We start from the raw sequence: 57671 nt of genomic DNA on the forward strand, positions 1-57671 counted from the left end.
CAATCGAAGGTATTATGAATGAGTTATCCGATATTGCCGGACGGTTAATACCCGAAATCCCAGCAGATTTAGAAGATCCGAAGCAAAATGCCCCAACCGAGGTACCAAAAAAGACATTAAATCAGTCTGATAGACAAAATCTAGAAAGACAACAACAAGAACAATCTAATCATTATAAACAGTAAAGTCTAATCCCTATAAAAAAAGCTTAAGTCATAAAACTTAAGCTTTTTTTAACGCTTCCATGACTTGTTGGTCTAACTTTTTTGCCGCTTCTAAGTCATAGGTTTTACTATATTTAGGAACAGTAGTCATTTTTGCCCCGTAAAACATGACATCCTTTACTTCTTTTACATTCAATTGAATTAAGGATAGATTTAAAGAAATATCTTTGATTTGATCTTGTATGATAAGCGCCTCACTAGTGATTGAATATGTTGATTCAAGGGCAACTACGTTTAATACAACTTTAAAATTACTTTTAATATTTTTAACAATTTGAGATCGATGATTAACCGCAATAAATACAGTGTGTGGATCTTTTGCATACAACCAAGAAATGGCACTTACATACGGACTTCCTGATTCATGGTCAATGGTAGATAACAAGGCAAAGCGTTCACTTTGTAATGACTGTAATAATGGTAATGTTAATTCAGGTTCAATTAGGTTCGCCATGAAAAATCCTCCTTTTCATTATAATCATATAATTAAAACCGTATCCTTTCAACGATAGACAAAAACAGATATCAAAAAAAGTCGAAACATATAAAAAGATATTATATAATGGAAATAATAGCATATATAATATCTTTTATTATAAAGATGAACATAATTTTTGAATAATTAGACCTGAGGTGCTTTTGCATGAGAGTTAAATGCGTGATCTGCGATAAAATAGAGAATATTAAAGACGATAGTTATCTGGCAAAACGATTACGGAATCGACCGATTCATACGTATATGTGCCAACCTTGTTCAGATCGAATTACTGCTAGAACCCAAGAGAGAGTTGAGACTGGAAATTTTCATCTATATAGGAGTAAACAGCAAAAAGATGATTGGGAATAAGTGAACCTTCCTTCAGTGGCGTTTTTTTCCATCCCCTCGTTGATGGAAAGTCCAGGCCTACAGCTTGCTGGGCACATACGTTTCCGCAGGCGTATTAAGTTTTGTTTATTATTTTAAAGCTTTACGGGAAGCTATCCCCCCTATCTTGAATTTTTGTACTTAGAAGACAGGGACACTGCCTGTTAATCCTAATAAAACGTAACACGGGTAAAGACCCTAGGTTTATATCACCTTTAGGGTCTTTGCGTCTTTATTTGGGGTAAATTTTATACCTATCAGGGTTTTCGTTTATTTGGTTTAACATGACTTCAATCAACTCTCTCGGAAACCGGACTTGACTGTCTTTTTCAGCATGAGTATATGTAATGTAATAAAAATCCTCGTCATGATTGATTATCATATTGGCAATCCCATGTTCTTGTTGTAATAAATTGCGAAACATCTCTTCTGTCTCACTAGCGGCAATATCTTCTGGTCGATCATCAAAAACGACTTTAATGGTTAACCAGTTATAGAGACTGTCTTGAATCGATTTCATAGTGTTTTCCCCTCATTTGCATTTTTATGTCGATGCAGACGAATCTTGTAAATAATTAATATAAGTGCTGCAACAACAAGTCCCTCTGTAATCGGTAGAAAAATACCTAAAAAACTCAAAAACGTACATCCTAAAATTAAAAATACATATATAAGAATCGATTTTAGCAAGGGAAGTTTTTGGGAAAAGCCTAGTTTATATACGAGGATACATAATAATAAAATTGTAATATATAAAAGCCACATACCTAAATCTGAATTAACATCTACTTTATAAAGAGCCGCAAAAAAAGACAATCTTTCGGTAACATCTAACACTTGTCAACCCTCCCTCACCGGTATCATTCTTTTCATCTACTATACTATGAAAAGACTTACTATTTCAAATATTAGAATCAACAAAAGGGAGACACCCAAATCATGTCTCCCTTTTTTACCCATTTTACGCTTCTATTTCAGCACTTTTCTTCTTCTTAGCCGCTTTTTCACGTTCATTTTTATTCAAGATTTTTTTACGTAACCGAATCGATTTTGGTGTTACCTCGCAATACTCATCATCATTTAGATATTCTAACGATTCTTCTAAAGTTAAGATACGCGGTCTTTTAATAGTTGACGTTTGATCTTTTGTTGCGGAACGAACGTTTGTCTGTTGTTTTGTTTTTGTAATATTGACCGTAAGATCGTTTTCACGGTTATGTTCCCCAACAATCATTCCTTCATAAATTTCAGTACCAGGTTCAACGAAAATAACACCTCGGTCTTCAACTTGCATGATGCCATAAGTAGATGCTTTTCCATTTTCCATTGAAACAAGCACCCCTTGACGTCTTCCACCAACTTGACCTTGCTGCATCGGTTGATAACTGTCAAACGTATGGTTGAGAATTCCGTAACCATGAGTTAACGTTAAAAATTCAGTTGAATAGCCGATTAACCCCCTAGCTGGTACATTAAAGATCAGTCGAACTTGGCCATTTCCATTATTAATCATATCCAACATTTCACCTTTACGGGCACCCATCGACTCCATGACAGCACCTGTATGCTCTTCTGGAACATCAATTTGAACACGTTCAACCGGTTCACAACGAACTCCATCGATTACTCGTACAATCACTTCCGGTTTTGACACTTGGAGTTCAAAGCCTTCTCGACGCATGTTTTCAATTAAAATCGATAAATGTAACTCGCCGCGCCCAGAAACAATCCATGCGTCTGGTGAATCAGTGTTATCAACTCGTAAACTTACATCCGTATGAAGTTGTTCGCGCAGTCTCTCTTCAATTTTTCGAGAAGTTACATACTTTCCTTCCCGGCCTGCAAATGGGCTGTTATTAACGACAAATTCCATTTGCAAGGTTGGTTCGTCAATTCGCATTAGAGGTAATGCTTCTTGATGTTCGACTGGACAAACGGTTTCACCAACATTGATGTCTTCCATACCAGACACAGCAATTAAATCACCTGCATGAGCTTCTTGGATTTCTAATCGTTTTAGTCCGGAGAATCCCATTAATTTCGTCACTCTAAATTGCTTAACAGATCCATCTAATTTCATTAAAGCTACTTGTTGACCTACTTTAATTGTGCCACGGAATACACGACCAATCCCAATCCTTCCGACAAATTCATTATAATCTAGAAGAGCTACCTGAAATTGTAGAGGTTCCTCACGATTATCAACAGGTGCAGGGATTTTCTCGATAATCATATCGTACAACACTTGCATGTTATCATCTTGCTTGTCAGGATTAAGGCTTGCAGTTCCATTAATCCCAGAAGCATAAACAACTGGAAAATCTAATTGTTCTTCTGTTGCATCAAGCTCAATAAAAAGGTCGATGACTTCATCTACTACTTCAGCAGGACGAGCAAAGTCACGGTCGATCTTATTGACAACCACAATCGGTGTTAAATTTTGTTCTAAAGCTTTTTTCAATACGAATCGTGTCTGTGGCATCGTCCCTTCGTATGCATCAACAACCAATAATACGCCATCCACCATTTTCATGATCCGTTCTACTTCACCACCAAAGTCAGCGTGTCCTGGAGTGTCTAGAATATTAATTTTTTTATCTTTATATTGAATCGCAGTGTTTTTAGCTAAAATTGTAATTCCGCGTTCTCTTTCAATATCACCTGAGTCCATCGCTCGTTCTTCTACATGTTCGTTTGAGCGGAATGTACCTGCTTGTTTTAATAATTGATCTACTAATGTTGTTTTACCATGGTCAACGTGAGCAATAATTGCAATGTTTCTAATATCTTCTCTGATTTTCAACTAAATGTCCTCCTGCCTTAAATAAGGTGAATCAAATTTATATATAAAATCATAATCATCACTTAACGATTATGATGTCCATTCACTTAACTGAAATATTATATCACAATTGATATAGAAACCTATAATTTTTTTTTACAAAATAGAGGATTGATAATTTCCATTATTGTAAAATTTTAAAAATAGTTGTAACGTATAACTTAGGGAAAGGTGGGAGAAAATGAAATTTTTCTTTTTAATGTTAGCAATTTTAGGAACGATCTGCTTTATTGGCTTAGGTGTCGCGATTGCCGAGGAGAGCATCGCCGGAATGATAGCAAGTGTTTTGTTACTTCTATGTATTATGGGGATTGGGTTTTCAAAAAAGAAAAAAATGCGTGAAAAAGAGTCTGTTTAAAACAGCCTCTTTTTTCTGCTTATGACCAATTCCCATTCTGTAAATATTGGCTCATTACTTCCCCATGAAGTCCTGGTTTAGAGATAAAAACAGTTGTAGTACTCAATAAATCAAGAGGTTTACCTTTTAAATCCGTTGCAATCCCCCCTAATTCTTCTACTAACACTTTCCCACCCCCATAATCCCATGGAGATAACCGTGGGGAAATATAAGCATCTAACCGGCCTGCTGCGACATAGGCTATTTCTAAAGCTGCACTCCCATAATTTCTCGTTCCACGTACATCTTTCACAAGCGGGACTAACATATTATGATCAATTCGTTTATTTTCAATAATCCACGTAGGGTTTAGCCCAAGGATCCCTTCTGAAACAGTGGCTGTTTGTAATGGTTCCAGTTCTAACTCATTTAAAAAGGCGCCTTGTCCCTTTTTAGCATGATATAATTCATCATGCACTACATCATAGACAAGACCAACTTTTCCAATTCCATTTTCAAAAATACCAATGGAGATTGCAAAGTTTCTCTGCATATGTACAAAATTCATGGTCCCATCAATCGGGTCAATAATCCACACAATGCCTTCCAAGGAAGAAATGGTATCCCCTAAACCTTCTTCTCCTAAAATTTTATGATCTGGATAGGTTTCCCTAATTTTATCGATAAAGAACTTTTCGGTATTTCGATCAATTTCTGTCACTAAGTCATTTTTATTTGATTTCGTAGTGATAACTAGTTCTTTAGAGAAAGACTCCTTTATTAAAGAGCCTGCAGCTTTTATCCATTCTTTAGCAAACACATCGATCTCATCCCAATTTGTCATTCCTTTACCTCCGTCATACTTGATATAATCCAATATATTTCTTATTTTATATTTTATACTATTTCCACCTTCAAAACCAACTTCCCAAAACTACAATAAAAAAAACGAACCCCTTATCTTTTTAAGAGAGTTCGTTTCTAATCCTTAAATGTATTAACCATTTTTTATTTTGTCTCCTTTGATCAATTACAATGCTTTTAAAGTAAGAAGTTCCTGCCTGATTTTTTCAAGTTTCTCTTTACTTTTCTTCTTCTTTAGCTCATTATTCTCTCCCATAGCCTCAAATAAAACCGCTAACTCATAATCCATTTCCATCTTTAAAATAGCCTTTCTTTCCTTTTCAATGGCTTTCCCTTTAATTGAGTTCATCACTTGTTTCATTGATCATACACCCCTTCCATTGAATTTAGCCTTTTGTTTTTCAATACTCTGACTATTGTAATCATATATTATGTTGAAAATACTATTCTTGCAACTAATTTGCACATTTGCCTATTAAAGTTAGTCAATTGAATTAACAATTCAAGAACCAATTTCTATTAGACAACCCTCATTATTCGCAGTTGTACATGGATGTGGTAAAATACTAAAAAAGAGGAGGTTTTTTTGAGTGTCTTTTAATGGTTTCACAAATACAGATTTTAATGTTTTTTCAATAGATGGATTAGAACCACGTATGGAAGCGTTAAAAACCCATGTCCGACCAAAACTGGAGTTTTTAGGAAACCATTTCGCACCTACGTTGTCAACCATGTTAGGGGAAGAAATTTACCCTCATGTTGCTAAACATGCGAGAAGGACAATAAATCCGCCAAATGATACTTGGGTTGCTTTTGCCAGTAATCCTAGAGGGTATAAAATGTTACCTCATTTTCAAATAGGATTATGGGGAACCCATCTGTTTATTTGGTTTGCCATTATATATGAAGCACCACGTAAAACAGAATTCGGTTTGACCTTTCAAGAAAATATAGATTCAATATACTCACATGTTCCAAAGGATTTTGTATGGTCTCTTGATCATATGAAACCAGAAGTTCTAAATCACAAAGACCTATCTAAAGAGGACATGACTAAAATGTTTGTCCGTTTACAATCGGTGAAAAAGGCAGAAATTCTGTGTGGCTATCAAATCCCAAGAGAAAAGGCGGCTCAATTATCCGTCCAACAACTACTCGATCAAATGCAAACTGTTTTCACCGTCTTATCTCCCCTTTACAAAATGCTTTAATCACTAATTCCGTTGGCATATATCTTTTCGGTAAGACATATGATAAATTTGGGCAACAAACCTCCTAATGTTCGATTAAGATTAGGAGGTTTTTGAGTTTGTTTTCTAATATATGCACACCATCAAGATTACATTCTTATGATTGATCCAGAATTTTCTTCTTTTGCCTTTTTAATTGTTCGATAGGAAGAATACCCACTGACGTCTTCAAATTCCCCGCAAATTGTTTTTTCCTGAGCTTTACTCGGTACAATTTCCTTAAATCGATTATAGATAGTTAACAGCTTAGCCCGTTCCACCCCCGTTTCATAGGCTTGTTCGATGGCTTGAAAGAAATGAACCACATCTATAATTTCTTCGGTTGACCAATCAGAATCGATTGGATATTGATACTCCATTCTCTTCACCCTTTGCTTTAATTTGCATACATGTTTAATTTTCCATAAAGTTTTTAAACTAAGGAAGGGATAACAATACCTATTAAATCATTTTCATTTCATATACTCAAATTTTTCTAGGCAAAAGAATGCAATAGTGCTATAATTCATTTGTTTTACTTGAATTTTTATATAAAGAGGTGTTAGAAGCAATTGAATCAATCATATACACCGTTATTTAGCGGATTACTTCAACATTCCCAAAAGAACCCTATTCAATTTCATATACCTGGACATAAAAAAGGAAAAGGTGTTGCACCTGAATTCAGAGAATTCATTGGTGATAACGCTCTTTCTATTGACTTAATTAATATTGGGCCCCTTGATGATTTGCATCAGCCAAAAGGGATTATTAAAGAAGCACAAGATCTGGCAGCAGAAGCCTTCGGTGCAGATCACACTTTTTTTTCCGTCCAAGGGACAAGCGGTGCAATTATGGCAATGATCATGTCTGTTTGTGGGCCTGGGGATAAGATTATTGTTCCTCGTAATGTCCATAAGTCTGTCATGTCGGCGATTATCTTTTCAGGGGCGATTCCGATTTTCATTCACCCAGAAATTGATGAACATCTTGGGATTTCCCATGGCATAACAAAAGATTCACTAAAACGGGCTCTTCATGAATATCCAGATGCCAAAGCAGTTCTAGTGATTAACCCAACATATTTCGGAATTGCTGCTGATTTAAAAGGTATTGTAGAGATTGCTCATTCATACGATATTCCAGTATTAGTGGACGAAGCCCATGGAGTCCATATCCATTTTCACGATGATTTACCATTATCAGCTATGCAAGCAGGAGCAGATATGGCTGCAACTAGCGTTCACAAGCTAGGCGGGTCTATGACACAAAGCTCGATTTTAAATGTAAAAGGCAAACGGGTTTCACACAAAAGAGTGCGGTCGATTCTTAGTATGCTTACCACGACATCAACCTCTTATTTATTATTAGCATCCCTAGATGTTGCTAGAAAAGAATTAGCAACGTCAGGTAAACAACAATTAGACCGGACGATCCAGCTAGCAAACTACATCCGAAAAGGGATTAATGAATTAGATCACCTCTATTGTGTAGGGGATGAGATTCTAGAAAGAGACGCTGCTTTTGATTACGACCCTACCAAATTAATTATTTCGGTAAAAGATTTAGGTCTGTCTGGATACGATGTTGAAATGTGGTTAAGAGAACAATATCAAATCGAAGTTGAAATGTCCGACCTATATAATATTCTTTGTTTAATCACTCCCGGTGACTCTAAAGAGGAAGCGGATGTGCTTCTTAAAGCGTTAGCCCGGCTAAGTAATGAGAGAGCAACACTTGCTGCAAAGACACAAACACAAGTGCTTTTACCTGAGATTCCAATTCTGGCCGTTACACCACGAGATGCTTTTTATACAGAAACTGAACTGGTACCTATCGATGAATCTGAAGGGAGAATTATTGCAGAATTTATAATGGTCTATCCACCTGGAATCCCGATTTTTATTCCTGGTGAAATCATAACAAACGAAAATTTAGTTTATATTAAAAAGAACCGAGATGCTGGGCTCCCAGTCCAGGGACCTGAAGATTTTGATTTTAGAATGCTTCGAGTGATTAAAGAGCATCACGCAATTAGATAAAGGCTGTCAAATTGTTGACAGCCTTTTTTCTATGCAAAAAAAAAAAAAGCATGTTTACACATGCATTAAATATAACAGTTTATAAATTACTTTTCATGATTATGGTGTTCATGACCTTTGCAGTTACAGTTGGATGAATATAGGACAGTTACTTTCTCATCCTCGAAATAATCGATTGTTGCATTGCATTCTTGACATACGATAGTGCCCATTTTTCCATCTCCTCATCATCTCATTGGTTTTATAAGAAAACGCTTTACCTTTTCTGTAAATATATAATAATATAACACTATTAAAAAATCAAGCAAAAAGTATAACACATTTGGTTAAATGTGTTGGACTAATTATATCCTACCGGTACATTTTTTGTCCCGCAAAAAACTACAACAAATCAAGACTTTTAGATACAAATAAAAAAAAGCGTAATCCATTAGGAACATTTTCTGTCCCACTATAGATTTCGCTTTCTTTCTATAATATATCGATTAACTATACTGCGCTTGGAGTGACGCACTTGGTAAAGTCTCCGTAAAAAACTCGGCTAATTCAACGGCTTGTTGATAGTCACTCATTTTAAATACCGACATCAAATAATCTATATCATGAAGGTCTTCTGGATCAAGAATTGTTGAACGGCCTGTTTGCATACAAACGACGAGAGGTTTTCCAAAGAATTGGTTTGTATATACAATTCCAAAATCATAGCGTGCTAACTCAGTTGTAAAACCAATAAACCGAACCTTAACATTTTCATCTTCTTCATATAATTTCTCAAACTGTTCCATATTTATTTCCCCCTCCCCTTATGGAGTTACTATCTCTAATTATATTTTAGAAAATACACTTTGAATATTATCTTTTTCAAATGTTCTAAAATTTGTCAATAAATTATTACAAAATTGGTAACTTGTTTAAAAGTTCATTAAATAAAGAAATGTGAAATATTTCGTACAAACCTAAACTGATCAACGTCGTATATAATGTTCTTCTAGTACTATGAATAAAGAGGTTCCCGATTTTGACAGCAAGATAAAAAAAGACCATAAACATGATTATCTCATAAACATACCAATCTTTTTCAGATAACCATTGGGCTAAAGTAAAGCCACTCCATATCATGAACTGAATAACAATAACGGTATAAATCCTCATAAGCAATCACCACAAATTATAAGAGTCATATGCTTTACTATATGTACAAGTCATCAAGCATATTTTTCATTTCTGTAACATTTACTAAAAAAGCGGTTTGATTCCCCTATTATGTGCTATGATGACTTTAATTCATTTGGTAATTGTTATAATTTGGAATATAAATAAAGTGAGGCATAGGTATGATGAAAGGGAAAGCTACGTTCATAATGATTTCTATACTCATCATTTGTATTGCTTGTACAAAAAAAGAGCCTGCACCGATTTGGCAGAGCGAGGAAAATAAAATACAAGTTTTCTTTTTCTCAGATAAAGAAGAATATGAGAATGAAGTCCCTTATTATAATGCAATCATTGTCTTAAAAAAGGATTTTCCAGAAGAAATAAACAACATGAAAACTCTCTCAAATATAGATTTAAAAAATTATGAACAAACCTTTCCCATCAATCATTGTCCTGCTATCGTCGTCTATGATCAAGAACAAGTAATTTATGTTGTAGAAGGCATCAAAACAACGGAAGATATTATTACTTCACTATCTAAAGTACTGTCTGAAACGTAAGAAAACTGCCTAATGAAAATCATCATTGGCAGTTTTCTTTTTTAATTACATTTTTAGAATGTGAATAGGTGCTCCTATTGCTACTTTAGCAGCTTCCATTGTCATTTCTCCAAGGGTTGGATGAGCATGAATCGTTAATGCAATATCCTCTGCAGTCATCCCTGCTTCAACCGCTAGTCCGATCTCTGAAATAATATCAGAAGCATTTGCACCAGCTACTTGTCCACCAATGAGAACACCGTCTTCTTTACGAGTTACTAATTTTACATATCCATCTGCACTATCAAGTGATAACGCACGTCCATTCCCACCGTACGGGAACTTTGCAGCTACTACTTCAATTCCTTCATTTTTAGCATCGGCTTCTGTATAACCAACAGATGCTAATTCTGGATCAGAGAAAACAACTGCAGGTATTCCAACATAATCAATTTCAGATGAGTGACCAGCAATTGCTTCTGCAGCAATTTCTCCTTCATAAGAAGCTTTATGGGCTAATTGAGGACCAGGCACGACATCACCAATTGCATAAATGTTGCTGACACTTGTGCGACATTGCTTATCAATTTCGATAATGCCTCGCTCATTCATTTTAACACCAGCTTGTTCTAAGCCCATTTCATCTGTGTTTGGACGACGACCAACCATGACAAATACGTAATCCGCTTCAAATTTCTTTTCTTCACCTTTAATTTCAGCTGTAACTACAACACCATTTTCTGTTTCTTCTACACCTTTAGCTAAGGCTTTTGTATAAATTTCTGCACCCTTTTTCTTCAAGGAACGCTTTACAAGTGCTGCCATTTGTTTTTCGAAACCAACACTTAAAATGTCATTAGCACCTTCTAAAATGGTAACTTGAGAACCAAAGTTCGCATATGCAGTTCCAAGCTCAACACCGATCACACCGCCGCCAATAATAACAATTTTATTCGGTACTTCTTGTAAATTAAGAGCACCTGTTGAATTGAGCACGCGTTTTGAATACTTAAATGTAGGTAACTCTATTGGGCGAGACCCTGTTGCGATAATAGCATTTTTAAAATTGTAAGTTTGAGAAGAAGATTCAGTCATTACTTTTAAAGAGTTGCTGTCAACAAAAAACGCTTCTCCACGAGCAATTTCAACTTTATTCCCTTTTAATAACCCTTCTACCCCGCCAACTAGTTTATTCACTACACTAGATTTGAACTCTTGTACCTTTGAAAAATCTAGTGTTACATTGTCAGCTTTTATACCAAATTTTTCAGAATCCTTGGCAGTTTCATATCGATGACCAGTAGAGATCAGTGCTTTTGATGGAATACACCCAACATTTAAGCAAACTCCGCCAACATATTCTTTTTCAACTATTGTTACCTTTTGACCTAACTGAGCCGCACGAATTGCTGCTACATAACCGCCAGGGCCTGCACCAATGACGATTGTATCTGTTTCAATTGGGAAATCTCCTACAACCATGTTTTACGCCTCCATTAATAAAAGTTCAGGATCATTTAATAAACGTTTAATGTGATTTAATGCATTCTGTCCTGTTGCTCCGTCTATCATACGATGATCGAAACTTAATGATAACGCTAAAACAGGAGCCGCAACAATCTCACCATCTTTAACAATCGGCTTTTCTGCGATACGTCCAATTCCAAGAATTGCTACCTCCGGATGATTGATTACCGGTGTAAACCATTGCCCGCCAGCAGATCCGATATTTGAAATTGTACATGAAGCACCTTTCATTTCATCTGGAGCAAGCTTTCCGTCACGAGCCTTAGATGCTAGTTCGTTAATTTCATTCGAAATGTTAAAAATTGATTTACGATCTGCATCTTTAACAACAGGTACCAATAATCCTTTGTCAGTATCTGCAGCAATTCCAATATTATAATAGTGCTTATGAACAATTTCTTGTGTCGCATCATCAAGTGAAGTATTCAACGCTGGGAATTCACGCAATGCACTTGTTAAAGCTTTAACTACATATGGAAGGAATGTTAATTTAATTCCTTTATTTGCAGCTACTTCTTTAAACTTTTTACGATGTGCAACAAGTTTTGTAACATCAACTTCGTCCATTAATGTTACATGTGGAGCCGTATGTTTCGAATTAACCATTGCCTTTGCAATTGCTTTACGGATACCACTTAATTTCTCCCGAGTTTCTGGGTACTGACCTTCAGGAATTGGTGTTGGAGCGGCAGCAGTTTCTTCGATCCCAGCAGTTTCTGTTACTGTCTCAGCGGCTGCTGTAGAGACTCCACCATTTAGGTGAGCATCAATATCACTTTTTAATACACGGCCATTATCTCCAGATCCAGCCACTTGACGAATGTCGACACCCTTTTCACGCGCGTATTTACGAACAGAAGGCATAGCAATAACACGACGATTTGGATCCACTTCAGCTTGTGCTGCTGGAGCATTCGTAGATTCTGACTGAGCTGCTTCAGGTTTAACCTCTTCTTTAGGTGCTTCTTCTTCCCCTTCATCACCTTTGAATACTAAATCTTCATATCCAGGTGCATCAAATGTAATTAGTGTTTGTCCAACTGTTGCTACTGTACCTTCTCCAACTAATACTTCTTCTACCGTTCCTTCAACTGGAGATGGAATTTCAACTACTGCTTTATCATTCTGAACTTCACATAGAACGTCATCTTCTTGAACCTTATCCCCTGGTTTTACAAACCATTTAACAATTTCGCCCTCATGAATCCCTTCACCAATGTCTGGCATTTTAAATTGAAATGACATTAAATTTCCCTCCTACATTCGTCTGTTCCTATGTATTCATAAAAATACACTGAAAAAACTTAACTTATTTTCTCTTTTCATTATTCTTTATTCAAGCCCTGCAAATCGACTAACCTTCTTATTTTGTAATAAAGGAATCAACTATATGCAGGGCATATCTTTTCAATGAATTAGAAAGTTAAGACTTTCTTTGCTGTTTCAATAATGTCTTTGTGGTTTGGTAACCAGACAGATTCAGCTTGTGGGAATGCAAATACCGTGTCTGGAGCAGTCACACGTAATACCGGTGCTTCAAGACTTAGAATTGATCGATCGTTAATCTCAGCAACAACGTTAGCCGCTACGCCTGCTTGTTTCTGTGCCTCTTGAACAACAATGGCACGACCAGTTTTTTCAACAGATGCGATGATTGTCTCAATGTCAAGCGGACTTACTGTACGTAAATCAATAACTTCAGCAGAGTAACCTTCTTTTTCAAGTTCTTCAGCAGCTTTTAGTGAATCATGAACCATTGCTCCATAAGTAATAATTGTTAGGTCACTGCCTTCGCGCTTTACTTCAGCTTTGCCTAACGGGATCGTGTATTCACCTTCTGGAACCTCTTGACGGAATGAACGATATAATTTCATATGCTCAAGGAATATAACCGGGTCATTGTCACGAATCGCAGAAATTAATAAACCTTTTGCATCATATGGTGTTGAAGGAATTACAACTTTAACACCCGGTGTTTGAGCCATTAATCCTTCTAAACTATCAGCGTGCATATCTGGTGTGTGTACACCGCCACCAAAAGGAGAACGAATCGTTACTGGTGCATTAAACTTGCCGCCAGTACGATAGCGCAAACGTGCCATTTGTCCAGCAATTTGATCAAACACCTCAAATACAAACCCAAAGAATTGGATCTCTGGAACTGGGCGGTATCCTTGTAAACTTAAACCAAATGCTAAGCCACCAATACCTGATTCTGCAAGTGGTGTATCAAAGACACGGTCTTCCCCAAATTCTTTTTGTAAACCTTCAGTTGCTCGGAATACGCCACCGTTAACGCCTACGTCCTCACCAAATATTAATACATTTGGATCATTTTTAAGTTCTACGCGTAACGCATCAGTGATTGCCTGAATCATTGTCATTTGCGCCATGGCTTATTTCGACTCCTTTGCTAAATAAATTTCTTTTTGTTCTTTTAAGTTTTGTGGTAAATCTTCATACATAATATCGATAAGGTCCGTAACTTTTTGTTTTGGAGCGCCATCTGCTTTTTTAATAGCCTCTTTAATTTCTTCTTTTGCTTGTTCGATTACTTCGTTTTCTTTCTCTTCATTCCATAAACCTTTTGCCTCTAAGAATTTACGGAAACGAACAAGTGGATCTTTCTTTTCCCATTCATTATCAAGGTCTGAAGTACGGTAACGAGTTGGGTCATCCCCTGCCATCGTATGTGGACCATAGCGGTATGTCATCGTTTCAATTAAAGTAGGTCCTTCTCCATTAATCGCACGCTCACGAGCTTCACGTGTTGCCGCGTAAACAGCTAGCGGATCCATTCCATCTACTAAAATTCCTGGTATTCCTGCAGAAACAGCTTTTTGAGCTAATGTTGGGGCCGCTGTTTGTGCTTCACGTGGTGTTGATATCGCAAATTGATTATTTTGTACAACGAAGATTGCTGGAGCTTTGTATGCACCTGCAAAGTTAATTCCTTCATAGAAATCACCTTGAGAAGTACCACCATCACCTGTGTATGTAATGGCAACTGCCTTCTTTCCACGTTTCTTTAATCCAAGTGCTACACCAGCAGCTTGAATATATTGTGCACCAATAATAATTTGTGGAATATATACGTTTACACCGTCCGGAATTTGTCCACCTTCAAAATGTCCTCTTGACCATAAAAATGCTTGATATAGCGGGAAGCCATGCCATACAATCTGTGGAACATCACGGTAGCCTGGTAAAATAAAGTCTTCTTTTTCAAGCGCGAACTGTGTAGCCAATTGGGACGCCTCCTGTCCTGCTGTCGGAGCATAGAAACCTAAACGTCCTTGTCTATTTAGGGAAATGGAACGTTGATCCAAAATTCTTGTATAAACCATACGTCTCATTAATTCTTGTAATTGATCGTCGCTTAAATCTGGCATCGCTGCTTCATTAACAACTTGACCCTCTTCATTTAATATTTGAAACATTTGAAATTGATCTGCTATTACTTCTGCCTGTACTTTTGCATCAACTGATTGATTTTTCATTTTAGATGCCACACCAACCACCCTTTCCATTCATTAAAATAATCATTAATAGAGTATCCAAAAATAGATAACTAAAGCATTAAATTAAAGCAATAAATCATTTTATTTATTGCGATAGTTACTCTATTATTTTTTTATTAACAGTTTAAAGACCTAGTCACCGTTATCTGTATTAGTTTTTTTAAAATAAAAGTGAAACACCTTTTGTTCACATTTACATCTTATCGAGTTTTTACACCTTAGTCAATGATTTTAAGTAAAAGAATTCAAAAATAATTCATGTTTTCTTCACAAATAACCAAACTGTTATAATATTATACTTTTATCTGTACTATAAAAATTATTGACTTTAATACGTGTTATAGGAAAGGTTTTAATAAATTTTTTCTATAGTAAGACTCTTGAATTTTAGAATTGAACATTTTTTATTATCAATAACTTAACAGTTTAGTTTAACTTTTCTACTACTATTTGATAAAATTGGAATACATGAATTGATTAAAGGAAGTGTAACTTATTATGTTAACAATGGATGATATTGTTCGTGACGGCCATCCTGTATTAAGAAAGGTTGCTTCAGAAGTAGCTTTGCCAGCTTCTGAAGAAGATAAGAAGATTCTTCATCAATTAATGGAATTTGTGCAAAACAGTCAGAACCCTGAAGTTGCATCAAAGCATGGACTACGTCCTGGAATTGGTTTAGCTGCTCCGCAAATTAATGTTCCTAAACGAATGATTGCTGTTCATGTAAACGATGAGAATGGGAAGTTACATAGTTATGCCCTAATTAATCCAAAAATTATTAGTCATTCGGTTGAAAAATCTTATTTAGTATCAGGAGAAGGGTGTTTATCCGTCGATGAACCACATCCTGGCTATGTACCAAGGTTTGCAAGAATAACCGTGAAAGGCTTTGATTCAGAGGGAAACGAAGTAAAGGTTCGATTGAAAGGACTTCCTGCGATTTGTTTTCAACATGAAATCGATCATTTAAATGGAATTATGTTTTACGATCATATTAATCAGGAAAACCCAATGCAGAAGCCTGAAAATGCGATTGGCATCTAATTCAATACATAGACGTTTGTTCTAACAAACCTTACTTCATATGGTCTCTCCTTATTTTCTAGTTTCCTTGGAGAACAGGATTTTCGAAGCCGTTTATATTTTGGCTTCTTTTAGTTTTTATGAACAAGATAAATAATTGTCTTAAAAGTAACAAATAATAAAAGCAAAAAGATGAATAAATGAAGAGAAAATCCTGATTTCACTTTACTTTGACCAAGGAATGTTTAAAATAGAAAATAAGGAGATGACCACGATGTTAAAGAAGCTAAAAAAGAAGCTTTTAAGACAGTGGAACGACATGTTGCGAAAAAAATCAATTGCCTGATTATTTTTTGAGCCCTTCACTCTTTTAGAAGGGCTCCTTCCTTATAATAAACTTCTTTTCAAAAAAACAAATGAGGAGCGATCAAAAATGATTTTTAAAGTTTTTTATCAAGAATCAAAAATGCAAGTACCTGTCCGTGAAAACACCAAATCATTATACATTGAGGGAGAATCCATTCAAGAAATTCGTATAAAGCTAGCTCAATATCCATACAACATTGAACACATCACACCAATTGAAGACGCTTTTTTGGAATATGAAAAACAAAATGAAGATTTTAATGTATTGGAGATATAAATATGAAATTTGTAAAAAATGATCAAACTGCCGTTTTTGCCATAGGCGGTCTAGGCGAAATTGGTAAAAACACATATGGAGTTCAATTCCAAGATGAGATCATTCTCATTGATGCAGGAATTAAATTCCCAGAAGACGAGTTACTCGGAATTGACTATGTGATTCCGGATTATACTTATTTAGTTAAGAATGAAGATAAAATTAAAGGGCTCTTCATTACTCATGGACATGAAGACCATATCGGAGGCATCCCTTATCTTTTACGACAAATCAATGTTCCGATTTACGGTGGAAAGCTTGCGCTTGGGTTGATTCGTAATAAATTAGAAGAACATGGCCTACTGAGACAGACGACATTCATTGAAATAAAAGAAGACGACATCATTAAATTTAGAAAAACATCTGTATCCTTCTTTAGAACAACACATAGTATTCCTGATTCTTATGGAATTGTTGTTAAAACTCCTCCGGGCCAAATCGTTCATACTGGTGATTTTAAATTTGACTTTACTCCTGTTGGTGAACCAGCTAATTTAACAAAAATGGCTGAAATTGGTAAAGAAGGTGTTCTTTGTTTACTGTCAGATAGTACAAACAGTGAAATTCCAGACTTTACTATGTCAGAAAGACGTGTAGGGGATACTATCCATGATATATTTAGAAAAGTGGATGGGAGGATTATTTTTGCTACATTCGCATCAAATATCCATCGTCTTCAACAAGTGACAGAAGCAGCGGTTGCAAATGACCGCAAAATAGCTGTCTTTGGTCGCAGTATGGAGGCAGCCATTCAAATTGGACAAGATTTGGGTTACATTCGAGCACCTAAGGATACTTTTATTGATGCAGGACAAGTCAATCGACTCCCAGCAAATAAAGTAACGATCCTTTGTACAGGAAGCCAAGGAGAACCAATGGCAGCACTTTCTCGGATTGCCAATGGAACGCACAGACAAATTCAAATTATTCCGGGAGATACCGTAGTATTCTCATCATCCCCTATCCCTGGGAATACGACAAGTGTGAATCGGACAATTAATATGCTTTACCGAGCGGGTGCAGATGTCATTCATGGAAAATTAAACGACATTCATACCTCGGGTCATGGCGGACAAGAGGAACAAAAGCTAATGTTACGGTTGATAAAACCTAAGTTCTTTATGCCAATCCATGGTGAATATCGCATGCTAGTCACACATTCTAAGCTTGCGGTTGACTGTGGAGTAAAGGAAGATAACTGTTTTATTATGGACAATGGCGAGGTTTTGGCACTTAGTTCAGATGAAGCTAGAGTAGCGGGTAAAATTCCATCTGGGAATGTTTATATTGATGGCAGCGGAATAGGTGATATCGGAAATATTGTATTACGGGATCGAAGAATTCTATCTGAAGAAGGTTTAGTTGTAGTGGTTGTCAGCATTAATATGAAAGAATTCAAAATTGCAGCTGGTCCAGATATTATTTCCCGGGGTTTTGTGTATATGAGAGAGTCTAGCGACTTAATAAATGATGCCCAAAACTTAATCGCAAAACACCTAGATAAAGTGATGGAACGGAAAACCACTCAGTGGTCGGAAATAAAAAATGAAATTACCGATACCCTTTCACCTTACCTTTATGAAAAAACAAAACGTCGTCCAATGATCTTGCCAATTATTATGGAAGTATAATGGAAATTTATAGAGTAAATGAAAAAAGCACCGAACACGGTGCTTTTTTCATTTTATCAGGCTTAACGGAATGAAAGCCCCCCACTGATGGAGGTTTCATCTTATGATAATACTTTTCTTTCGAACCGATTGATATCAGAATCGGCCCCAATTACAATCAAAATATCCTGTTCATAAATGGTTTCATTGGCTTGAGGGGAAACAATAATTTCATCCTGTCTCTTGATAGCAACAATATTGATTCCATATTTAGCTCGTACATCTAATTGTAAAATGGAATGACCATGGATCTTTTCGCTCGCAACAATTTCTACGATACTATGTTCATCAGATAATTCTAAATAATCAAGAACACTGTTAGAAATAATGTTATTTGCAATTCTTTTTCCCATATCACGTTCAGGATGAACGACATGATCAGCCCCTATTTTAACTAAAACCTTTTCATGATAATCATTTTGCGCTTTTACTGTTACCTTCTTAACACCAAGCTCTTTTAACATGATCGTTGTTAAAATACTTGCTTGAATATCATCCCCAATGGCAACAATCACATGGTCAAAGTTACGGATACCTAAGCTTTTTAAAGCTTTCTCATCTGTTGTATTAGCAACTACCGCGTGAGAAGCAATTGTTGAATACTCATCAACACGTTCCTCATCTATATCAATTCCCATTACTTCTACACCTTGTTCAGCTAATGTCCGGCAAATGCTGCCACCAAAACGTCCCAAACCAATTACTGCAAATTCTTTTTTCACTATATTTCCTCCAACCCTTTAGGCGTTGTTAACAGTCAGCTTCCTTTATAGGAAATATACTTGGAAATCATCTTAATCGCAACCCCAATTGCCTCTTCATTCGGCAAAAGTTTTGCATGATGGAGTCCATAGTCTGATTCAACACCAAGCCAAAACATAAACCCAGGAATTTCTCTTACCATAAAGCCAAAGTCTTCACCTGTCATTGCTTCTTTACAAGCAATCACTTTAACCTCTGTTTCCTGTTCGACAAAGTCGATAAATTCCCTTGTTAATATTTCGTGATTGTAAACTTCTATGTACAACGCGCCGAAATCTACGGTTGCTTCACACTGAAACCCCACTTCAATCCCTTTAACCATATCTAAAATCCGCCGCTGTAAATGCTGCATTAATTCTACTGAGAATGTTCTAATCGTTCCTTCTAATCTTGCATGTTCGGAAATGATATTCTGTACAGTTCCACTCGTAATTTTGCCAACAGTAATTACCGCACTATCAAGGGGATCAACATTTCTCGAAACAATCGATTGTAGCTGAGTAACAAGTGTACAAGCAGCAACGGTCATATCGTTGGTTAAATGAGGATGTGCAGCATGTCCACCTTTTCCTTTAAAGTCAATAAACAATTCAGAGGTGTTAGCAAATAGAAGTCCTTCCTTCAGAGCAATCGAGCCTACAGGGTATTCGGGTGCTATATGTAAGGCCATAATCATATCTGGCCACCATTCTTTCATCACATCCGACTTCAACATCGGTTCAGCTCCACCTGGCGCTTCCTCAGCAGGCTGGAAAATAAACAATAAATCATCCTTAATAGGGTAATGCACAAAATGTGTCAATACACCTAGTGCAATGGACATATGAAAATCATGACCACAAGCATGCATATTTGTTTCATGAATCGATTTAAACGGAAGTCTCGTTTCTTCTTTAATAGGTAAGCCATCCATATCAGCCCGGTAACCAATCATCTTCGTGGGATTCGTACCGTTTACTTTCACAAATAAACCTGTTTCCCATTTTCTAATTTGAATTCTTTCTAAAGGTAACATTTGAAGATAGTCTAATAAATATGCCTGTGTTTTAAACTCTTTAAAACCTAATTCAGGTATTTGATGAAGATCACGCCGAATTTGAACAAATTGATCCATCCACTATCCCCCACTTTTCAATCTTTAACTAGATTCATACTTTTTTCTAGGTAGTAGCCAAATGAAAATCATACTAATGATCGCTAAGAAAAGCACAACATAATAAACGGTTTGAAGCGAGTAGGTTAAACCCTCTTGTAACAGGTGTAAAATTCCCCCCGGTAATTGATCGCGTTCCTCTTTGTTTAAAAGAAGATTCGTTGAATCAACCGTTAAACCTGCTGTATTTGCACTACCATAATTAGTCAAATAATTCATGAGTTGACTATTTAAAATTCCTCCAAGAAATGCAGCACTCACTGTGTTTCCTAAATTTTTCATGAATGAATTTGCAGCGGTCGCAATCCCTCTCTGCTCCCAACTTACCGAACTTTGAATAGCTACAATAAAAGTCGTATTGGTTAACCCCATTCCGATCCCAATAATAAAAGAACCAGTTGCAGCCCAAATTGGCCCCGCTTGTGGTGTCAGCATTACAAACATCAGACTTCCAATCACTAAAGCAATCCCACCAAGAAAAGAGGTTGCTCGTATTCCGATTTTCAGCAACAACGGACCAGCGATCGTCGAAGCAATTGGCCAGCCAATTGACATCGTTGTTAAGGTAAAACCAGCAACTATAGCTGATTCTTCCATGACGCCTTGTACAAAAGTGGGTAAAAAGCTTGAAATCCCAATCAGCATAATTCCAGTTGTAAAAGAAGTTAAATTTGCCAGTAAAATTGTACGGTTCTTCCAGATTGAAAACGGCATAATTGGTTCAACCGCTTTTTGTTCCTGTAAATAAAATAGAAAAAATAAGATTAAACTAGTTGTTAATAAACCAATAATTTCAATAGATAACCAATCCCAGCGATTTCCCCCTTCAACAAGTACAAACATTAAAATAGACGTAGAAATTCCAATTAGTAATGCCCCTGGATAATCGATTGATTTTTTTGTTTTATCAATATTTTCATGCAAAAAGATAGCGATTCCAAGTCCTGCTAAAATTCCCAGTGGAATATTAATCCAAAATATAAATCTCCAGCTAACATATTGAACAAGCAAACCACCTAACGCTGGTCCAAGAATGGCTGAGATCCCCCATACACTGGATAAATAACCCTGGATCTTTGCTCTTTCCTCTTTTGTGTAAAGATCCCCTACAATCGTGGTTGCAATCGGAGTTATTGCTCCTGCACCAAAACCTTGAATAAACCGAAAAATAATCAGTGTTACCATTGAATTAGCCAATCCACAAAGAATCGATCCTATTAGGAAAATAATAATTCCAATTATGATTACTGGTTTACGTCCAAATAAATCAGCTAATTTCCCATAAATTAAAACGGTTACAGTATTCATTAGCAAATAGGAGGAAAAAACCCAACTGTACAATGAGAAATCTCCTAATTCTCCTACAATCGCAGGCATTGCAGTGGAAACAATTGTTCCTTCAATGGCCCCCATAAACATGGCCAGTATAATAGCAGCAAGGACAATCGGTCGATTTCTTTTATCTTGCACTCTTTTATCTAATACGTTCTCCATTTTATATAATCCTTTCTCCACCAACCCTGAAAGAAGTCTCTCATATAAAAAAACAAGCCTCCAACACTCAGGAAGCTACTATTCTATTTAATTATGCATGACATCATTTAACAAATTCAAAACAGCCCTTCTCGTTAAAATTCCCTCAAAATATCCCTCATTATTTTCTACACATAAAAATGGATGATCAACTAACAATTGCATCATCTCTTGTATACTTGAACCTATTTTTAAATGGGGAATTTGTTTATTCATAACTTCCTCAACCCGGGTGGTTTCTAATTTTTCATATTCAATTCTCTCCAATCCTAGAATTGATTCCATAATAATTGGTGTTGAAATAAGACCATGGAGTTTATAATATGGGTCAAGAACAGGAATTGCACTATATCCACTTTTTGTTAATACCAATAGAGCATGCTCTAGACTATTACCCATTTGCACATGTGCAACCTTCTCAGAAGGAATCATTAATATTCGCATATCAATGGTGAAAAAGTTTTCAAGATTGAACATAGATGAATTCACCTCAGAAAATAATTGTGTTTAATTATTTTAACACAGTTTAGAATTTTCCGCCTCCTACATCTGTCAAATATAAAATTTTCTTTAAATGAAGCTGAACTATGTAAAATATAATTGATCTTAAATACCGTAAAAAAGGAACCATGATGGTTCCTCTTTACAGTAAAATATTTACTATTGAATTAAATCAAAAATTTCTATTGTAATCATATCAATATTATCGAATTGATATCGTTTTGGTTTTTCTTTATCGAAATAAACTTCCAATTCAAAAGTCGAAGATTTAGGTTGGTAAGTCACTTGACACTTACGTTCACCATTCACCTCAAAAAAACGTTGAGCTGGTTCACCATTCGTGGATTGTTCCTGTAAATTTTTTAATCGAGTTATAATACCTTGAAGTTGTGACATGTTTCCTCTCCTTTCAGCAAAACCTAATACATATGCTTAGGTTTCTCAAATGACGTCTTTCTAAACACAAAACTTACATCTAATCGATACAATATCAAATTCTCTGCGACGAATTTGCCCTAGGATTAATACCTTCGCTCGAAAAGTCCTAAAAATCCGAGGCATCCACCGGAGGGCTACCTTCATTCAGTAAGGACTTGAGTCCTCCTATGAATCAGTAGGCCCTTAGGCATCATCCCTTACTTACAAAGTGAAGGACTTCTGCAGAGGTGCAGTTAAATGTTTTTTTCCTAACATAAACAGCATAAAGAAAATCATGGAATTGTACAAGTAGAAGTCAAAAAAAATCGAGCATTTATTACAAATTTCTTATCGTTATTTACATTTGTACGAACTTTACAGTAAATGGTCATGTTTATAGAGAAACTCATATGAAAAATCAATAAATAAGTAATCACTTTCATTCAATGGATATGAAAAGGTTCTAGTGAATTCACCTGTTTCAATGTCGTTATATAAATCGGATAGTATACTTTTTTTATCTTTTCTCATTTTAATTATGTTTTCTAAGAAGTAAGGTCGCCAACTCCAATTTCTCTGAATATATTCCGGTTGGAACTGCCATTGCTCCCCTTTTTTTATCATATTAGGGGATTTTTGAAATCCGTCTTCATCACAAATATATATTCTAAATGCAATGTCATTTAATCTTTAGATAGAATTGTTAATAATTCTTCATATTGGGTTGTTTTCCTAATTTTACTAATCGAATCTTGAAACTTTAAATGAAATTGATCAGTAATCGTGACAACGGCTTCCAGCTTTTGCTTCTCATACATAATAAATTCATGGAATTCGGACTTTAACTTATTTTTTAATAGGTCTCGAGGGACAAATCCAGGTGAAGGTGCCTCTAGATAATACCCCTGATAATATCGACCACCATTTTTCCATGAAAATTGAAGTTGATAAACCATTTCAATATTTTTAAATAAAAGAGTCGCGCCAATTTTCCTCACCAAGAGGGATAAAGTATAGAGGATTTCTTGGTAGGCCGGTGGCGGTTGAGTGGATCTTAAGGGGACTAGGTCTACCTTAACAATATCAGGTTTTAAATCACCTATACGGTTTAATAGGCTGGTTGTATTTCTCATACTATCAATTGCCACTTTAATCCCGAACGTACGATAATAATTTATTAAATGGTCGATTTCTTTTTTGGGATCTTCATTTGGAATCTCTAACACAATCCGATCCAGTGTAATTCCCTTTTCTTGATATTTTAATAATAATTGCAGTAACTCATCTCCACCATCATTCGTAAACAACTCTGCATTTCTATTAATAAATAGTAAAACATCTTTATCTAAAATAACTGCTTGGTCCAAAGCCTTCATCAATACTGTGTTATCAACTTCAAGTCGGTATTCTTCAGGGATGCACTGATCATGGAAGAATGGACCAAGACTGATTATTTCACCGTTTCCATTATACCTCCCTAATACCTCATAACCTATGATTTGATGTTCATCAGCACTGAATATTGGTTGAAAATATGGAATTACATGTTCTAAATCAGAAATGATATCCAACGCGTCCATCCTTCATCCTCCTCACCGCTTATGTATATGATTACATCAAAAAAGAGCATTTAATTAATTAAAAATAATTAGAACATCCTCTTTTACCTTCTAATTTTTCGTGTCCTTTGATAGTATATATTAAGACTTTTAAAAATGATAGGTTGGTTTTACGATGTCAGATAAAATATCAAGGAGAACATTTATTAGAAGAACGTTTGGTTCTCTCTTTGCCGTGGCTACAGCTAGTGCCGGTGGTTATTACTATGCAAAAGAAATTGAAACACGATTGCTTAAAACGAACATACACTCCATACATCATCCGATGATTCCAATTGGTTTTGATCAGTTTAAAATCGTCCAATTTAGCGATACCCACCTTGGGTTTCATTATAAAGTAGAACAATTAGCAAAAGTGGTCAAAGAAATAAATAAATTAGATCCTGATGTTGTTTTTTTTACTGGAGATTTAATGGACGAACCTAATAAATATCAAAATAGTGACGAAATTATTCCTATATTATCAAACATCCAAACTAAATATGGAAAATTTGCTATCTATGGAAACCACGATCATGGTGGATATGGTACAGATATATATAAGGATATTATGGTTAATAGCGGTTTTACTTTACTGCAGAATAACAATCAAAAAATCCAATTACTTGATGGCAGCGCCATTTATATTGCCGGACTGGATGATGCAATGCTTGGAAAGCCAGATTTAGAAAAGACTGTAGCAGGGATTCCCAAAGACTCCTATAAAATTCTTCTTGTCCATGAACCTGATTTAGCAAACCTTGCAGTTCAATATGGATTACAACTACAATTAAGTGGACATAGCCATGGAGGACAAGTAAAAATTCCATTTGTTGGTCCGTTAATTACTCCACCTTATAGCGAGCAGTATTATGAAGGATTTTACCAAGTCGAGGGCCCAAATAATGATTTAACCTTATATGTGAATCGGGGAATCGGTACGACAAGATTACCATTTCGATTTTTATCAAAACCAGAACTAACTTTATTTACTTTATCTGCATTAAAAGACTAAGAAGAGGCTGTCAAGTTGAAAAAGGCGGCATAGTTTGAATATCACCTCCTTGGGCATCCTCTCTTTAATTTTATGTAATTAACACCACTCTTTTTATGCCCTATCTTCCATCTAAAAAAGTCCTATCACCACATTATGATTGCCTATCGAAATAAATACAGTAGCATTATCCTATATTTTTTCATAGGTTACTTTAACATAGTTATTGCACAAAATGGAATGGAGTGGTGTCATGCAACACATCATAAAAAGAGGAGAAACTTTATCTCTGATATCCAGGGATTATCGAGTCTCAATTTCACAACTCCTAGCTGCAAACCCCTTTATTACAAATGTCAATACGATTCAAGCAGGCTGGTCCATCCGGATTCCAGGTTTACCTGATCCAGCGACCATTCCTTACCGAATTGTTATTTCAAGAGGAAATCGCACACTTCAACTATTCCGAAACAATAGGTTGGTAAAAACTTACCCGATTGCAGTAGGTAAAATGTTAACCCAAACTCCTGTAGGAACATTTGTGGTTGTTAACCGGCAGCCGAATCCTGGTGGACCATATGGAGCAATGTGGCTTTCCCTTTCGAAAGCTGGCTATGGGATTCACGGGACCAATGACCCCTCTTCAATTGGCAAATCGGTATCAAAAGGTTGTGTGCGAATGCATAATCGCGATGTTCTTGAACTGTCAAGACTAATACCAAATGGAACAACCGTAACTATTCAATGAAAACCTTTCGCTTTTTGAGAGTATTTTAAAGATGTGCGAGCCCTCCTCTCAATCGAATTAATTTTTTTAGATACTTATTTTCTTTTGTGAACAGAAGAGTTATAATAAGATTGAGTTAAATGTTGAACATTAAAATAACCATTGTTTTTTTATAATACTGAAAGGAGTCCTAACATTGTCCTCATTTAGTGACGGTGCATCAAAACCTCAAATAAAGCCAACAATAGAAAACCTCTCACAAGCGATCTTCATTGTTAATAGACATGCGAAAACTGCTCCAAATCCTAAATTTTTATATAAGCTAAAATATACGGCTCTTCATAAACTCATTCGTGAAGGTAAAGCCCAAAAAATAGGTCTGCATTTTTCAAACAACCCTAAATATAGTCAGCAGCAATCGGATGTATTAATACAATGCGGGAAATATACATTCCATCTACCTCCTTCTAAAAGTGACTTTGAAGAATTACCTCATCTCGGTAAATTAGATCACAATGTTCGCAACCCAAAGGCTACACTTTCACTTAGCCAAGCAAAACGAATCCTCTTAACATACACTGGATTAACTGAACTAGAAAACAACCCGACCTCGACAACAAAACCAGCTCGTAAGAAATATCATAAACCCGTTTTTAAAAAGCTTGGAGAAAGTTATTATTAAACATGAAAAAACTTCTATTAATGGATGAAACGGTTCTCATTAACAGAAGTTTTTTCATTTTCTATAATGCGAGTTGGTCGATGAGTCTTACTAGTTCGTCAATTTCTGGTTTACTAACCTGAGAATTTGCCCCTACTACTTGTCCTTTATGCCGTAAATCATCTGTAATAAGGGAAGAGAAAATGATAACAGGCAACTTCGATAAATCACTGTTTTGTTTTATCTTTTTAGTTAAATGATGTCCATCCATTTGCGGCATTTCAATATCCGTAATCACCAACTGGACTTCCTTTTCTATTTCCGTGCCTTTATTAATAATGGATTCTAAAAACCGATAGGCTTCCGCACCATTCTCAAAGAATTCGATATTATGATAACCTGCTTCCGCTAATGTGTCGAGAAGCAAGTTACGTAATAGTGGAGAGTCTTCAGCAATCACCAAATGCTTGTTAGAACGTTCTCTATGCCCTAACTTTTGCAGTCGTTCGACACTAATACCAGACTCGGGATTAATCTCAACTACAATTTTTTCAAAATCCAATAATAGAATCATTTCGCCATTTAATTTAATAACTCCAATAATTTGACTATCTGCCCCTTGGTACATTTCAGAAGGTTTTTCAATTTGCTGCCATGAAATGCGATGGATTTGTGAAACACTATGAACATGAAAAACGATTTTCTGCTGATTAAATTCAGTTACAATAAATTTATCTTTTTCGGGAGTATCGGAGGCAGGAAATCCAATGGCTTTAGCCACATTCACCACAGGTAATACCTCACCTCTTAATTCGATAATGCCCTCGACATGAGGATGAGAATTTGGAATGATTGTTACGGATACAGGGTTAATAATTTCTCGTACTTTTATCACATTGATCCCAAAGTGATTTTTACCAATACCAAACTCAACAATTTCCAGTTCATTTGTTCCAGTTTTAAGTAAGATTCCTTTATTATTTTTCACGAGTCCTCAACCTGCCTGTATTTTAATAGTCTTTTCTAATACCTTTACTATACCATGAAGAACGATGAAGGCAGTGGTTGTTTTTCTATATTCAAAAAAAAAATACATCCATATTAGGATGCATTTTTTTGTTATTTATTCCGATTTAATGACAATTGTACTAGCAATTAGATCATGCAGGCCCTGTTTCTTTTCTGTAAAAGCTACCATAATATATCCAATACATAGAATTCCAGACAGAAATGACATAGCCACATACCGACCAAAGGCTCTCCAAAATGTGATACGATTTCCATTCCCATCGATTACTTTTAATTTTAATAATCTTTTTCCAATTGTTGCTTGCCATTTTGAAGAATGAAGTCCAGCAAAATAAGCAACAGTTACAATGAAACTAACGATCATCGTAATGATTAATGCTGTATAATACGCACCCATAACAGAAAGCATTTCAGCATCGCTATACATATAATTAGGATCATACATCATATAATAAAAAACGTCTGATGTTCCTAAGAAAATAAAAAAGATAACGGATGTCAATAACCATAAAGGAATACTTAAAATAATGGAGTCAATTACATAAGCTCCTACCCGAATCCAAAAACCTGCATAGACTGATGTTACTCCTTCATTCGAATGATTTTCTAAAGTTGTATTCATCATAGACCCCCAATTAGAGATTCATTAACGCTTATTAACTTATTAATATGCCTTTATTTGTCTCCCTAGACCATGATAAAAAGCCAGGCACCAAAAAAAAGTGCCAGCAGCAGCCAGCACTTTTACTTTTGTATTATTATAATCCACCTTTATATTTACCATCATTTTTTGATGCTTTTTCTTTTTTAGCTTTATTTTTATGAATCTTATTTGTATTAGCACTGCCCATTTCATGAGCGAATTCTGAGTCGATTACACTTGAGTCAAAACCTTTTTTATTTTTTTGCTGTGGATCATTCTTTTTATTTCGTTTTGCCATCAAAAAAACCTCCTTTGCTCTACTATTAGTGTGTTTCGGAGGCTTTTTCTTTATGCGATTTTACATTTTCCAATATTTATATAAAGCATGTGTACCGCTATTTTCTTCCCCATTATTTGCTAAACGCTCGTACATATCCTTCGCGAGGGAAAGTCCTGGTGTATCTAGTTGCATTGCTTCTGCTTCTTGTAAAGCTATATTCATATCTTTTATAAAATGTTTTATGTAGAATCCAGGTTCAAAATTTTCGGCTAACATTCTTGGCGCAAGGTTGGAAAGAGACCAACTACCTGCTGCTCCTGATGAAATGCTTTCTAACACCTTCTCTGGGTCAAGTCCTGCCTTTTCGGCATAAATGATTGCTTCGCACACCCCGATCATATTAGTAGCTATAGCAATTTGATTGCACATTTTTGTATGTTGTCCAGCCCCAGCTTGACCTTGATAGACAATATTGGTTCCAAGCAACTTAAATAGTGGGAGGATTTCATTATAAACAGATTCATCTCCACCGACCATTATCGAAAGTCGTGCTTCTTTTGCCCCTATATCACCGCCAGAAACAGGAGCATCCAATGCATAAATTCCCTTCCCTTTTGCTTCTTCATAAATCTTTTTTGCTAATGTTGGAGTTGATGTTGTCATATCAATTACATAGGAACCAGGATTCCCATTCTCAATGATTCCTTGTTCCCCGAAATAAGTTTCTTCCACATCCTTTGGATAACCAACTATTGTAAATACAACATGGGCTTGCTTTGCAACCTCTTTTGGACTCGTTGCCCATAAGGCGCCCTCTTCCAATAACTCTAATGCCTTTTCCTTTGTGCGATTGTAAACAACGATAGAATACCCAGCACGAAGTAAGTGCATCGCCATGCTTTTTCCCATCACACCCGTTCCAACAAACCCAATGATTGGACTTCTCTTACTTAGCATTTCAGTCTCTCCCTCCATTATTTATTATTATCATTGTAACATTTGCATTGAAAAGATTTTATATTTGAGAGGTAAAATTTGTTAAAAATGCTTTAGCGATCACTTCATCATTGCTAATAATTTCAACCGAAATCGCTTTTTCATCTTTAATCATTTTTTCAATCTCAAATACATGAAGGTCTACAAGCATTGGGATCGGATCCATATAAATAAAAAATTCTTCCCCTTGTGATACATCTAGTGTTTTTCCATTCGGTACTTCCTTCGAACCGTAAATAATTTCTTCACCGCCAAGGGCAGCAGCTAATTCCTCATCATGAATCAATACTTTTACTTTATACATCTTTTCATCAGTGAAAATCTTATCATTTAATTTAAATCGAAACTCCAGTTCATTTTTATTATTCAAATGCGCTTCTGCATATCGGTTAATAATGGATGGTTCATCTGAAATACATCCTCCCAATAATAATAAAGAAATACAGAAATTTGCTATTAAAAGTATTTTTCTTCTCATATTTTATCACTCCTCATTAAACACTTTAGTCAATGAAAAGCCTAAATAAACTATAGAATTTAAAAAAACCGACTGATTCTACAGCCGGTTTTTGTTATATTTTTATTATTTCTGAGATATAGCCGAATCAACTGCCTCAACCACTTCAGCAGTCGTGCTCATTTGCAATGCTCTCTGTGCTAATTCTTCCATTTCCTTTTTAGATAGGCGAAGAATTTGTGATCGTGCTTTTAAAATAGATGTAGCGCTCATTGAAAACTCATCAAGCCCTAGACCTAGCAATAATGGAATAGCCGTTTCATCCCCTGCCATTTCTCCACACATACCAGCCCACTTACCTTCTTTATGAGCTGCATCAATCACCATTTTAACGAGTCGTAAAATAGCTGGACTGTATGGCTGATAAAGATAGGATACGCGTTCATTCATTCGGTCTGCAGCCATTGTATATTGAATCAAATCATTCGTACCTATACTAAAGAAGTCTACTTCTTTTGCGAATTGGTCTGCCATCACAGCAGTTGAAGGAATTTCTACCATGATTCCAACTTCAATAGAATCTGAAACTCCGACACCTTCATTCACTAGTTTTTGTTTTTCTTCTTCTAAGATCGCTTTGGCAGAGCGGAATTCATCCAGGGTTGCAATCATTGGAAACATAATTTTTAAATTTCCATAGGCACTCGCACGAAGTAATGCTCTTAATTGTGTTCTGAATAAGTCTTGTTCCTCCAAGCATAGACGAATGGCACGGAACCCAAGAAATGGATTCATTTCCTTTGGCAGATTCAAATAAGGTAATTCCTTATCTCCACCAATATCAAGAGTACGAACAACAACAGGTTTACCCTCTAAGCCTTCAAGAACAGCTTTATAAGACTCAAATTGCTCGTCTTCTGATGGAAGTTCATTTCTACCCATATACAAGAATTCAGTACGGTATAAGCCTACCCCTTCACCCCCATTATTGATCACGCCATCTAAATCATTAGGAGTTCCAATATTTGCGACTAATTCAACTTGGTGGCCATCAGCTGTTACGGTTTTTTCGTTTAATAACTTTGCCCATTCAGCCTTTTGAGTTTCATATTGAGCATGTTCTTGTTTATATTGTGCGATGATTTCTTCCGAAGGGTTAATATGTACTTCCCCTTTTAATCCATCAACAATAATGACATCACCGCTCTTTATTTCTTCTGTTGCGGACTTTGTCCCAACTACAGCAGGAATTTCCATTGAACGAGCCATTATCGCTGAGTGTGATGTTCGGCCGCCAATATTCGTTGTGAACGCTTTAACGTATTTTCGATTTAATTGAGCTGTATCTGAAGGTGTTAAATCTTCTGCAACAATAATGGCTTCTTCCGAAATCATACTTGGGTTAATAATTTGAACCCCTAATAAATGTGACAAAATCCGTTTTCTAACATCACGAATGTCCGCGGCTCTTTCCCGCATGTATTCATTATCCATTTGTTCAAACATGGTAATGAACATGTCGGTAACTTCTTTTAAGGCCTGTTCAGCATTTACCTTTTCTGTTTTAACTTTATCTTCAATCGGTGTGATCATTTCTGGATCATTCGCAATTAATAAATGCGCTTCAAAAATAGCGCCTTTATCTTCACCAAGTTCAACATTTGCTTTATCACGTATTGCCTCAAGCTCTGCTTTAGATGTAGCCAGGGCATCATGTAATCGCTTGATTTCTTGATCAGTATCAGCGACCTCAGTCTTTTTAAAGGACAAGTCGGGCTCTACGAGTCGATAGGCTTTGGCGATAGCAATTCCACTTGAAGCAGCAATTCCTTTTAAAACAGTCATTTATTGAGCCAACCCTTCATTAATTAATCTCTCTTCTAACGCAGAAAGGGCTTCTGTTTCATCGTTTCCCTCTGCACTTATTTTAATTGTAGCACCTTGTCCAATTCCTAAGGACATGACACCCATTATTGATTTTAAATTTACCTTTTTATCTTTATACTCAAGGTTTATATCACTATTAAATTTGCTAGCAAGTTGTACTAACAGTGTTGCCGGTCGTGCATGAATACCTGTCGGGTCAATTACTGTAAATTGCTTTTCAACCATAAATACAACTACCTCCTATATTTTCGACATATATGATAAAATCATAACACTTTCCAATATTGCTCAACAAATATTATATGTATTTTTATCCTAAGTCCTAATTTTCAGTAACGTAACCGCTTACAGATAACTCATAATTTTTTTTATCCACATCAGTGCCTATACCCCTATTAACAAATAAGGAGATCAATTGTCAGATCCCCTTTCTAACTTCTCGGTTCATTTAAATATTGATACAATACATCTCCGCCTCTTTGAGCAATTCCACGGTAATGTTTGAAATCCTTTCTACTCACAAGTACTTTACGAAAAGATAGGAATTCTTCTTTTGAAATTAAATACTCTTTTAACTCGCCACTTTTTAACTTGTCGAGTATCGTAACAGCCATTTCCTCTGTCATTACAGCATCACTCCCTTTAATTCATTATATTAAAGAAAGTTAGGTAGTCAAAGTATCAAAAAACCCTTTACGAATAAACAAATATAGTGCAAAATATTACTAATATAAAAAATATTATAATTATTTATATAGGGGGAAGATGACAATTTTGAAAATAGCTGAGATAGGAAATATTATTGAATTTAAAAATGGTTTACAAGGAATCGTTGAAAAGGTAAACGAAAACTCTGTAATTGTTGATCTTACGTATATGGATAATTTTATGAAATTAGATTTAGAATCAAGAACAGTAGTTAATCATAAAAACTATAAAATTATAAAATGACCTCCAATAAAACTAGACGAAGGCTGCCTATTGAGTAGGCAGCCTTCGTCTAGTTTTATGATTTTGCTTCATTTGATAATTCTTTAAGCGACTTTACTTTTCCATGAGGTTTCTGATCCTGTTTCCGGACCGTCCACTCTCTTTCTTGTTGACGTTTTGATTGTGACATATTTTTACCCCCTTTTCTATCCTTTTGATCGTTCGATCACTTTTATCTTTTGCCTTTTTTATATTTTTATTTTTCTTTTTGCCCTCACATATAAGGAACAGAATTAGGGAAAAATGATGTTGCTTGCATATGCCTTTTGGGCTCTTATCCATTTCTACCAGAATTCTATATTTTTTGGTAAAATGGTGACAAAGGGGAAAGGAGTTTTTTTGTGAATAAGATAATAGTTGATTATCGAATTTTAATAGGCTTCATTATTGCCCATATCCTAATGTACTTAACCTTTCAAGATAAAGCTACTTTTTGGTATATGTTTACAGGTGCTATGTTAATTTTAATTAGCTACTCTATCTTAAATGAAAAAGCTGATGTTCATACAACTTTCATTAAAAATACGTTTTATGGTATTCTTTCAGGATTCGTTCTTTTTTTTATTTTTTTGTTAGGAAATCTTACGATTGAATTTTTCAATATTCCGCTAAAAAGGGAAATTACTGGATTATATAGATACTTTGCCCCATCAAGCTTTTGGCATTATCTCATATTGTTTCTAGTCATTGTCCCTGGGGAGGAAATCTTTTGGAGAGGATTTATCCAAAAAAGACTAGAAAGAAAGCACGATGTTCGTTTCGCGATCATCCTTTCTACTATCCTATATGCATCCATTCAAATCTACTCAGGTTATATCATACATATTATTGCTGCTTTATTTGGTGGAATTTTCTGGGGGGCACTATATTCATGGAAAAGGAGCATTCGAATAAATATTATCTCTCACATCGTCTTTAGTGTTTGTCTATTTATTCTATTCCCTTTTAGATGATCATTTAAAGGATTAGCTCATCTATTAATAGGAGGAATACTATGTTTAAACAATTGAAATATTTCTCTATGCTATTTATGGTATCAATCATGTTAGTTGCTTGTGGAACAAGCAATGAGACGAACTCGACAGATCCTAACAATGAAGAAAAGAGCCCTGCTACAGAAATACAAATTAGCTATCATCTGAATGAACAGTCAGTAGTAGATACAGCTTCCTGGATAAAAAGTGATAATCAAAACTTCGGCCTTTATGTACTACCTGCATATGAGCTAAGTGCGGAAGAACCAAATAATGATGTCGTTTATTTCAAAGAAAATGATCTACATATGATGAGGATTCAGATCGTTACTAGCAATTCAGACTGGGAATCATTAAAAAAGAATACAATCGAACAATTAGAGGCTTCACTTAACGAAGAAGTTGAAACAGTAAGCACACCAGCAGACTTTTCAAAAAACACTACAGTCCTACAAACAAAGAACGACCGCGAATTAATAACTGCTTATTTAATTCCGAAAAATGATCATATGATTAAGTTAACCATCTTTACGCAAATTCAAGATAACCATCTAGACGCTTTTGTTCAAATGGCTAAACATTTAAAAGTGAATTAATCAATACAAAATGAGGTGTAACAATGTTTACACCTCATTTTGTACTTTCTGGTTTCATCCACAATAAAATAATAAACAACAAACTAATATATCCAAAAAGTGGATATAAATAAGAAAGAAGCCGACTATAATCAAATTGACTTAATAATAAACAAATTGTAAATATACCTGTTACAATCAACAGTTTTGGAATATTGATATATTGTTTAATTTGCTTTTCAAGACCATATACATTCCCAATAATAGAAGTGAAGATTTCTCCATAGATAATCAATACATAAACGGCAAATAATCCAGGTGCTAAGTTTTTCATTATAATCGCCATTGGAATTTCAAATGAGGCGAAATTAGGTAACATCACTAAAGTCATATGACTAGCTAGTAAAATGACCGTTAAGGCTATTCCACCTAATATTCCACCTCTTTTAATTGCTTTCGTATCTTTAATTTCGGATGCAATTGGCACTAGGACGGCTTGTGATAATGATAAATTAAACGCCGTATAGGAAAAAGGTGAAACAACTGCTGACCATCCATCTTTTACATAAGGAATGTATAGAACTTGGTCTATAAAATGAGGTTGTTGGATGGATAGAGAAAATAAGATTAAACAAAAACCAATCATCAACGGAACTACAAAAGTGTTAACAGCAAATAAGGCTTTCGTTCCAACAATCATAACTAAAAACGAAAAACCAATGGTTAGCATGATCCCAATCATTCTTGACAGTTCTAATTGTTCTTGAAATACAGCCCCTGCCCCTGCTAGCATAACCGCACTAACGCCAATAAGCATAAATAAGGTTAATCCATTGATAACTTTTCCAAATGACTTTCCGAATAAAAATTCATTAAATTCCTCATAAGATTTCGCATTAATTTCGGCTGAAATAACCATGATTTTCGTCCCTAAAAAGACAAACATATAACCAGCCATTAACATTCCTACTAATCCAATAAAACCATATCTCGAAAAAAACTCAACAATTTCCCTACCTGTTGCAAATCCCGCTCCAACAACTGTTCCTACATATACAGCAGCTACTTGAAAAGCAGAACTCCAATTTGTCTTCAACTGCTTTCCCCTCCTAATTCACTATATGTAGGTTCGGACAAACAAAGACGAGCTTTTATCTTATATATATCTATGATAAAGAACAGAAACTGACAAATTATCGATATAATTCCACAAATTTCATGAACAAAATACTTGAAAGTCAAAATTGGTCAGACTATAATAAAGACACAAAGATCAAATATAGTCAAAGTCAAAACGCTTACGAAAGGAGAATGTATATGCTTTGTCAAAATTGCAAACAAAAAAATGCAAATATAAATATGAAATTTGTAGTAAATGGTCAAGAATCATACCTGCATCTATGTCAAACATGTTACCAATCACAAAAACAGAACTTTAAAAAAACATTTGGTCCTAGCATGAAGCTTGGTGAATTTGGTGGACATCATTCATTCCCATTGGATGAATTACTGCAACAAATGAATCAACCACAGCAATCCAACATGCAATCAAAAAATAGTGGATTTTTGGATCAATTCGGACGAAATCTAAACAATATGGCTAAAGCCGGTCTAATTGATCCGGTGATCGGCCGTAATGAAGAAATTGAAAGAGTCATTGAAATATTAAATCGTCGCAATAAAAATAATCCGGTTTTAATCGGTGAACCAGGCGTAGGGAAAACAGCAATAGCTGAAGGATTAGCCTTAAAAATAGAAGAAGGAAATGTACCAGCTAAATTAAAAAACAAAATTGTCTATTTGTTAGATGTTGCATCATTAGTGGCGAACACAGGGATTCGCGGTCAATTTGAAGAACGAATGAAAGAACTAATCTATGACTTACAAAATCGGAAAAACATCATTCTATTTGTAGATGAAATTCATTTACTGGTAGGAGCAGGCTCTGCAGAAGGTTCCATGGATGCAGGAAATATCTTAAAACCTGCCCTTGCCCGCGGTGAACTTCAATTAGTAGGCGCAACTACCTTAAATGAATATCGAAAAATTGAGAAAGATGCAGCTCTAGAACGACGCTTTCAGCCTGTTTTAGTGGCAGAGCCAACTGAAGAGGCTGCAATAGAGATTCTCAAAGGTCTACAACCTAAATATGAGAACTTTCACCAAGTCTCCTATACTGATGAGACATTAGAAGCTTGTGTCAAATTATCTAATCGCTATATTCAAGATCGTTTCCTTCCTGATAAAGCAATTGATTTATTGGATGAAGCCGGGTCAAAGGTTAATCTTTCAAGCAATTATACGTCTATAAGTGAGATTGAAAATAGATTAAAGGAAATTGCACAGGAAAAAGAAGCTGTTTTAAAAAATGAGGAATACGAGAAAGCTGCAAAACTACGTGAAGAAGAAAAACAGCTTGAACAAGCCTTAAATAAATCAAGTTCTACTAAACATCCTGTTGTAGGAGTTGAAATCATTCATGAGATCATTGAAAAGAAAACGGGCATTCCAGTAGGCCAATTACAGCGTGATGAACAGATAAAAATGCAAGACTTACAAAAAAACCTTTCGTCAAAGGTAATTGGTCAAGTCGAAGCTGTCGATAAAGTAGCAAAAGCGATGCGCCGCAGCCGTGCCGGGTTAAAATCCAAACACCGACCAATTGGTTCTTTCCTCTTTGTTGGACCAACTGGAGTTGGGAAGACAGAATTGGCTAAAACCTTAGCGGAAGAATTATTTGGTACTAAGGATGCAATGGTTAGACTGGATATGAGTGAGTATATGGAGAAACATAGTGTTTCAAAAATTATCGGCTCTCCCCCAGGTTATGTCGGTCATGAAGAAGCAGGACAATTAACTGAAAAAGTCCGCCGAAACCCCTATTGCATTATCTTACTCGATGAAATTGAAAAGGCTCACCCTGATGTATTACACATGTTCTTACAAATCCTTGAAGATGGACGTTTAACTGATAGCCAAGGCAGAACCGTAAGCTTTAAGGAATCTGTTATTATTATGACAAGTAACGCAGGTGTTGGCGATCGGAGAATTGAAGTTGGATTTGATAAAAATAATTCAGTGAACGAATCAACTATCCTTCAATCACTTGGGCAATATTTTAAACCCGAATTTCTTAACCGCTTCGATCGTATTATTGAATTTAAACCTTTAGAAAAAGCTGACCTTCTTCAAATTGTTGATCTAATGCTTGATGAGTTAAATGAAGGCTTACAAGAACAACACTACACATTGACCGTTACAAATGAAGCAAAAGAAAAGCTAGTCGAATTGGGTTATAATCGAACATTTGGTGCTCGCCCACTGAGAAGAGTGATTCAAGAACAACTAGAAGATAAAATTGCTGATTATATTCTTGAGAATGGAACAACAGGTGATTTGTTAGCAGAGCTAGAGGCTGATCACTTTGTAATCAAAAAGAAATAGTTCTTTGGAACAAAAAGAACCGCCTCTAAAAAAATGGCGGTTCTTTTTGTTTAATATTCTTTAATGGATAGACCGATTCTCTTTAATAATTCAATGGCTGTCTCTCTCTCATCTTCTGTAAGAACGGACATAATTCGTTCAATTTCATTTCGATGAGAAGGAAAAACTTGCTGTATCAATTTCATTCCTTTATCCGTTATCTGAGCAAATGTTACTCTGCGATCATCTGGACATGGAACACGTCTAATGTATTCCTTTTTTTCTAATTTATCAATGACATAAGTCATACTTCCGCTTGCGAGAAGAATTTTTCCGCCAATTTGCTGAAGAGGCTGATCCCCTTTGTGATACAACAACTCTAAGACAGCAAATTCAGTTGGATTTAGCCCATACCGTTGAATGCGTTTATTCACATGTTCGTTTACAGCGCGATAAGCTCGAGATAGAACAATAAATAGTTTTAATGATTGTTCATTTTGTTCAGAACCCATAATTTTAACCAATTCCTTTTAATGATAATTATATTATTGCTTATTATCTATAATAAGATAATTTTTTGCTTTCTTCTATTAAAATTTAATTATAAGAAAACGTTTCTACTCTGTCAATTTGATATTATTCACGGCTTCCATAGAAGTTTCACTAACATTCTTATGTGTTTCTGATATAATTAACCATATCAGAAAAGTTGGAGCAAATGAAATGAAATATAAAACCAACCGAATTATTTTATATATTTTAATTGTCTTTTTGCCTATTGCTCTTTTAACGGGATATTTTTCAATCAGAATATTTCACTTGGATTCATTAGAACGACAAGAAGAAGCAAAAAGAATGGCAGAAATCCATGAAGATAATTGGAACCAGTTTATTGAACAAACGGATACAATACAAGACATATTATCCTTATCGATTATTTCGGTGAAAGAATCAGTTGATCAGGTTGATAGTCTTTTACAAAAAGGAACTCGTCTTGACCCACGCTATGCTGGAATGTTTTTATTAGACCAAAACGGTCGTGTCATTCATGGAGATGATTCCCTTCTCTTAAATACAAGTTTAAACAGTCAACTATATATAAAAGAGGTTCTTGCTACAAAAGATACTATTATTTCTGATCAACCTGAAAAATTTAAGAATGGTCAGAACGTAATCGGTATTGCTAAGCCTATAATTGAAAACGATGCGGTCGTTTTTGTGATTGTCTCATATTTTAAACCTGATTATATCAAAAACGTAATGCAAACAACATTTCCAAATAAACACTTTATAATTACAAACTCAAAAAAGGAAATGGTAATGGAGATTAACGCCCCTGGAAATAAAACTGAATCTGAAACGTTCTTTACTTTAGCAATAGACAGAATCCCTTGGGAAGTTCATGTCTCCATTCCCCCTGCTAATCATACTAAATTGCTAAATATGATTATTGGCATTGGGATGATCTCGGCAATATTTTTCAATTTAATCTACTTTCTTGCCGTTTTTATGATGCAACGTCGTATTGCGGTAAGAGAAAAGAAACAAAATGACTTACAGAAATTAGAATTACTCGGCACTTTTGCAGCAAGTATTGCTCACGAAATTCGAAATCCTTTAACGGGAATAAAAGGTCTTATTCAGCTTTTAAATGAAAATCATAGGAGCGATAAAGAGAAAGCCTATTTTTCTATTATCGATCAGGAAATAAATCGGATTAATGAAATTGTAAACGAGTTTCTGATTCTTGGAAAACCTTCTATTGTCAAAACCGATATCATTGATCTAAACAACATTATTAAAGAATTAATTCCATTGATCGAATATGAAGCTAAGAAGAGTAATCATACACTAACCACACTCTTTCCTGAAGAAACATTATATATAGAGGGCTCCAAGGATCAAATGAAGCAAGTATTATTAAATATTACAAAAAATGCGCTTGAATCGATGACGGAAAATGGCGCAGTTACAATCAAACTCCAAGCTGTAGTAAATGAGGTTTATTTATCTGTAACGGATACTGGACACGGGATTTCTCCAAAACAAATGAAAAAAATCTTTACCCCCTTTTATACATCAAAAGAAACTGGAACAGGCTTAGGACTTATTATCTGTAAGAGAATTATTGAAGCTAGGAATGGAAAAATTGAAATTAAGAGTGAACTCAATAAAGGCACTACTATCACCATTAGGTTACCGATTGCCAATTATAACTAAGAAAACCTTCTTGACAATTGTCAAGAAGGTTTTCTTAAGTTTTATTTTTTCAATATTCTACATTCTAAGTTAACCTTCATGTAAAATGAATGGGAATAAGTTCTACTCAACTAAAAAATAATTGTTCTGTTCATTGAGCATTTAGACAGGAGGAAAAGACTTTGGCACAATCAGTGGTATCCGAAAATGGGGTCGCACTTCACAAACAAACGACCTATAAAATTTTAATCATCATGGGGTTCTGTCATCTATTAAACGATTCTATACAATCCGTCATTCCAGCCATGTTTCCAGTTCTCGGGAAATCGATGGGATTAACCTTTACCCAATTAGGCTTTATTGCCTTTTCTCTAAATATTGTCTCCACAATTATGCAACCATTTATTGGTGCCCTTTCAGATAAAAAGCCCATGCCCTATGCGCTTCCAATAGGGATGACATCAACATTATTTGGAGTGATCGGTTTAGCCTTTGCACCTAACTATAGCCTCGTCCTTATTTCTGTACTGTTTATTGGCTTAGGTTCTGCTATCTTTCATCCAGAAGGTTCAAGAGTAGCACATATGGCCGCTGGATCACGAAAAGGATTAGCCCAATCCATCTACCAGGTAGGCGGGAATTCCGGGCAGGCACTAGCCCCATTAATTACCGCATTAATTCTTGTGCCTCTTGGCCAAATTGGAGCGGCCTGGTTCTCGATTGTTGCCGCAATGGCTGTTCTATTATTATCATATATTGCTTTTTGGTATTCGAATAAACTAAAAGAAATGAATGTAATCGTACCTATTAATAAAGTTTCAATGTCAACGCTAGCGGGAAAGGTTTCCAAGAATATCTTATTTGTCCTTGTTTTAATTTTATTTTTAATTTTTGCCCGATCATGGTACGTCGCAGGAATTACAAACTACTATGCCTTTTTTGCCATGGAACAATATGGAATGAGCATTGGGAAGGCTCAAATGTTCTTATTTGCCTTTTTAGTTACAGGGGCTTTAGGAACATTCTTTGGCGGTCCGCTTGCAGATAAATTTGGTAAGCGGAATATCATCATCGCTTCTATTCTGGGCTCAGCACCACTCTCGATCTTGATTCCATTTGTCCCTGCAACCATATCTTTTATATTATTGTTACTAACTGGGTTTATTTTAATGTCAAGCTTTTCTGTAACTGTCATTTACGCTCAAGAGCTAGTACCAGGTAAAATTGGAACAATGGCTGGCCTTACAGTAGGACTTGCATTTGGAATGGGTGCTATTGGTTCCATTGCACTAGGGATCATGGCCGACCATTATGGCCTATTAATCACCTTAATCTTCACCGGCATATTACCGGTTTTAGGTGCATTAGGATTTCTGCTCCCAACGGATCGCAAGCTAGCGAAAATGAATGTGCAATAGACTGTCAGCAATTTCTGTGTTCAATGATATTGTCGAAAAGAAACAATGGATTATGTCGAAAGATTTCTTCTGAGAATTTTGTCTAATATTGCGAATCTATTTACTTTGTTATCAATTCTTGCAATAATTCTTCAAGGATAAACAAATTCTAGTCAATCGAATCATGAAGAAAAGGCGAGTGTCAGGGGGAAATATTATTGTTTGATCAACACAAATCCATATTGGTAGAAATTCAAAAGAAGAGAGAAGTAATGATCAACTTAGCTCGACAAAAAGGGCTGAATAGCGAAGATACATTAAAATGCAGTCAGGAGCTGGATCAATTAATATATCAATACCAAGCTTTTTTTCGTCAAAAGCAACAACATAGAGATAATCGTAAAAGAAAAATAGATTTTATCATTTACTCCCCAAATAGAAGATTTAAACCGGCCACCAGGCTTATCGCACTTACCATTCATTAAATCTTTAAATTTAAAAAGTCGAGTTCCCCGGAATGGAGTCTCGACTTTTTTTCAAAGAAATTATAACAATGGGTTTTCATGCTTTGCCTTGAGGATATTCCATCTTCTTTCTACTTCTGCTTCAAAGGTATCTAGCATCTCTTTATTTTCCTCTTTTAGCAAGTGCTTTGTTTTACCCATATATTTCAACCAATCTGCTACCGGGATACGTTTCTTCTTTGCTTCAGGATCATATGTAATCGTTGTTTCACCTTGATCCACTTCATAGAGTGGGAAGAAGCAAGAGTTCACTGCTGCTCCTATGATGACTTCACCGTAACGATCATCGGATTTCCAGTTTAATGGACAAGCAATTAAAATTTTACCATAAACTGGGCCTACATTTTGTGCATACCATTGAGCTTTAGCAGCCTTTTTCACAAGATCTTGAGGAAGTGCTTCCGTACCAGTAAATACATAAGGGATATTAGTTGCAGCCATAATTTGCGCTGTATCTTTATGATGGAATGCTTTCCCTTTTTGGGTACGTCCTACGTTCGATGTACTTGTCATGTGTCCAAATGGTGTTGAATAGGACATTTGTGAGCCCGTATTCATGTAGCCCTCATTATCATACTCAAGCATAATCAAGTTATGACCACGGAGAGCTGTACCGATGGCAGAGCCCATTCCAATATCCATTCCGCCGTCACCTGTAATCATAATAAATGTAGCATCATCTGATACTTGTATTTCCCCTCTCCGTTTCATTTCAAGAAATGCTTCAACTGTACCAGAGAGAGTAGCCGCTCCATTTTGGAATAAATTATGAATCATTGTTTGCTTATGAGATGTATATGGATAAGCCGTTGTCGTTACATACGCACACCCTGTTTGATATAGAACGACAATATCCCCTTCGATCCCTTTGAAGAACATTTCTAAACCACCGAAGATCCCACAGCCCGGGCAAGCGCCATGACCTGAAGCGAGACGTTTTGGTTTTTCCGTTAACGCACGTAATGGTGGAATTTTTACTTTTAATTTACCGGATTCTTCATCCTGGGTCACTGCAATTAGTCCTGATTTATATACGTCCCTATGCTGTGGTACAATTACAGGCTTTTGCACTTTATCTAATTCGCCTGGCACTACCCCATAATAATCAAATGGTTTTTCAGCATACCCTTTTTGGATGGCATCAATGGCTAGTTTAAAGAATTCATGAGCATCATCCTCGTAAAAGTCTGTTCCTCCTAAACCAAACACTCGACTAAGAACTATTGTGTTATTATGTTCATCAGATTGAAGAGCAGATTTAATTTCATGGGTTAAGTTAGCTCCATTAGCTCCGTATGAATCAGCACGTTCACCAACTAACAACCCTTTAACATTTTTTAGTGCCTCGCAAATTTCTTTTGCCAGGAATGGACGTAGAATGTTGGGACTGATGACTCCTGCTTTAATGCCTTGTGCTCTTAACTTATCAACGGCATCTTTCGCTGATTCCGCTGCTGAATTTAATAGAAATAATGCAACTTCTGCATCTTCCATTCCATATAAATCAAGAACTGGGTATTCTCTTCCAGAAATTTTGGCATATTCTGCTGCTACCTCTTGAAATACTTCTCCTGCCGCATACATGGCTTGGGATTGCTGATAGTGATTATTCATTAAGTTTGGACCATCCATATGGGCCCCAATGGTTACTGGATTTTTTGGATCATTGGCAAAGTTATACTCCCTAGGACATTCTCCGACAAACTCTTGTACAATGCTCCGATCCGTAAAATAGTCCACTCTTCTCTTTTGATGAGATGTCCAGAACCCATCATAGGCAACAATAACTGGCAATCTAACCTTTGAATGCTCAGCAATTTTTAATGCCATAATATTCATATCGTAAACCGCTTGCGGTGTTCTGGCTGTTAAAATAACCCAACCTGTATTTAAGGCAAAATATAAGTCTGAATGATCCCCACGAATATCAAGTGGACCACTAATTGCTCTTGTTACAAGATTTAACACCATGGGAAACCTTGTCCCTGATTGAACAGGCAACTGTTCTAACATATACATAAACCCATTTGCACTTGTTGCGTTAAATACCCGTGCCCCTGTTGCTGCTGCACCATAGCAAATACCAGCTGAGCCATGTTCACCATCCGCTGCAATTAATTTAATATCATGCTCGCCTCTTGCCTTCATTTGATCTAAGTATTGTGCAACTTCTGTTGAAGGAGTAATAGGAAAATAACCCATTATATGATAATTTATTTGGGCAGCGGCCATGGCTGCCATTTCATTTCCAGATTCAAATGTTGTTGTTTGTTCCGCTTTATGCTTTGCTTTTAATTCATTTTCTAAAATAGCCATATTAGTTAGTCCCTCCTGTAACATATGGGAAGTTATGTTTTACACGATTTTGATCAGCAAAGCCTATGGTTTCACGAATTTCTTTAAGAGCAGTCGTTGGACAGGCTTCTACACATTTTAAGCAGCCTTTACAGTATTGGTAATCAATACCTTTTAATACCATTTGCTTACGGCCACGCTTATCCTCTCCTGCTTCCCAAACAAAGCAAAAATCAGGGCATACATTATCGCATTGTGCACAGTTAATACATTCTTCCTGTGTAAACTGTGGTAAGAACCCTTGTCTTGATCCGCTCAAATCTTTTAAGACACTATTTCCTTGCATACGCATTGTTCCGCCAATTTCTTGAGTTAAATACCCTAGAGTTGGTAAAGCGCGATGGAATGCTTTATTAGTCGCATCTTTAGGTGTTTCAATCTTTTTAAATTTTACTTCTTTGTAACCCCGATTAAATGTACGTATGTTTGGTTCTACTAAATGTGGATATTTCTTCTCAAATGTTTTACGGATAACCGTTCTCATATCATCCGGATTTAAGAAATCACAAATTTTAAATAGCGCACCAAGCATGGCTGTGTTTACCTTCGTTTTCTCTTCAACAGCGATTCCTAAAGCATCAATAATGGCGAGTGTACCATATTGTAGCTTTAAGTCTTCTTTTACATTATCAAAGTCCCGGATAGAATTAACTAATACAATTCCCTCAGGATCTAAACCACTAACGACGTCAACAGTTTTATACAACGCTTCATGGAATATTCCTACAACATGTGGCTCTTCAATTGGACTATGGGCCCGAATTTCGACATCCGGATCACAAAATCGAATAAAACTCTTTACAGGAGACCCTTTCTTTTCTGAACCGTATGAAGCAAAATTTGATCCGTTTAAGCCTAAGCCAAGTACACCAGCTTCAGCTAGCATTTTACCTGCTAAATTGGCCCCTAACCCACCAATTGATTCAAGGCGAATTTCAAAAAAGCCTAAGTCATTCTTTTTTGGTAATATAGACATACCTTTCTTTCCTCCTATGAATGAGCAACCAAGGGCTTTCTCATAAACAGACTGATTATACTTAACAAGAGAATTAGTACCTCGGGTTGCTTATAAGAAGCCCCATCTTATGAATAGATAACTCGTTTAGATTTTGTAAAAATTATTCTAGGCTATCAGTTTTAAGTTTGCTGTGATAAAAATCAACACAAATGACCAAATTCTATGAAACAGAAAATTTTTTTGGTAAAATAAACATCAAGATTCCATGAATATAAGCATTACAAGTCGGTGTAACAGTTGAATGCCTATTGTATAACATAACAGTTGTGATCTTGATTTAGTGAGAGCTTTCATTATGAACCATTCATATTTTGCGAAAAATTGGCTAGTATGGAGGAATGATTTAAAATTGGAGACAAATGGAGGCTTTATGAAACAACGTGATAGCTTTTTTGACAACGCTAAATTTATACTGATATTCCTGGTCGTATTTGGACATTTTTTGAGGACCTTTATCAATGACAATGAGCTAATTTACACCTTGTATAAAGTAATTTATACCTTTCATATGCCGGCTTTCATATTAATATCTGGCTTTTTCGCTAAAGGATTTCGAAAAAAAGGGTATATAAAAAAAACAGCAAGAAAGTTAATCTTGCCGTATTTCCTATTTCAAATCATTTATTCTTTGTTTTATTTTTTACTATACGACGATCAATCCCAATTAATGATTGATCCACTCGACCCACATTGGTCACTATGGTTCCTAATCAGTTTATTTTTCTGGAATGTCATGTTATACGCTTTTGTACGATTGCGTGTTGGATATTCGTTACTTTCTGCACTATTAATCGCCTTAGCAGTGGGATTTTTCGACTTTATTTCAGGTTATTTAAGCTTATCACGCACATTCGTTTTCTTTCCTTTGTTTTTACTTGGATTCTACTTAAAAAAAGAGCATTTTTATCGCCTTTTAACTGTTAGAATTAAGATTCTTGCGATGTTCCTTTTTATAACAGTCTTTTTCCTTTTTTATCACTTTCCAACACTGGAATACGAATGGTTATTAGGTTCAAAATCCTATGCAGAAATGGGTGTACAACCGATATATGCCATGTTGATCCGTGGAAGTCTGTATGTGCTTAGCCTAATGATGATGGCCAGCTTCTTTGCGTTAGTTCCAAAAGAGCAATACTTTTTTACAAATCTAGGCCGAAACTCTTTATATGTTTATTTATTACATGGCTTTTTCATTCGAATCTTTCGAGTTAGTGAAGTCAAAGACTACTTCAATAATGTCGAAAGTATATTATTACTGGCAGCTATTTCATTGATTTTAACGCTCATCCTTTCCAGCAAGACCGTTACTTCTTTTGCTCAACCATTGATTGAACTCAAAGTTTCTGACACAAAAAAGCTGTTGGGCAGACTAAAGCTGTATTTAAAATTTTATTGGGAAAAATGGGTGAGTAATTAATTTACTTAAACCTGCTTTATTTAAGCGGGGTTTTTCTTTTTTATCACTTTCATATACAATATAAAGTGATACTTCCATCAGTGGGGGTTCTCTCATCTCCCACTAATCGTAAGCTTTAGGCCAGCAGTTATGCTGGTCACATAGACGTTGACATAGTCGTATTTGCTCTGTGTCCAACTTTCCAAGCTTTACGGGCAAATATCCCCACACCTATCTTCTTTTATAGTACTAAGAATATTGATGTAGAGGTCTTACTGCCCATTAAGCCTGATGAAATAAGAACAATCATCTAAGGAGTTTTATAATGAAGGTTATTACGGCAACATTAAATGCAAAATATATTCATACTAATTTAGCAATCCGTTATTTAAAGGCCTATGCGGAGCCTCACTACGATGTGGAATTGGCTGAGTATACAATTAAAGATCCAATTATGAACATTGTAACAGATCTCATCCAAAAGAAGCCTGATGTGATAGGGTTTAGCTGCTACATTTGGAATATCGAGGAAACGATCAAAGTCATTAAAATGATTAAGAAAATTAATCCATCTATTAAAATTCTCGCTGGAGGACCAGAAGTCTCTTATGATGTTAAAGATTGGATGTCTAAGGTAAAAGAATTTGATTTTATTGTAATTGGTGAAGGAGAAGAAACGTTTAAACAATTACTAGAAGCTTTTGATGGAGAAAATCAGTTTGATGAGATTCCTGGAATTGCCTTTCGTAAAGATGGTGACATTATGATCAACCATCAACGAAATAAATTGGACTTGCGTGAGCTGCCCTCTCCATTTCGATTTCAGGAAGATCTTCCGCACCTTAGCAAACGAGTGACTTATATTGAAACAAGCCGTGGGTGCCCATTTAGCTGTCAATTTTGTTTATCCTCTATTGAGGTTGGAGTCAGATATTTTGATCGCGAAAAAGTTAAAGAAGACATTCGTTATTTAATGGCTAATGGCTCAAAAACAATTAAATTTGTTGATCGTACTTTTAATATTAGCAGAAGTTATGCAATGGAAATGTTTCGCTTTTTGATTGATGAACATGTTCCTGGAACGGTCTTTCAATTTGAAATCACCGCAGACATTATGCGTCCTGAAGTTATACAGTTTTTAAATGAAGAGGCACCACCAGGTTTATTCCGGTTTGAAATTGGTGTTCAGTCAACGAATGATTATACAAATGAGTTAGTAATGAGAAAGCAAAATTTTGAAAAGCTGGCAAGAACGGTAACCATGGTAAAAGAAGGTGGAAAAATTGCCCAGCATTTGGATTTAATTGCCGGACTTCCAGAAGAGGATTATGATTCATTCCGAAAAACGTTTAATGATGTGTTTGCTTTTAGACCCGAAGAATTACAGCTTGGCTTTTTAAAAATGCTGCGAGGAACCGGTTTAAGGTTAAGAGCAGAAGATCATCAATATATTTACAGTGACTCCCCGCCCTATGAAATTTTGGGGAATTCGGTTTTATCATTTGATGAAATTATCCGTATTAAACAAGTAGAAGATGTGTTGGAAAAGTATTGGAATGATCACCGAATGGATTATACGATTGAATACTTAATATCAGAAGTATTTCCCACCCCTTTTGACTTTTTCCAAGAGTTTGGAACTTATTGGGAAGAAAGAGGCTGGTCAAAGATCGGACATCAATTAGAGGATCTATTCAAAAGGCTGAATGAATTTCTCCTCGATCGTCAGACAAAAAAACTTGAAACGATCACTGATTTAATGAAATTCGATTATCTTTCCAAACAGCGCTATAAACCGCGTAAATCATGGTGGGAGCCTACATTATCTAAAAAAGATCGTTCTAAATTTTATCAAGCGATACTCAATAATCCATCGCTTATTAAAGGGGTAAATCTCGATGAAAAAGATTTATATAAACACACATTAATTGAGCCCCTGACCTTTGATATCGAACAATATATTGAACAAAAAACGATTGAATATGAACCAACGCTTCTGTTTATTTATTACAACCCAAAAAGTGAAAAACCGGTGATTCAATCCATTAAGGATATTTACTCTGTCCTGAATTAAACAATATCAGGCTGTCTCATAATTGAAATGAGACAGCCTCTTTTTATTTTTTCTTTCTTTTTGCCTTTTCTTGATTCATAGCTGGAATTTCGTACAATTTACTTGCATTTATATCGCCAAATTCCATCCCAAACTCAACATTGGCATGTTGCTTCGGCCTTTTATTATTTCCTTTTTTACTCATGACGGCTTCTTCCTTCTCTTCCTTGTTTTGAATTACGGTTAGCACCTTTCATTGGGTTTTCCCCTGCAGCAAATTCAGCGGAAAACTCCGTTTCTTGAAGATTCTTTTTTGGTGTTTTACTATGTTTTTCAACAGCATCAAATTGAGCTTTACGTTTGGCCATTTTCATACCTCCCTTTAACCTGTATTTTTCACCTGAAAACGTTTTTCATTCTATACGAGCTTTTCCTTTTTTTTCAACAAATAATATATACTAACTGACGAACAATAAAGGTAAAAAAGGAGGTTTGTATTTGACATCCAAGAATCGAATCGATATAGACGGGACTCTTCCACACCAAATCAATGCACCAAGTTTCAAAGGAACACCAATTAAAATGAAGCCCCCTTTTATCAATTCTTACGGAGTCACAATTGGAGATAGTTACTACACATCGAAGGAATCTCCTTTAGAAAATTGGAGCGAGGAAACGGATCCTGCAATTATGTCTGGAAGTGAATGGGTTCATCCCACCAATGATATTGGCTGGAATACACTAGAAAACCATGAGTTGCTAGAAAACTTAAAGCAACCGGAGAGGTCAGAAGCCTTTATGCATCCTACGATTAATACTGGTAAAGATGCGGATTAATATCAACATTCATCTCATTCCATTGATCCGTCAAAGACGTAAAAAGGTATACAGGAGACCTGTATACCTTTAACCAATAATAATTCGTTCTTTTGGATAATGATAATGTAAATCAGGTTCTTTGCCTCGAAGCAATAAGAAAAAGGAAACTAGTCCGATTCGACCGATAAACATTAAGATCATAATAACCCATTTTCCAAAGGTTGTTAGTTCTGTTGTGATCCCCATTGATAAACCCGTTGTTCCAAATGCTGAACAAACCTCAAACACAATAGCCAATAATGGCAGACTCTCTGAAATGGATAAAATAATAATCGCAAAAAAACAGATCATAAACGATAATATTGTTACTGCTAAGGCTTTCCTCACATCATCCTCATAAATCTCCCTTTTAAAAATCTTTATATCTTTTCGACCTTTTGCAAAATGATATAAAAATAAAAGATTAAGGGCAAATGTAGTGGTTCGAATTCCGCCGCCAACAGAACTTGGTGAGGCACCTATAAACATAAGTAAACTAATCACTAGTAATGTTGGTTCAGTGAAATGATTGACATCTATAGTTGATAATCCGCCACTTCTCGTCGTTGCTGATTGAAAAAAAGCATAAAAAAATGCTTCATGCCAATCCATCCCTTTGAAACTGTGTTGGAATTCTAATAAGATAATCACAATGGTACCCAAAGCCAACAAACCTGCAAATGTAATGGTAGTAATTTTTGTAAACAAAGAAAATCGGAAAGGCAGGGAAAGTTGTTTTCTATTGAAAAGATAATGTTTCAATTCAATCAATACAGGAAAGCCTATCGCCCCTAGAGTAATCAATAATATGAGGACCAATTGGATGAGATAGTCATTGGCATAAGGCATCATAGACGCTGCTGTTAAATCAAGTCCAGCATTTGTTGTCGCACTGATCGATGTAAATAGTCCATGGAAAAATGCTTCCTGTACTGTTGCATAATAATCTATAAAGAGAAATCCCAATATAATGGCACCGACCCCTTCAATGATTAAAATTAATTTCAGTATTTCAATCATTAAGGCAACTAAACCCGAAAGACTGGACTGATTGTGATCAATCATAATTAATTGTCTTCCACGTAAACCTATTTTTTTGCCGATTAATAGCCAAACAAAGGTTCCGAGTGACATAACCCCAATCCCGCCGAATTGAAAGATAAACATTAGAACAAAAATTCCAAATGTACTATAGGTCTCAGATATGTTCAGAACGGTTAGTCCCGTTACACTCACCGAACTGACGGCAGTAAAGATCGTATCTAATAAAGGGACTTCAACTCCCTCTTGATGAACACCTGGGAGTCTTAATAATAAAACTGAAACCGTTACAGCGATAAAATAAAAGGAAAAAATTGCTCTTGCAGGTGTCAAATTATCGAGTATGTATTTAAATCGATTCCTCATAAGTTGCTGTCCTTTCAAATAACTAATCCTATCTTAACGAATATACCCTTTTATTAAAAGAAATATAAGGATATTTTTCTTTATTATACCCATGACGTGAAACATTTCCACTCATTAAATTGTTATTAGCGATCATACTAGAATTACAGAGAAACAAACTCTGGTGCTATTCAATAAGGAGATGAATACAATGGCTAGAAGCAGTAATAAACTACTAGTTCCTGGCATCGAACAATATCTTGATCAAGTTAAATATGAAATTGCTCAAGAATTTGGGGTTCACCTTGGTTCAGATACCGTTGCCCGTGCCAATGGCTCTGTTGGCGGAGAGATAACGAAAAGGTTAGTCCAACAAGCCCAAGCTCATTTATCTGGAAAATAAAAAGTTATTAATTGTTACTTCCATTCAGCAGTGGGTTTTTCCCCATTATGGTTAGTTAAGTCAAACAATATGCTGATCACATAGATGTTGCCGCAGGCGTATTTAGTCTGTGTTCATCTTTCAGGTCTATACACGCAGTTTGTCCCGGTCACTATTTTCTACTAACCATTTTAAAAAAAACAGAGGAAATCACTCCTCTGTTTTTTCTATTACTGATCCATTGGATTATATAATTTAACATCTGGATTTTTTTCTTGAAACCATCTTAATGCAAAATCATTTTCAAATAAAAAGACTTTATTTCCGTAACGATCGGTAACAAGTAGACTTCTTGAACTTGATAAGTTGTCATTTACATCGTCATTTTCAACCCAACGTGCAATTTTTGACCCTTGTCCTTCCATAATTACATCCACATTGTACTCATTTTTCATCCGGTGTTCAAACACCTCAAATTGTAATTGGCCAACAGCCCCAAGTAAGTAGTCCTCCATCCTCGTCTTATACAATTGAATTGCCCCTTCTTGGACTAACTGCTGGATGCCTTTATGAAAATGCTTTTGCTTCATGACATTTTTAGCCGTTACTCTAACAAACAGCTCAGGTGTAAACTGTGGCAATCTTTCAAATTCAAAAGAATCCTTACCGGTCGTTAAAGTATCGCCAATTTGATAAGTACCTGTATCATATAAACCAATGATATCTCCACTAACCGCTTCATTTACTGTACTTCGATCGTCTGCCATAAATTGAGTGGATTGTGAAAGCTTGATTTGCTTCCCGGTTCTTGGCAGATTTACCGTCATTCCCCGCTCAAATTTACCTGAACATATTCGTAAAAAGGCAATCCGATCACGATGAGCTGGATTCATATTCGCTTGAATTTTAAAAATAAAGCCGGAGAAACTCTCAGATAAAGGATCAACTTTGCCAACCGTTGATTCTCGTGGTTGTGGAGGTGGAGCAAATTGTAAATACGTTTCCAAAAAGGTTTGTACACCAAAATTAGTTAACGCACTGCCAAAAAATACAGGTGTTAATGATCCATCAGCAAGTTTTTCCTTTGAAAATTCATTTCCAGCTTCATTTAAAAGCATAATTTCTTCCAAAGTCTGATCGTATAATGCATTTTCCTTTATTGGATGATCATCATCTAATTCCCCATCCTCATTCAATGCTAAGAACCGTTTTGATTCTTCAACACGAAACTGTTCAATTCGATTATGAAATCGATCATATATCCCTAAGAACTCTTTCCCCATTCCAATCGGCCAATTCATTGGGTATGATTCAATGTTCATCACCTCTTCTAGTTCGGCTAGTAGCTCAAGAGGTGTTCTTCCATCACGGTCCAGCTTATTAATAAACGTAAAAATTGGAATGCCTCTCATCCGGCAAACTTTAAATAACTTTAACGTCTGTTCTTCAATCCCTTTTGCCGAATCAATGATCATGACCGCACTATCAACCGCCATTAATGTCCGGTAGGTATCTTCACTAAAATCTTGGTGACCTGGTGTGTCTAAAATATTAACCTTTGTTCCATGATAATCAAATTGCATAACACTAGAAGTGACTGAGATCCCCCGTTGCTTCTCAATTTCCATCCAGTCACTTGTTGCATACTTACCTGTTTTTTTTCCTTTGACTGTACCTGCATCGCGAATCGCCCCTCCAAACAACAATAACTTTTCCGTTAAGGTTGTTTTCCCAGCATCCGGGTGGGAAATTATCGCAAAGGTACGGCGTGATTTTACTTCATCTATTAATGTATTTGCCATCGTAATTCCTCACTTTAAAAGGATCAATTTAATCTTTAACTTTTAAATCATATCGCTATCAAAAGTAGTTTGCAATAAAAAATATTCACACCTGTTTCATATTCTATAATAAAAATACAAATCCTTTCAATGTTGTCGAAATCTGTTATAATTAGTAAAAAAGAAGATTATTAAGAAATGTAGGGGAACTAGTTGTGCTAGTTGAGATAGTATCCATAATAGATACTGACCCTTGAACCTGATCTGGTTAATACCGGCGGAGGAAACATATTCTAAACAATTTACACGTTGTTAAAGTATGCATCCGGTCTTTTTCGGGTGCTTTTTTGTTTTGTAAGCGAACTAAAATTTTGAGGAGGATAAAAACATGAAAAAGTGGCTTATCATCTTACTTGTAACCCTATTTTTAGCTGCTTGCGGCAATCAAAATGACAATGAGACTGAAAACAATCAGACTTCCCAAGATGAAAAGTTAAAAAAACTGACTGTTGTATTAGACTGGACACCAAACACCAATCATACAGGTTTATATGTTGCATTAGACCAAGGCTTCTATGAAAAAGAAGGTCTTGATGTTGACATCATTATGCCTGGCGAAACGGGTGCTGATCAATTGATCGCTTCGGGAAAGGCCGATTTTGGGGTTAGTTATCAAGAAAGCATTACACAAGCGCGAATTCAAGGCGTACCAATTGTTTCAATTGCAGCGGTTATACAGCATAATACGTCTGGTTTTGCTTCACCTGTTGAGAAAAACATTAAATCTCCAAAGGACTTTGAAGGCAAAAAGTATGGAGGTTGGGGATCACCGATTGAAAGATCAGTTATTGCTTCATTGATGAACAAGGAAAAAGCAAATCCTGATGAAGTATCGATTATCAATATTGGCGATGCAGATTTTTTTACAGCCGTTGAACGAGACGTTGACTTCGCATGGATCTATTATGGATGGACAGGTGTAGAGGCTAAGTTACGTGGGAAAGATATTAACATGATTTATTTAACCGACTATAGTGAGAATCTTGATTACTACACTCCCGTACTTGCAACAAATGAAAAAATGATTCAAACGAATCCAGACACAGTCAAATCCTTTTTAAAGGCTACTGCAGAAGGATATGACTTCGCTATTGAAAAGCCTAATGAAGCTGCTGACATTCTAATCCAGGCTGTACCTGACCTGAATCCTGAGCTAGTTAGAAAAAGTCAGGAATGGTTGTCACCTCGTTATCAAGATGATGCCCAACGGTGGGGTGAACAAAAACTAGAGGTTTGGGAGAACTATGCCAACTGGATGTTTAAAAATAACTTGTTAGAGAATGAATTAGAGGCTGAAAAAGCATTTACTAACGAATTTTTACCAGAATAGGAGGCTTTAATCGATGGCAAACTCACTTGTTAGCATTCAAATTATTCCTAAAACAAAAAATGGAGAAAATTCCATCCCCTATGTGGATGAAGCAATTAAAATCATTATTGAGTCTGGTTTAAAATATGAAGTACACCCGCTAGAAACAACAATTGAAGGCGACTTATCAACAATATTACAGTTGATTACAAAAATGAATGAGCGGATGATGGAAATGGGCAGCTACAATGTCATTACTCAAGTAAAAATCCTTTATCAACCGACAGGGATTGCAATGGAAGATTTAACGGGGAAATACCACTAATGAAATCACATTTCATGAAAAGTTGGAGACCTTTATCGGTTCTCCTTCTTTTATTCATACTATGGGAGGTCTTAGTTGGATTATTCGAGATTCCAAACTGGCTCCTTCCTTCTCCAAGTGAGATTATTTCTGAAGCTGCACTAAATGGAAAAGATATCGGAGTACACCTTTTTTCTACCTTACAATTAACACTATCTGGATTTCTTATTGGCACTTGTATTGGGTTACTAACAGCAATCATTTTATACTTACTGCCGAAATTAAGAGAGTCTGTCTATCCTTTACTTATCCTGTCGCAAAATATCCCAACCATTGTTCTTGCCCCCTTATTAGTCATTTGGTTTGGATTTGGAGTACTGCCAAAGATGATCGTTATTGCTTTAGTCTGTTTCTTTCCTGTAACCGTAGCAGCTTTAGATGGATTTAAACAAACACCTCCTGAATTAAGACATTATTTAGCAATGGCTGGTGCAAATAAGGGACAATTATTCTGGAAACTGGAATTTCCGTATGCACTGCCAGCGATTTTTTCAGGAATAAAAATTTCCGGTACCTATAGTGTGATGGGGGCAGTCATTTCAGAATGGTTAGGTGCACAAGAGGGGATCGGTGTTTATATGACGTTAGCCTCTTCTTCTTTTCGTACGGACCGGGTATTTGTTGCAATTTTTACAATTATGATCCTTAGCTTACTATTGTTTGCCATTATTCAAGGTTTAGAAAGAATAATTGTCCGTTGGCATCATCAAGGAGAAGAATCACAATGACTTTACTTACACTTGATAAGATTACTAAATCCTTTTCAACAAAAAAAATCATTGACGAATTATCATTGCAAATTGACGACGGAGAATTTGTATCCATTATTGGACCGTCAGGGAGCGGGAAAAGTACTTTGTTTCATTTAATTGGAGGCATCATCACCCCTGATGAAGGGTCAATCGAATTAAATGGTGAGCAAATTAATGGCCAGAGAGGTTCGATTAGTTATATGCCACAAGCTCCCTCGCTCCTGCCATGGAGAACCATTTTGCAGAATGTTTTACTTGGTCAGGAGTTACAAGGAGAAAAAAATGTGGAGAAAGCGAAAGCAATGATTGAAAAAGCAGGGTTAAAAGATTATCTCCATTCCTATCCCACTCAACTTTCAGGTGGGATGAAACAAAGAGTCTCTTTTATTCGTGCATTACTCAGTCCTCAACCTCTTATTCTTCTAGATGAACCTTTCTCTGCATTGGATGAATTAACCCGTCAAGATATGCAAAAGTGGCTCCTTTCCATTTGGGATGAATATCGAAAAACGATTTTGTTTGTCACTCATAATATTGATGAAGCGCTTTTTCTATCCGATCGCATTGTCTTGCTATCAGCAAAGCCTGCTAAAATCATCAACGAATTTGTCATTCCATTTCAAAGGCCACGAGAAGAAAATTTATTATTAACAGATGAATTTCTTGATTGGAAGCGAAAAATTTATTCTGCTTTTAAAGCTACTTAAACGGAAAAAGAGGCAGTGTTTATCACACTTGCCTCTTTCCTAACTTATGGGAATTACCACTTAAAGCATGCAGCACCTACAATGATCAACAAGATAAACAGTACAACGATTAACGCAAAACCGCCACAACCATAACCACCGCCGTAACCGCCGCCGTAACCATATCCACAGCCACCATAACCGAACATTAAAGCCCCTCCTTTCGTCCATTAAAATGTTTCAAATATCAAATTTCAACAATTAATATCCGTAACCCCAACATGAAGCACCAATAATAATTAACAAAATAAACAACACAACAAGTAAAGCGAATCCTCCGCCGTATACTCCATCTGCCATTTAGAAAAACCTCCTTTTGTGATTTCCATATATCCTATTCACTTTCTCTCCTACCTGTGCGATAGGCAAATGCACTTTTTATGTTTTTTTCCTAAGCCTTGTCCTTCCCTTCTGGACCATCCTTCTAATTTATCAAACTATGTCATTAGTACCTTAGCACTTGCATATCGTAATAATGTAATATTTTAATGTTTAGGAGGAGACAATGGAGCAAACGGAGCAAAACCTCACTGTACTAAAACCTTATTATAAAAGCGGACCTTTTTATCTTTTATTATTATTAATTGCTGTCCTTATCGGTCTTTATTTCTATTCACAAGCACTTATCCAAGTAGAGAAACACAATCCAGATCTTGGTGAAAAAGTGATTGTTACCCTTCCTGCTGGAAAGACGATCCTAACTTATGAGAATTTAATTGTAGAAGAAGATGGAAAGTTACTTTATAAAGGTGAAAATAGCACACTTGATTTAACAGGTGGAGTCGTCGTTTATCAAGAGTGGGAATAAAGTGAAACTCCCATTAATGGGGCTTTCTTTCATCCCCCACCTACCTTCTAATTGCTTTTACACAAAATATTGAGGTGGGGGGTTTTACTGCCCGTCTAGCCTGATAACAAGATGAAAGGGCTGTCTCAAGCCGCAAGAAACATGTCAAGTAATGCTTTTT

General features: G+C 35.8%; 65 protein-coding genes, 1 pseudogene and 1 riboswitch (1 of these 67 cut by a window edge). Of the genes and pseudogenes, 28 read left to right on the forward strand and 38 right to left on the reverse strand.

Going from position 1 to position 57671, the window contains the following annotated elements; all coding sequences use genetic code 11:
- On the forward strand, positions 1-185 hold the final stretch of the coding sequence (locus R4Z10_RS14190; RefSeq protein WP_338469952.1) for a YhcN/YlaJ family sporulation lipoprotein. Its footprint begins 409 nt before the window's first position; 185 of the gene's 594 nt are visible here — the last part of the coding sequence; its start codon lies beyond the left edge, outside the window; the stop codon is at positions 183-185.
- 37 nt (positions 186-222) lie between these two features.
- On the opposite strand, the gene R4Z10_RS14195 is transcribed toward R4Z10_RS14190, so the two are convergent.
- Complete coding sequence (locus R4Z10_RS14195) at positions 223-678, reverse strand: pyridoxamine 5'-phosphate oxidase family protein (protein ID WP_338469953.1); 456 nt, start codon at positions 676-678, stop codon at positions 223-225.
- A 189-nt stretch (positions 679-867) separates the two neighbouring features.
- On the opposite strand from R4Z10_RS14195, the gene R4Z10_RS14200 reads away from it, so the two are divergent.
- The gene (locus tag R4Z10_RS14200) at positions 868-1071 is read left to right on the forward strand and encodes a YlaI family protein (protein ID WP_338469954.1); all 204 of its coding nucleotides are present in this window, start codon (positions 868-870) and stop codon (positions 1069-1071) included.
- A gap of 250 nt (positions 1072-1321) precedes the next feature.
- Here the strand turns inward: R4Z10_RS14200 and R4Z10_RS14205 are convergent, their stop codons facing one another.
- From R4Z10_RS14205 to typA, 3 genes are all read right to left on the reverse strand, one after another.
- Positions 1322-1609 (reverse strand): hypothetical protein, encoded by a 288-nt coding sequence (locus R4Z10_RS14205; RefSeq protein ID WP_338469955.1) that lies wholly within the window; start codon positions 1607-1609, stop codon positions 1322-1324.
- The gene (locus tag R4Z10_RS14210) at positions 1606-1926 is read right to left on the reverse strand and encodes a YlaH-like family protein (RefSeq protein ID WP_338469956.1); all 321 of its coding nucleotides are present in this window, start codon (positions 1924-1926) and stop codon (positions 1606-1608) included. The genes R4Z10_RS14205 and R4Z10_RS14210 overlap by 4 nt, the downstream gene beginning before the upstream one ends.
- Before the next feature lie 124 nt (positions 1927-2050).
- The gene (gene typA / locus R4Z10_RS14215) at positions 2051-3892 is read right to left on the reverse strand and encodes a translational GTPase TypA (RefSeq protein WP_338469957.1); all 1842 of its coding nucleotides are present in this window, start codon (positions 3890-3892) and stop codon (positions 2051-2053) included.
- 220 nt (positions 3893-4112) lie between these two features.
- Between typA and R4Z10_RS14220 the strand changes: the two genes are divergently transcribed.
- Positions 4113-4289, forward strand: a complete 177-nt coding sequence (locus R4Z10_RS14220) for a DUF5325 family protein (RefSeq protein WP_338469958.1) — start codon at positions 4113-4115, stop codon at positions 4287-4289.
- 19 nt (positions 4290-4308) lie between these two features.
- Here R4Z10_RS14220 and R4Z10_RS14225 read toward each other — a convergent pair whose 3' ends face one another.
- A complete protein-coding gene (locus R4Z10_RS14225; RefSeq protein ID WP_338469959.1) occupies positions 4309-5112 on the reverse strand; it encodes an inositol monophosphatase family protein in 804 nt (267 codons plus the stop codon).
- 186 nt (positions 5113-5298) lie between these two features.
- Positions 5299-5493: a hypothetical protein gene (locus tag R4Z10_RS14230; protein WP_338469960.1), complete on the reverse strand. Its 195-nt coding sequence runs from the start codon at positions 5491-5493 to the stop codon at positions 5299-5301.
- Positions 5494-5722: 229 nt separating this feature from the next.
- On the opposite strand from R4Z10_RS14230, the gene R4Z10_RS14235 reads away from it, so the two are divergent.
- Positions 5723-6343 (forward strand): DUF1054 domain-containing protein, encoded by a 621-nt coding sequence (locus R4Z10_RS14235; protein WP_338469961.1) that lies wholly within the window; start codon positions 5723-5725, stop codon positions 6341-6343.
- A 128-nt stretch (positions 6344-6471) separates the two neighbouring features.
- On the opposite strand, the gene R4Z10_RS14240 is transcribed toward R4Z10_RS14235, so the two are convergent.
- Positions 6472-6741, reverse strand: a complete 270-nt coding sequence (locus R4Z10_RS14240) for a UPF0223 family protein (protein ID WP_338469962.1) — start codon at positions 6739-6741, stop codon at positions 6472-6474.
- A gap of 192 nt (positions 6742-6933) precedes the next feature.
- On the opposite strand from R4Z10_RS14240, the gene R4Z10_RS14245 reads away from it, so the two are divergent.
- Complete coding sequence (locus R4Z10_RS14245) at positions 6934-8403, forward strand: aminotransferase class I/II-fold pyridoxal phosphate-dependent enzyme (protein WP_338469963.1); 1470 nt, start codon at positions 6934-6936, stop codon at positions 8401-8403.
- A gap of 86 nt (positions 8404-8489) precedes the next feature.
- Here the strand turns inward: R4Z10_RS14245 and R4Z10_RS14250 are convergent, their stop codons facing one another.
- Positions 8490-8615: a GapA-binding peptide SR1P gene (locus tag R4Z10_RS14250; protein ID WP_338469964.1), complete on the reverse strand. Its 126-nt coding sequence runs from the start codon at positions 8613-8615 to the stop codon at positions 8490-8492.
- 273 nt (positions 8616-8888) lie between these two features.
- On the reverse strand, positions 8889-9188 hold the full coding sequence (locus R4Z10_RS14255; RefSeq protein WP_338469965.1) for a DUF3055 domain-containing protein: 300 nt from the start codon (positions 9186-9188) through the stop codon (positions 8889-8891).
- 549 nt (positions 9189-9737) lie between these two features.
- Between R4Z10_RS14255 and R4Z10_RS14260 the strand changes: the two genes are divergently transcribed.
- The gene (locus R4Z10_RS14260) at positions 9738-10118 is read left to right on the forward strand and encodes a small peptidoglycan-associated lipoprotein (RefSeq protein ID WP_338469966.1); all 381 of its coding nucleotides are present in this window, start codon (positions 9738-9740) and stop codon (positions 10116-10118) included.
- Positions 10119-10163: 45 nt separating this feature from the next.
- Here R4Z10_RS14260 and lpdA read toward each other — a convergent pair whose 3' ends face one another.
- The 4 genes from lpdA to pdhA form a co-directional block, all read right to left on the reverse strand.
- Positions 10164-11579: a dihydrolipoyl dehydrogenase gene (gene lpdA / locus R4Z10_RS14265; protein ID WP_338469967.1), complete on the reverse strand. Its 1416-nt coding sequence runs from the start codon at positions 11577-11579 to the stop codon at positions 10164-10166.
- 3 nt (positions 11580-11582) lie between these two features.
- Positions 11583-12869 (reverse strand): dihydrolipoamide acetyltransferase family protein, encoded by a 1287-nt coding sequence (locus R4Z10_RS14270; protein ID WP_338469968.1) that lies wholly within the window; start codon positions 12867-12869, stop codon positions 11583-11585.
- Positions 12870-13039: 170 nt separating this feature from the next.
- On the reverse strand, positions 13040-14017 hold the full coding sequence (locus tag R4Z10_RS14275; RefSeq protein WP_338469969.1) for an alpha-ketoacid dehydrogenase subunit beta: 978 nt from the start codon (positions 14015-14017) through the stop codon (positions 13040-13042).
- 3 nt (positions 14018-14020) lie between these two features.
- Entirely contained in the window at positions 14021-15124 is a 1104-nt protein-coding gene (gene pdhA / locus R4Z10_RS14280; protein ID WP_338473248.1) for a pyruvate dehydrogenase (acetyl-transferring) E1 component subunit alpha, read from the reverse strand.
- A 519-nt stretch (positions 15125-15643) separates the two neighbouring features.
- On the opposite strand from pdhA, the gene def reads away from it, so the two are divergent.
- The 3 genes from def (at position 15644) to rnjA (ending at position 18484) form a co-directional block, all read left to right on the forward strand.
- Positions 15644-16192, forward strand: a complete 549-nt coding sequence (gene def / locus R4Z10_RS14285; protein ID WP_338469970.1) for a peptide deformylase — start codon at positions 15644-15646, stop codon at positions 16190-16192.
- 412 nt (positions 16193-16604) lie between these two features.
- On the forward strand, positions 16605-16814 hold the full coding sequence (locus R4Z10_RS14290; RefSeq protein WP_338469971.1) for a DNA-directed RNA polymerase subunit epsilon: 210 nt from the start codon (positions 16605-16607) through the stop codon (positions 16812-16814).
- Between the two features lie 2 nt (positions 16815-16816).
- Positions 16817-18484, forward strand: a complete 1668-nt coding sequence (gene rnjA / locus R4Z10_RS14295) for a ribonuclease J1 (protein ID WP_338469972.1) — start codon at positions 16817-16819, stop codon at positions 18482-18484.
- A 101-nt stretch (positions 18485-18585) separates the two neighbouring features.
- Here rnjA and R4Z10_RS14300 read toward each other — a convergent pair whose 3' ends face one another.
- From R4Z10_RS14300 to R4Z10_RS14325, 6 genes and pseudogenes are all read right to left on the reverse strand, one after another.
- A complete protein-coding gene (locus R4Z10_RS14300; protein ID WP_338469973.1) occupies positions 18586-19245 on the reverse strand; it encodes a TrkA family potassium uptake protein in 660 nt (219 codons plus the stop codon).
- 35 nt (positions 19246-19280) lie between these two features.
- Complete coding sequence (locus R4Z10_RS14305) at positions 19281-20399, reverse strand: N-acetyldiaminopimelate deacetylase (protein WP_338469974.1); 1119 nt, start codon at positions 20397-20399, stop codon at positions 19281-19283.
- Between the two features lie 24 nt (positions 20400-20423).
- Entirely contained in the window at positions 20424-21932 is a 1509-nt protein-coding gene (locus R4Z10_RS14310; protein WP_338473249.1) for an MDR family MFS transporter, read from the reverse strand.
- Between the two features lie 87 nt (positions 21933-22019).
- Complete coding sequence (cbpB, locus tag R4Z10_RS14315; protein ID WP_338469975.1) at positions 22020-22448, reverse strand: cyclic-di-AMP-binding protein CbpB; 429 nt, start codon at positions 22446-22448, stop codon at positions 22020-22022.
- A gap of 183 nt (positions 22449-22631) precedes the next feature.
- A complete protein-coding gene (locus R4Z10_RS14320; RefSeq protein ID WP_338469976.1) occupies positions 22632-22868 on the reverse strand; it encodes a YkuJ family protein in 237 nt (78 codons plus the stop codon).
- Between the two features lie 396 nt (positions 22869-23264).
- Positions 23265-24469: pseudogene (locus R4Z10_RS14325) on the reverse strand (EAL-associated domain-containing protein).
- A gap of 154 nt (positions 24470-24623) precedes the next feature.
- Between R4Z10_RS14325 and R4Z10_RS14330 the strand changes: the two are divergent.
- The 3 genes from R4Z10_RS14330 to R4Z10_RS14340 all read left to right on the forward strand — a co-directional run bounded on the left by R4Z10_RS14330 (position 24624) and on the right by R4Z10_RS14340 (position 26890).
- Positions 24624-25502, forward strand: a complete 879-nt coding sequence (locus R4Z10_RS14330; RefSeq protein WP_338469977.1) for a metallophosphoesterase — start codon at positions 24624-24626, stop codon at positions 25500-25502.
- 232 nt (positions 25503-25734) lie between these two features.
- Entirely contained in the window at positions 25735-26229 is a 495-nt protein-coding gene (locus R4Z10_RS14335) for a L,D-transpeptidase family protein (RefSeq protein WP_338469978.1), read from the forward strand.
- A gap of 175 nt (positions 26230-26404) precedes the next feature.
- On the forward strand, positions 26405-26890 hold the full coding sequence (locus tag R4Z10_RS14340) for a YkyB family protein (RefSeq protein WP_338469979.1): 486 nt from the start codon (positions 26405-26407) through the stop codon (positions 26888-26890).
- A 61-nt stretch (positions 26891-26951) separates the two neighbouring features.
- Here R4Z10_RS14340 and R4Z10_RS14345 read toward each other — a convergent pair whose 3' ends face one another.
- From R4Z10_RS14345 to R4Z10_RS14380, 8 genes are all read right to left on the reverse strand, one after another.
- Positions 26952-27857 carry a chemotaxis protein gene (locus R4Z10_RS14345; protein WP_338469980.1) on the reverse strand — a complete coding sequence of 302 codons (906 nt, stop codon included), beginning with the start codon at positions 27855-27857 and terminating at the stop codon, positions 26952-26954.
- A 135-nt stretch (positions 27858-27992) separates the two neighbouring features.
- Positions 27993-28520 (reverse strand): RDD family protein, encoded by a 528-nt coding sequence (locus R4Z10_RS14350; RefSeq protein WP_338469981.1) that lies wholly within the window; start codon positions 28518-28520, stop codon positions 27993-27995.
- A 136-nt stretch (positions 28521-28656) separates the two neighbouring features.
- Entirely contained in the window at positions 28657-28839 is a 183-nt protein-coding gene (locus R4Z10_RS14355) for a hypothetical protein (RefSeq protein WP_338469982.1), read from the reverse strand.
- A gap of 60 nt (positions 28840-28899) precedes the next feature.
- Positions 28900-29778 (reverse strand): NAD(P)-dependent oxidoreductase, encoded by an 879-nt coding sequence (locus R4Z10_RS14360; protein WP_338469983.1) that lies wholly within the window; start codon positions 29776-29778, stop codon positions 28900-28902.
- A gap of 58 nt (positions 29779-29836) precedes the next feature.
- Positions 29837-30295, reverse strand: coding sequence for a hypothetical protein (locus R4Z10_RS14365; protein WP_338469984.1), 459 nt, complete (start codon positions 30293-30295; stop codon positions 29837-29839).
- A 105-nt stretch (positions 30296-30400) separates the two neighbouring features.
- Complete coding sequence (ptsP, locus tag R4Z10_RS14370; protein WP_338469985.1) at positions 30401-32119, reverse strand: phosphoenolpyruvate--protein phosphotransferase; 1719 nt, start codon at positions 32117-32119, stop codon at positions 30401-30403.
- On the reverse strand, positions 32120-32386 hold the full coding sequence (locus tag R4Z10_RS14375; RefSeq protein ID WP_338469986.1) for a phosphocarrier protein HPr: 267 nt from the start codon (positions 32384-32386) through the stop codon (positions 32120-32122).
- Between the two features lie 206 nt (positions 32387-32592).
- Positions 32593-32787 carry a hypothetical protein gene (locus R4Z10_RS14380; protein ID WP_338469987.1) on the reverse strand — a complete coding sequence of 65 codons (195 nt, stop codon included), beginning with the start codon at positions 32785-32787 and terminating at the stop codon, positions 32593-32595.
- Between the two features lie 148 nt (positions 32788-32935).
- Between R4Z10_RS14380 and R4Z10_RS14385 the strand changes: the two genes are divergently transcribed.
- Positions 32936-33112, forward strand: a complete 177-nt coding sequence (locus tag R4Z10_RS14385) for a DUF2187 family protein (RefSeq protein WP_338469988.1) — start codon at positions 32936-32938, stop codon at positions 33110-33112.
- 55 nt (positions 33113-33167) lie between these two features.
- Here the strand turns inward: R4Z10_RS14385 and R4Z10_RS14390 are convergent, their stop codons facing one another.
- Positions 33168-33281 (reverse strand): DUF6254 family protein, encoded by a 114-nt coding sequence (locus R4Z10_RS14390; RefSeq protein ID WP_338469989.1) that lies wholly within the window; start codon positions 33279-33281, stop codon positions 33168-33170.
- A gap of 211 nt (positions 33282-33492) precedes the next feature.
- Between R4Z10_RS14390 and R4Z10_RS14395 the strand changes: the two genes are divergently transcribed.
- Positions 33493-34104, forward strand: coding sequence for a type II CAAX endopeptidase family protein (locus R4Z10_RS14395; protein WP_338469990.1), 612 nt, complete (start codon positions 33493-33495; stop codon positions 34102-34104).
- A gap of 41 nt (positions 34105-34145) precedes the next feature.
- Positions 34146-34721 carry a hypothetical protein gene (locus R4Z10_RS14400; RefSeq protein WP_338469991.1) on the forward strand — a complete coding sequence of 192 codons (576 nt, stop codon included), beginning with the start codon at positions 34146-34148 and terminating at the stop codon, positions 34719-34721.
- A gap of 34 nt (positions 34722-34755) precedes the next feature.
- Here the strand turns inward: R4Z10_RS14400 and R4Z10_RS14405 are convergent, their stop codons facing one another.
- Positions 34756-35796: a hypothetical protein gene (locus R4Z10_RS14405; RefSeq protein ID WP_338469992.1), complete on the reverse strand. Its 1041-nt coding sequence runs from the start codon at positions 35794-35796 to the stop codon at positions 34756-34758.
- A 221-nt stretch (positions 35797-36017) separates the two neighbouring features.
- Between R4Z10_RS14405 and R4Z10_RS14410 the strand changes: the two genes are divergently transcribed.
- Positions 36018-38144, forward strand: coding sequence for an ATP-dependent Clp protease ATP-binding subunit (locus R4Z10_RS14410; protein WP_338469993.1), 2127 nt, complete (start codon positions 36018-36020; stop codon positions 38142-38144).
- A 50-nt stretch (positions 38145-38194) separates the two neighbouring features.
- On the opposite strand, the gene R4Z10_RS14415 is transcribed toward R4Z10_RS14410, so the two are convergent.
- Entirely contained in the window at positions 38195-38635 is a 441-nt protein-coding gene (locus R4Z10_RS14415; protein ID WP_338469994.1) for a MarR family transcriptional regulator, read from the reverse strand.
- A 211-nt stretch (positions 38636-38846) separates the two neighbouring features.
- Here R4Z10_RS14415 and R4Z10_RS14420 point away from each other — a divergent pair, with 211 nt between their 5' ends.
- The 3 genes from R4Z10_RS14420 to R4Z10_RS14430 all read left to right on the forward strand — a co-directional run bounded on the left by R4Z10_RS14420 (position 38847) and on the right by R4Z10_RS14430 (position 42204).
- Positions 38847-40343 (forward strand): ATP-binding protein, encoded by a 1497-nt coding sequence (locus R4Z10_RS14420; protein ID WP_338469995.1) that lies wholly within the window; start codon positions 38847-38849, stop codon positions 40341-40343.
- Positions 40344-40504: 161 nt separating this feature from the next.
- On the forward strand, positions 40505-41740 hold the full coding sequence (locus R4Z10_RS14425; RefSeq protein ID WP_338469996.1) for an MFS transporter: 1236 nt from the start codon (positions 40505-40507) through the stop codon (positions 41738-41740).
- A 197-nt stretch (positions 41741-41937) separates the two neighbouring features.
- A complete protein-coding gene (locus R4Z10_RS14430) occupies positions 41938-42204 on the forward strand; it encodes an aspartyl-phosphate phosphatase Spo0E family protein (protein ID WP_338469997.1) in 267 nt (88 codons plus the stop codon).
- Between the two features lie 60 nt (positions 42205-42264).
- Here R4Z10_RS14430 and R4Z10_RS14435 read toward each other — a convergent pair whose 3' ends face one another.
- On the reverse strand, positions 42265-44559 hold the full coding sequence (locus R4Z10_RS14435; RefSeq protein WP_338469998.1) for a thiamine pyrophosphate-dependent enzyme: 2295 nt from the start codon (positions 44557-44559) through the stop codon (positions 42265-42267).
- A gap of 1 nt (position 44560) precedes the next feature.
- Positions 44561-45574 (reverse strand): 2-oxoacid:acceptor oxidoreductase family protein, encoded by a 1014-nt coding sequence (locus R4Z10_RS14440; protein ID WP_338469999.1) that lies wholly within the window; start codon positions 45572-45574, stop codon positions 44561-44563.
- A 412-nt stretch (positions 45575-45986) separates the two neighbouring features.
- Here R4Z10_RS14440 and R4Z10_RS14445 point away from each other — a divergent pair, with 412 nt between their 5' ends.
- Together R4Z10_RS14445 and R4Z10_RS14450 are read left to right on the forward strand one after the other, a co-directional pair.
- A complete protein-coding gene (locus R4Z10_RS14445; protein WP_338470000.1) occupies positions 45987-47033 on the forward strand; it encodes an acyltransferase family protein in 1047 nt (348 codons plus the stop codon).
- Between the two features lie 304 nt (positions 47034-47337).
- Entirely contained in the window at positions 47338-49086 is a 1749-nt protein-coding gene (locus tag R4Z10_RS14450; protein WP_338470001.1) for a DUF4080 domain-containing protein, read from the forward strand.
- Between the two features lie 43 nt (positions 49087-49129).
- Here the strand turns inward: R4Z10_RS14450 and R4Z10_RS14455 are convergent, their stop codons facing one another.
- Entirely contained in the window at positions 49130-49270 is a 141-nt protein-coding gene (locus tag R4Z10_RS14455) for a hypothetical protein (RefSeq protein WP_338470002.1), read from the reverse strand.
- Entirely contained in the window at positions 49263-49433 is a 171-nt protein-coding gene (locus R4Z10_RS14460) for a hypothetical protein (protein ID WP_338470003.1), read from the reverse strand. Before R4Z10_RS14460 ends, R4Z10_RS14455 begins: the two co-directional genes overlap by 8 nt.
- A gap of 130 nt (positions 49434-49563) precedes the next feature.
- Between R4Z10_RS14460 and R4Z10_RS14465 the strand changes: the two genes are divergently transcribed.
- Positions 49564-49902: a DUF3905 domain-containing protein gene (locus R4Z10_RS14465; RefSeq protein WP_338470004.1), complete on the forward strand. Its 339-nt coding sequence runs from the start codon at positions 49564-49566 to the stop codon at positions 49900-49902.
- Between the two features lie 69 nt (positions 49903-49971).
- Here the strand turns inward: R4Z10_RS14465 and R4Z10_RS14470 are convergent, their stop codons facing one another.
- Entirely contained in the window at positions 49972-51330 is a 1359-nt protein-coding gene (locus R4Z10_RS14470) for a TrkH family potassium uptake protein (RefSeq protein ID WP_338470005.1), read from the reverse strand.
- 190 nt (positions 51331-51520) lie between these two features.
- Here R4Z10_RS14470 and R4Z10_RS14475 point away from each other — a divergent pair, with 190 nt between their 5' ends.
- Positions 51521-51712, forward strand: coding sequence for an alpha/beta-type small acid-soluble spore protein (locus R4Z10_RS14475; RefSeq protein WP_338470006.1), 192 nt, complete (start codon positions 51521-51523; stop codon positions 51710-51712).
- A 209-nt stretch (positions 51713-51921) separates the two neighbouring features.
- Here R4Z10_RS14475 and R4Z10_RS14480 read toward each other — a convergent pair whose 3' ends face one another.
- Positions 51922-53493 carry a peptide chain release factor 3 gene (locus R4Z10_RS14480; RefSeq protein ID WP_338470007.1) on the reverse strand — a complete coding sequence of 524 codons (1572 nt, stop codon included), beginning with the start codon at positions 53491-53493 and terminating at the stop codon, positions 51922-51924.
- Between the two features lie 171 nt (positions 53494-53664).
- Positions 53665-53775, forward strand: a riboswitch (TPP riboswitch).
- An 85-nt stretch (positions 53776-53860) separates the two neighbouring features.
- Between R4Z10_RS14480 and R4Z10_RS14485 the strand changes: the two genes are divergently transcribed.
- Genes R4Z10_RS14485 through R4Z10_RS14500 form a run of 4 tightly spaced genes read left to right on the forward strand, consistent with a single transcriptional unit; the run spans position 53861 to position 56664 of the window.
- A complete protein-coding gene (locus tag R4Z10_RS14485) occupies positions 53861-54862 on the forward strand; it encodes an ABC transporter substrate-binding protein (protein ID WP_338470008.1) in 1002 nt (333 codons plus the stop codon).
- 13 nt (positions 54863-54875) lie between these two features.
- Complete coding sequence (locus tag R4Z10_RS14490; RefSeq protein ID WP_338470009.1) at positions 54876-55166, forward strand: thiamine-binding protein; 291 nt, start codon at positions 54876-54878, stop codon at positions 55164-55166.
- Positions 55166-55933, forward strand: a complete 768-nt coding sequence (locus R4Z10_RS14495; RefSeq protein ID WP_338470010.1) for an ABC transporter permease — start codon at positions 55166-55168, stop codon at positions 55931-55933. The genes R4Z10_RS14490 and R4Z10_RS14495 overlap by 1 nt, the downstream gene beginning before the upstream one ends.
- A complete protein-coding gene (locus R4Z10_RS14500; RefSeq protein ID WP_338470011.1) occupies positions 55930-56664 on the forward strand; it encodes an ABC transporter ATP-binding protein in 735 nt (244 codons plus the stop codon). The genes R4Z10_RS14495 and R4Z10_RS14500 overlap by 4 nt, the downstream gene beginning before the upstream one ends.
- A 53-nt stretch (positions 56665-56717) precedes the next feature.
- Here R4Z10_RS14500 and R4Z10_RS14505 read toward each other — a convergent pair whose 3' ends face one another.
- Positions 56718-56852: a YjcZ family sporulation protein gene (locus R4Z10_RS14505; RefSeq protein ID WP_338470012.1), complete on the reverse strand. Its 135-nt coding sequence runs from the start codon at positions 56850-56852 to the stop codon at positions 56718-56720.
- Between the two features lie 52 nt (positions 56853-56904).
- On the reverse strand, positions 56905-57003 hold the full coding sequence (locus tag R4Z10_RS14510; protein WP_338470013.1) for a YjcZ family sporulation protein: 99 nt from the start codon (positions 57001-57003) through the stop codon (positions 56905-56907).
- A gap of 205 nt (positions 57004-57208) precedes the next feature.
- On the opposite strand from R4Z10_RS14510, the gene R4Z10_RS14515 reads away from it, so the two are divergent.
- Positions 57209-57511, forward strand: a complete 303-nt coding sequence (locus tag R4Z10_RS14515) for a hypothetical protein (protein WP_338470014.1) — start codon at positions 57209-57211, stop codon at positions 57509-57511.
- The last annotated feature ends 160 nt before the right edge of the window (positions 57512-57671 follow it).

The sequence above is a fragment of the Niallia sp. XMNu-256 genome (genome assembly GCF_036670015.1).
GTDB lineage: Bacteria > Bacillota > Bacilli > Bacillales > Cytobacillaceae > Bacillus_BD.

Coding starts and splice junctions, on each gene's coding strand:
- R4Z10_RS14230 (WP_338469960.1), bottom strand. CDS start 5,493: ATGAAACAAGTGATGAACTCAATTAAAGGGAAAGCCATTGAAAAGGAA.
- R4Z10_RS14360 (WP_338469983.1), bottom strand. CDS start 29,778: ATGCTAAGTAAGAGAAGTCCAATCATTGGGTTTGTTGGAACGGGTGTG.
- R4Z10_RS14270 (WP_338469968.1), bottom strand. CDS start 12,869: ATGTCATTTCAATTTAAAATGCCAGACATTGGTGAAGGGATTCATGAG.
- R4Z10_RS14200 (WP_338469954.1), top strand. CDS start 868: ATGAGAGTTAAATGCGTGATCTGCGATAAAATAGAGAATATTAAAGAC.
- R4Z10_RS14205 (WP_338469955.1), bottom strand. CDS start 1,609: ATGAAATCGATTCAAGACAGTCTCTATAACTGGTTAACCATTAAAGTC.
- R4Z10_RS14450 (WP_338470001.1), top strand. CDS start 47,338: ATGAAGGTTATTACGGCAACATTAAATGCAAAATATATTCATACTAAT.
- R4Z10_RS14505 (WP_338470012.1), bottom strand. CDS start 56,852: ATGTTCGGTTATGGTGGCTGTGGATATGGTTACGGCGGCGGTTACGGC.
- R4Z10_RS14390 (WP_338469989.1), bottom strand. CDS start 33,281: ATGTCACAATCAAAACGTCAACAAGAAAGAGAGTGGACGGTCCGGAAA.
- R4Z10_RS14410 (WP_338469993.1), top strand. CDS start 36,018: ATGCTTTGTCAAAATTGCAAACAAAAAAATGCAAATATAAATATGAAA.
- R4Z10_RS14255 (WP_338469965.1), bottom strand. CDS start 9,188: ATGGAACAGTTTGAGAAATTATATGAAGAAGATGAAAATGTTAAGGTT.
- R4Z10_RS14330 (WP_338469977.1), top strand. CDS start 24,624: ATGTCAGATAAAATATCAAGGAGAACATTTATTAGAAGAACGTTTGGT.
- R4Z10_RS14470 (WP_338470005.1), bottom strand. CDS start 51,330: ATGAGGAATCGATTTAAATACATACTCGATAATTTGACACCTGCAAGA.
- R4Z10_RS14490 (WP_338470009.1), top strand. CDS start 54,876: ATGGCAAACTCACTTGTTAGCATTCAAATTATTCCTAAAACAAAAAAT.
- R4Z10_RS14500 (WP_338470011.1), top strand. CDS start 55,930: ATGACTTTACTTACACTTGATAAGATTACTAAATCCTTTTCAACAAAA.
- R4Z10_RS14455 (WP_338470002.1), bottom strand. CDS start 49,270: ATGAGTAAAAAAGGAAATAATAAAAGGCCGAAGCAACATGCCAATGTT.
- R4Z10_RS14415 (WP_338469994.1), bottom strand. CDS start 38,635: ATGGGTTCTGAACAAAATGAACAATCATTAAAACTATTTATTGTTCTA.
- R4Z10_RS14485 (WP_338470008.1), top strand. CDS start 53,861: ATGAAAAAGTGGCTTATCATCTTACTTGTAACCCTATTTTTAGCTGCT.
- R4Z10_RS14195 (WP_338469953.1), bottom strand. CDS start 678: ATGGCGAACCTAATTGAACCTGAATTAACATTACCATTATTACAGTCA.
- R4Z10_RS14335 (WP_338469978.1), top strand. CDS start 25,735: ATGCAACACATCATAAAAAGAGGAGAAACTTTATCTCTGATATCCAGG.
- R4Z10_RS14305 (WP_338469974.1), bottom strand. CDS start 20,399: ATGGATCAATTTGTTCAAATTCGGCGTGATCTTCATCAAATACCTGAA.
- R4Z10_RS14290 (WP_338469971.1), top strand. CDS start 16,605: ATGATTTTTAAAGTTTTTTATCAAGAATCAAAAATGCAAGTACCTGTC.
- lpdA (WP_338469967.1), bottom strand. CDS start 11,579: ATGGTTGTAGGAGATTTCCCAATTGAAACAGATACAATCGTCATTGGT.
- R4Z10_RS14250 (WP_338469964.1), bottom strand. CDS start 8,615: ATGGGCACTATCGTATGTCAAGAATGCAATGCAACAATCGATTATTTC.
- pdhA (WP_338473248.1), bottom strand. CDS start 15,124: ATGAAAAATCAATCAGTTGATGCAAAAGTACAGGCAGAAGTAATAGCA.
- R4Z10_RS14240 (WP_338469962.1), bottom strand. CDS start 6,741: ATGGAGTATCAATATCCAATCGATTCTGATTGGTCAACCGAAGAAATT.
- R4Z10_RS14275 (WP_338469969.1), bottom strand. CDS start 14,017: ATGGCGCAAATGACAATGATTCAGGCAATCACTGATGCGTTACGCGTA.
- R4Z10_RS14260 (WP_338469966.1), top strand. CDS start 9,738: ATGATGAAAGGGAAAGCTACGTTCATAATGATTTCTATACTCATCATT.
- R4Z10_RS14460 (WP_338470003.1), bottom strand. CDS start 49,433: ATGGCCAAACGTAAAGCTCAATTTGATGCTGTTGAAAAACATAGTAAA.
- R4Z10_RS14310 (WP_338473249.1), bottom strand. CDS start 21,932: ATGGAGAACGTATTAGATAAAAGAGTGCAAGATAAAAGAAATCGACCG.
- R4Z10_RS14400 (WP_338469991.1), top strand. CDS start 34,146: ATGTTTAAACAATTGAAATATTTCTCTATGCTATTTATGGTATCAATC.
- R4Z10_RS14475 (WP_338470006.1), top strand. CDS start 51,521: ATGGCTAGAAGCAGTAATAAACTACTAGTTCCTGGCATCGAACAATAT.
- R4Z10_RS14375 (WP_338469986.1), bottom strand. CDS start 32,386: ATGGTTGAAAAGCAATTTACAGTAATTGACCCGACAGGTATTCATGCA.
- R4Z10_RS14225 (WP_338469959.1), bottom strand. CDS start 5,112: ATGACAAATTGGGATGAGATCGATGTGTTTGCTAAAGAATGGATAAAA.
- R4Z10_RS14495 (WP_338470010.1), top strand. CDS start 55,166: ATGAAATCACATTTCATGAAAAGTTGGAGACCTTTATCGGTTCTCCTT.
- R4Z10_RS14380 (WP_338469987.1), bottom strand. CDS start 32,787: ATGACAGAGGAAATGGCTGTTACGATACTCGACAAGTTAAAAAGTGGC.
- R4Z10_RS14355 (WP_338469982.1), bottom strand. CDS start 28,839: ATGGCAAAACGAAATAAAAAGAATGATCCACAGCAAAAAAATAAAAAA.
- R4Z10_RS14220 (WP_338469958.1), top strand. CDS start 4,113: ATGAAATTTTTCTTTTTAATGTTAGCAATTTTAGGAACGATCTGCTTT.
- R4Z10_RS14510 (WP_338470013.1), bottom strand. CDS start 57,003: ATGGCAGATGGAGTATACGGCGGAGGATTCGCTTTACTTGTTGTGTTG.
- def (WP_338469970.1), top strand. CDS start 15,644: ATGTTAACAATGGATGATATTGTTCGTGACGGCCATCCTGTATTAAGA.
- R4Z10_RS14420 (WP_338469995.1), top strand. CDS start 38,847: ATGAAATATAAAACCAACCGAATTATTTTATATATTTTAATTGTCTTT.
- R4Z10_RS14480 (WP_338470007.1), bottom strand. CDS start 53,493: ATGGCAAATACATTAATAGATGAAGTAAAATCACGCCGTACCTTTGCG.
- R4Z10_RS14365 (WP_338469984.1), bottom strand. CDS start 30,295: ATGAGAAGAAAAATACTTTTAATAGCAAATTTCTGTATTTCTTTATTA.
- R4Z10_RS14515 (WP_338470014.1), top strand. CDS start 57,209: ATGGAGCAAACGGAGCAAAACCTCACTGTACTAAAACCTTATTATAAA.
- ptsP (WP_338469985.1), bottom strand. CDS start 32,119: ATGACTGTTTTAAAAGGAATTGCTGCTTCAAGTGGAATTGCTATCGCC.
- R4Z10_RS14320 (WP_338469976.1), bottom strand. CDS start 22,868: ATGTCACAACTTCAAGGTATTATAACTCGATTAAAAAATTTACAGGAA.
- R4Z10_RS14440 (WP_338469999.1), bottom strand. CDS start 45,574: ATGTCTATATTACCAAAAAAGAATGACTTAGGCTTTTTTGAAATTCGC.
- R4Z10_RS14435 (WP_338469998.1), bottom strand. CDS start 44,559: ATGGCTATTTTAGAAAATGAATTAAAAGCAAAGCATAAAGCGGAACAA.
- rnjA (WP_338469972.1), top strand. CDS start 16,817: ATGAAATTTGTAAAAAATGATCAAACTGCCGTTTTTGCCATAGGCGGT.
- R4Z10_RS14350 (WP_338469981.1), bottom strand. CDS start 28,520: ATGAATACAACTTTAGAAAATCATTCGAATGAAGGAGTAACATCAGTC.
- R4Z10_RS14445 (WP_338470000.1), top strand. CDS start 45,987: ATGAAACAACGTGATAGCTTTTTTGACAACGCTAAATTTATACTGATA.
- cbpB (WP_338469975.1), bottom strand. CDS start 22,448: ATGTTCAATCTTGAAAACTTTTTCACCATTGATATGCGAATATTAATG.